The 57,671-nt window shown below is 45.1% G+C and carries 53 protein-coding genes and 2 tRNA genes (1 of these 55 running past the window's edge); 25 read left to right on the forward strand and 30 right to left on the reverse strand.

Translation table 11 applies throughout. The annotated features are described in order from the left end of the window. Window positions 1–67: 67 nt before the first annotated feature. The gene (locus JGK22_RS18785; RefSeq protein ID WP_293313392.1) at window positions 68–355 is read right to left on the reverse strand and encodes a hypothetical protein; all 288 of its coding nucleotides are present in this window, start codon (window positions 353–355) and stop codon (window positions 68–70) included. 590 nt (window positions 356–945) lie between these two features. On the opposite strand from JGK22_RS18785, the gene bchB reads away from it, so the two are divergent. Further along, window positions 946–2,469, forward strand: a complete 1,524-nt coding sequence (gene bchB / locus JGK22_RS18790; protein WP_293207029.1) for a ferredoxin:protochlorophyllide reductase (ATP-dependent) subunit B — start codon at window positions 946–948, stop codon at window positions 2,467–2,469. A 230-nt stretch (window positions 2,470–2,699) separates the two neighbouring features. Then, the gene (locus tag JGK22_RS18795; protein ID WP_293207031.1) at window positions 2,700–3,221 is read left to right on the forward strand and encodes a GNAT family N-acetyltransferase; all 522 of its coding nucleotides are present in this window, start codon (window positions 2,700–2,702) and stop codon (window positions 3,219–3,221) included. Between the two features lie 11 nt (window positions 3,222–3,232). On the opposite strand, the gene JGK22_RS18800 is transcribed toward JGK22_RS18795, so the two are convergent. From JGK22_RS18800 to JGK22_RS18810, 3 genes are all read right to left on the reverse strand, one after another. Further along, window positions 3,233–3,598, reverse strand: a complete 366-nt coding sequence (locus JGK22_RS18800; RefSeq protein WP_293207033.1) for a DUF5615 family PIN-like protein — start codon at window positions 3,596–3,598, stop codon at window positions 3,233–3,235. After that, on the reverse strand, window positions 3,595–3,855 hold the full coding sequence (locus JGK22_RS18805) for a DUF433 domain-containing protein (RefSeq protein ID WP_293207036.1): 261 nt from the start codon (window positions 3,853–3,855) through the stop codon (window positions 3,595–3,597). The genes JGK22_RS18800 and JGK22_RS18805 overlap by 4 nt, the downstream gene beginning before the upstream one ends. A 93-nt stretch (window positions 3,856–3,948) precedes the next feature. Then, window positions 3,949–4,245 (reverse strand): hypothetical protein, encoded by a 297-nt coding sequence (locus tag JGK22_RS18810; protein WP_293207039.1) that lies wholly within the window; start codon window positions 4,243–4,245, stop codon window positions 3,949–3,951. Window positions 4,246–4,967: 722 nt separating this feature from the next. Here JGK22_RS18810 and JGK22_RS18815 point away from each other — a divergent pair. The 13 genes from JGK22_RS18815 (at window position 4,968) to JGK22_RS18875 (ending at window position 22,565) form a co-directional block, all read left to right on the forward strand. After that, window positions 4,968–6,491, forward strand: coding sequence for an ATP-binding protein (locus JGK22_RS18815; protein WP_293207042.1), 1,524 nt, complete (start codon window positions 4,968–4,970; stop codon window positions 6,489–6,491). A gap of 74 nt (window positions 6,492–6,565) precedes the next feature. Further along, a complete protein-coding gene (locus tag JGK22_RS18820) occupies window positions 6,566–7,234 on the forward strand; it encodes a response regulator transcription factor (RefSeq protein WP_293207045.1) in 669 nt (222 codons plus the stop codon). A gap of 89 nt (window positions 7,235–7,323) precedes the next feature. Further along, window positions 7,324–7,707: a response regulator transcription factor gene (locus JGK22_RS18825; RefSeq protein WP_293207048.1), complete on the forward strand. Its 384-nt coding sequence runs from the start codon at window positions 7,324–7,326 to the stop codon at window positions 7,705–7,707. Window positions 7,708–8,238: 531 nt separating this feature from the next. Then, window positions 8,239–9,672, forward strand: coding sequence for a UDP-glucose/GDP-mannose dehydrogenase family protein (locus tag JGK22_RS18830; protein WP_293207051.1), 1,434 nt, complete (start codon window positions 8,239–8,241; stop codon window positions 9,670–9,672). A 143-nt stretch (window positions 9,673–9,815) separates the two neighbouring features. Then, entirely contained in the window at window positions 9,816–11,000 is a 1,185-nt protein-coding gene (locus tag JGK22_RS18835; RefSeq protein WP_293207054.1) for a glycosyltransferase, read from the forward strand. Between the two features lie 108 nt (window positions 11,001–11,108). Continuing rightward, a complete protein-coding gene (locus tag JGK22_RS18840) occupies window positions 11,109–12,404 on the forward strand; it encodes a glycosyltransferase (protein WP_293207056.1) in 1,296 nt (431 codons plus the stop codon). Beyond that, entirely contained in the window at window positions 12,404–13,591 is a 1,188-nt protein-coding gene (locus JGK22_RS18845; RefSeq protein WP_293207058.1) for a glycosyltransferase, read from the forward strand. The genes JGK22_RS18840 and JGK22_RS18845 overlap by 1 nt, the downstream gene beginning before the upstream one ends. Before the next feature lie 161 nt (window positions 13,592–13,752). Next, a complete protein-coding gene (locus JGK22_RS18850; protein WP_293207061.1) occupies window positions 13,753–14,985 on the forward strand; it encodes a glycosyltransferase in 1,233 nt (410 codons plus the stop codon). Between the two features lie 102 nt (window positions 14,986–15,087). Further along, a complete protein-coding gene (locus tag JGK22_RS18855; RefSeq protein ID WP_293207063.1) occupies window positions 15,088–16,146 on the forward strand; it encodes a glycosyltransferase in 1,059 nt (352 codons plus the stop codon). 252 nt (window positions 16,147–16,398) lie between these two features. Continuing rightward, window positions 16,399–18,249 carry an ABC transporter ATP-binding protein gene (locus tag JGK22_RS18860; protein ID WP_293207065.1) on the forward strand — a complete coding sequence of 617 codons (1,851 nt, stop codon included), beginning with the start codon at window positions 16,399–16,401 and terminating at the stop codon, window positions 18,247–18,249. A gap of 189 nt (window positions 18,250–18,438) precedes the next feature. Further along, on the forward strand, window positions 18,439–20,244 hold the full coding sequence (locus JGK22_RS18865; RefSeq protein ID WP_293207067.1) for an iron uptake porin: 1,806 nt from the start codon (window positions 18,439–18,441) through the stop codon (window positions 20,242–20,244). A 63-nt stretch (window positions 20,245–20,307) separates the two neighbouring features. Next, window positions 20,308–21,468: a histidine phosphatase family protein gene (locus JGK22_RS18870; protein WP_293207069.1), complete on the forward strand. Its 1,161-nt coding sequence runs from the start codon at window positions 20,308–20,310 to the stop codon at window positions 21,466–21,468. A 38-nt stretch (window positions 21,469–21,506) separates the two neighbouring features. Next, window positions 21,507–22,565 (forward strand): NAD-dependent epimerase, encoded by a 1,059-nt coding sequence (locus JGK22_RS18875; RefSeq protein ID WP_293207071.1) that lies wholly within the window; start codon window positions 21,507–21,509, stop codon window positions 22,563–22,565. A gap of 42 nt (window positions 22,566–22,607) precedes the next feature. Here JGK22_RS18875 and JGK22_RS18880 read toward each other — a convergent pair whose 3' ends face one another. Together JGK22_RS18880 and JGK22_RS18885 are read right to left on the reverse strand one after the other, a co-directional pair. Next, complete coding sequence (locus tag JGK22_RS18880; protein ID WP_293207104.1) at window positions 22,608–22,847, reverse strand: hypothetical protein; 240 nt, start codon at window positions 22,845–22,847, stop codon at window positions 22,608–22,610. An 819-nt stretch (window positions 22,848–23,666) separates the two neighbouring features. Beyond that, a complete protein-coding gene (locus JGK22_RS18885) occupies window positions 23,667–23,864 on the reverse strand; it encodes a hypothetical protein (protein ID WP_293207074.1) in 198 nt (65 codons plus the stop codon). On the opposite strand from JGK22_RS18885, the gene JGK22_RS33310 reads away from it, so the two are divergent. Both JGK22_RS33310 and JGK22_RS18895 read left to right on the forward strand, forming a co-directional pair. Beyond that, window positions 23,863–24,165, forward strand: coding sequence for a DUF6883 domain-containing protein (locus JGK22_RS33310; protein ID WP_363319185.1), 303 nt, complete (start codon window positions 23,863–23,865; stop codon window positions 24,163–24,165). The two genes, JGK22_RS18885 and JGK22_RS33310, sit on opposite strands and share 2 nt — an antisense overlap. Before the next feature lie 12 nt (window positions 24,166–24,177). After that, the gene (locus JGK22_RS18895; protein WP_293207080.1) at window positions 24,178–24,444 is read left to right on the forward strand and encodes a DUF4926 domain-containing protein; all 267 of its coding nucleotides are present in this window, start codon (window positions 24,178–24,180) and stop codon (window positions 24,442–24,444) included. A gap of 138 nt (window positions 24,445–24,582) precedes the next feature. Here JGK22_RS18895 and JGK22_RS18900 read toward each other — a convergent pair whose 3' ends face one another. Further along, window positions 24,583–24,960, reverse strand: coding sequence for a Mo-dependent nitrogenase C-terminal domain-containing protein (locus JGK22_RS18900; protein ID WP_293183279.1), 378 nt, complete (start codon window positions 24,958–24,960; stop codon window positions 24,583–24,585). A gap of 500 nt (window positions 24,961–25,460) precedes the next feature. On the opposite strand from JGK22_RS18900, the gene JGK22_RS18905 reads away from it, so the two are divergent. Beyond that, entirely contained in the window at window positions 25,461–26,051 is a 591-nt protein-coding gene (locus tag JGK22_RS18905; RefSeq protein ID WP_293190536.1) for a rhomboid family intramembrane serine protease, read from the forward strand. A gap of 162 nt (window positions 26,052–26,213) precedes the next feature. Here the strand turns inward: JGK22_RS18905 and JGK22_RS18910 are convergent, their stop codons facing one another. After that, entirely contained in the window at window positions 26,214–29,102 is a 2,889-nt protein-coding gene (locus tag JGK22_RS18910) for a PAS domain S-box protein (protein WP_293203069.1), read from the reverse strand. Window positions 29,103–29,686: 584 nt separating this feature from the next. On the opposite strand from JGK22_RS18910, the gene JGK22_RS18915 reads away from it, so the two are divergent. From JGK22_RS18915 to JGK22_RS18925, 3 genes are all read left to right on the forward strand, one after another. Continuing rightward, on the forward strand, window positions 29,687–30,091 hold the full coding sequence (locus JGK22_RS18915) for a hypothetical protein (protein ID WP_293292900.1): 405 nt from the start codon (window positions 29,687–29,689) through the stop codon (window positions 30,089–30,091). 234 nt (window positions 30,092–30,325) lie between these two features. Then, entirely contained in the window at window positions 30,326–30,514 is a 189-nt protein-coding gene (locus JGK22_RS18920) for a DUF2949 domain-containing protein (RefSeq protein ID WP_293183271.1), read from the forward strand. A 182-nt stretch (window positions 30,515–30,696) separates the two neighbouring features. Next, a complete protein-coding gene (locus JGK22_RS18925) occupies window positions 30,697–31,893 on the forward strand; it encodes a transposase (RefSeq protein ID WP_293313394.1) in 1,197 nt (398 codons plus the stop codon). 230 nt (window positions 31,894–32,123) lie between these two features. On the opposite strand, the gene JGK22_RS18930 is transcribed toward JGK22_RS18925, so the two are convergent. From JGK22_RS18930 to yqeK, 6 genes are all read right to left on the reverse strand, one after another. Beyond that, a tRNA-Met gene (locus JGK22_RS18930) sits at window positions 32,124–32,200 on the reverse strand. A gap of 70 nt (window positions 32,201–32,270) precedes the next feature. After that, window positions 32,271–32,347 (reverse strand) — tRNA-Met (locus JGK22_RS18935). A 214-nt stretch (window positions 32,348–32,561) separates the two neighbouring features. Further along, window positions 32,562–33,515 (reverse strand): asparaginase, encoded by a 954-nt coding sequence (locus tag JGK22_RS18940; protein WP_293183267.1) that lies wholly within the window; start codon window positions 33,513–33,515, stop codon window positions 32,562–32,564. Window positions 33,516–33,642: 127 nt separating this feature from the next. Further along, window positions 33,643–34,143 carry a CGLD27 family protein gene (locus tag JGK22_RS18945; protein WP_293183265.1) on the reverse strand — a complete coding sequence of 167 codons (501 nt, stop codon included), beginning with the start codon at window positions 34,141–34,143 and terminating at the stop codon, window positions 33,643–33,645. Then, window positions 34,140–34,574 carry a ribosome silencing factor gene (gene rsfS / locus JGK22_RS18950; protein WP_293183263.1) on the reverse strand — a complete coding sequence of 145 codons (435 nt, stop codon included), beginning with the start codon at window positions 34,572–34,574 and terminating at the stop codon, window positions 34,140–34,142. Before rsfS ends, JGK22_RS18945 begins: the two co-directional genes overlap by 4 nt. 138 nt (window positions 34,575–34,712) lie before the next feature. Then, window positions 34,713–35,351, reverse strand: coding sequence for a bis(5'-nucleosyl)-tetraphosphatase (symmetrical) YqeK (gene yqeK, locus JGK22_RS18955; RefSeq protein WP_293196896.1), 639 nt, complete (start codon window positions 35,349–35,351; stop codon window positions 34,713–34,715). Between the two features lie 271 nt (window positions 35,352–35,622). Between yqeK and JGK22_RS18960 the strand changes: the two genes are divergently transcribed. Together JGK22_RS18960 and JGK22_RS18965 are read left to right on the forward strand one after the other, a co-directional pair. Continuing rightward, the gene (locus tag JGK22_RS18960; protein WP_293313396.1) at window positions 35,623–35,898 is read left to right on the forward strand and encodes a BrnA antitoxin family protein; all 276 of its coding nucleotides are present in this window, start codon (window positions 35,623–35,625) and stop codon (window positions 35,896–35,898) included. Next, the gene (locus tag JGK22_RS18965) at window positions 35,898–37,220 is read left to right on the forward strand and encodes a Na+/H+ antiporter NhaC family protein (RefSeq protein WP_293313398.1); all 1,323 of its coding nucleotides are present in this window, start codon (window positions 35,898–35,900) and stop codon (window positions 37,218–37,220) included. Before JGK22_RS18960 ends, JGK22_RS18965 begins: the two co-directional genes overlap by 1 nt. A gap of 247 nt (window positions 37,221–37,467) precedes the next feature. On the opposite strand, the gene JGK22_RS18970 is transcribed toward JGK22_RS18965, so the two are convergent. From JGK22_RS18970 to JGK22_RS19010, 9 genes are all read right to left on the reverse strand, one after another. Further along, window positions 37,468–38,736 (reverse strand): WcaI family glycosyltransferase, encoded by a 1,269-nt coding sequence (locus JGK22_RS18970; protein WP_293183255.1) that lies wholly within the window; start codon window positions 38,734–38,736, stop codon window positions 37,468–37,470. A 164-nt stretch (window positions 38,737–38,900) separates the two neighbouring features. Beyond that, on the reverse strand, window positions 38,901–39,338 hold the full coding sequence (locus tag JGK22_RS18975) for an ATP-binding protein (RefSeq protein WP_293207092.1): 438 nt from the start codon (window positions 39,336–39,338) through the stop codon (window positions 38,901–38,903). A 93-nt stretch (window positions 39,339–39,431) separates the two neighbouring features. Further along, a complete protein-coding gene (locus tag JGK22_RS18980; RefSeq protein ID WP_293183251.1) occupies window positions 39,432–39,632 on the reverse strand; it encodes a hypothetical protein in 201 nt (66 codons plus the stop codon). Window positions 39,633–39,881: 249 nt separating this feature from the next. After that, window positions 39,882–40,880, reverse strand: a complete 999-nt coding sequence (locus JGK22_RS18985) for a sugar transferase (RefSeq protein ID WP_293296331.1) — start codon at window positions 40,878–40,880, stop codon at window positions 39,882–39,884. A 1,091-nt stretch (window positions 40,881–41,971) separates the two neighbouring features. Beyond that, on the reverse strand, window positions 41,972–42,640 hold the full coding sequence (locus tag JGK22_RS18990; RefSeq protein WP_293183247.1) for a DUF3318 domain-containing protein: 669 nt from the start codon (window positions 42,638–42,640) through the stop codon (window positions 41,972–41,974). A gap of 153 nt (window positions 42,641–42,793) precedes the next feature. Further along, on the reverse strand, window positions 42,794–44,422 hold the full coding sequence (locus tag JGK22_RS18995; protein WP_293190530.1) for a DUF2079 domain-containing protein: 1,629 nt from the start codon (window positions 44,420–44,422) through the stop codon (window positions 42,794–42,796). 124 nt (window positions 44,423–44,546) lie between these two features. Continuing rightward, on the reverse strand, window positions 44,547–45,341 hold the full coding sequence (locus JGK22_RS19000; protein ID WP_293313400.1) for a polysaccharide deacetylase family protein: 795 nt from the start codon (window positions 45,339–45,341) through the stop codon (window positions 44,547–44,549). Continuing rightward, window positions 45,334–46,062, reverse strand: a complete 729-nt coding sequence (locus tag JGK22_RS19005; protein ID WP_293207094.1) for a glycosyltransferase — start codon at window positions 46,060–46,062, stop codon at window positions 45,334–45,336. Before JGK22_RS19005 ends, JGK22_RS19000 begins: the two co-directional genes overlap by 8 nt. Window positions 46,063–46,136: 74 nt before the next feature. Beyond that, window positions 46,137–46,304, reverse strand: coding sequence for a hypothetical protein (locus JGK22_RS19010; protein WP_293183239.1), 168 nt, complete (start codon window positions 46,302–46,304; stop codon window positions 46,137–46,139). Window positions 46,305–46,394: 90 nt separating this feature from the next. On the opposite strand from JGK22_RS19010, the gene JGK22_RS19015 reads away from it, so the two are divergent. Then, complete coding sequence (locus JGK22_RS19015; RefSeq protein WP_293313402.1) at window positions 46,395–47,276, forward strand: polysaccharide deacetylase family protein; 882 nt, start codon at window positions 46,395–46,397, stop codon at window positions 47,274–47,276. A gap of 36 nt (window positions 47,277–47,312) precedes the next feature. Then, complete coding sequence (locus tag JGK22_RS19020; protein ID WP_293207099.1) at window positions 47,313–48,800, forward strand: DUF5009 domain-containing protein; 1,488 nt, start codon at window positions 47,313–47,315, stop codon at window positions 48,798–48,800. A gap of 144 nt (window positions 48,801–48,944) precedes the next feature. Here JGK22_RS19020 and JGK22_RS19025 read toward each other — a convergent pair whose 3' ends face one another. From JGK22_RS19025 to JGK22_RS19055, 7 genes are all read right to left on the reverse strand, one after another. Then, window positions 48,945–50,003, reverse strand: a complete 1,059-nt coding sequence (locus JGK22_RS19025; RefSeq protein WP_293183233.1) for a hypothetical protein — start codon at window positions 50,001–50,003, stop codon at window positions 48,945–48,947. A 222-nt stretch (window positions 50,004–50,225) separates the two neighbouring features. Further along, window positions 50,226–50,774 carry a hypothetical protein gene (locus tag JGK22_RS19030; RefSeq protein WP_293183231.1) on the reverse strand — a complete coding sequence of 183 codons (549 nt, stop codon included), beginning with the start codon at window positions 50,772–50,774 and terminating at the stop codon, window positions 50,226–50,228. A gap of 16 nt (window positions 50,775–50,790) precedes the next feature. After that, window positions 50,791–51,990, reverse strand: a complete 1,200-nt coding sequence (locus tag JGK22_RS19035; protein ID WP_293183229.1) for an XRE family transcriptional regulator — start codon at window positions 51,988–51,990, stop codon at window positions 50,791–50,793. Window positions 51,991–52,006: 16 nt separating this feature from the next. Then, on the reverse strand, window positions 52,007–53,461 hold the full coding sequence (locus JGK22_RS19040) for a 7-cyano-7-deazaguanine synthase (RefSeq protein WP_293183227.1): 1,455 nt from the start codon (window positions 53,459–53,461) through the stop codon (window positions 52,007–52,009). Continuing rightward, a complete protein-coding gene (locus tag JGK22_RS19045; RefSeq protein ID WP_293183225.1) occupies window positions 53,458–54,087 on the reverse strand; it encodes a hypothetical protein in 630 nt (209 codons plus the stop codon). The genes JGK22_RS19040 and JGK22_RS19045 overlap by 4 nt, the downstream gene beginning before the upstream one ends. A 430-nt stretch (window positions 54,088–54,517) precedes the next feature. Beyond that, complete coding sequence (locus JGK22_RS19050; protein ID WP_293183221.1) at window positions 54,518–55,927, reverse strand: ferredoxin:protochlorophyllide reductase (ATP-dependent) subunit N; 1,410 nt, start codon at window positions 55,925–55,927, stop codon at window positions 54,518–54,520. Between the two features lie 395 nt (window positions 55,928–56,322). Then, on the reverse strand, window positions 56,323–57,671 hold the 3' portion of the coding sequence (locus tag JGK22_RS19055; RefSeq protein WP_293183219.1) for a DUF5331 domain-containing protein. It continues 94 nt past the right edge of the window; 1,349 of the gene's 1,443 nt are visible here — the last part of the coding sequence; the start codon falls outside the window, past its right edge; it ends in the stop codon at window positions 56,323–56,325.

The following is a 57,671-nucleotide window of genomic DNA, read 5'->3' on the forward strand; positions in this document are numbered from 1 at the left end:
ATCTTGACTCCAGGCAAGTCTAATATATAGTCTAAATAAAAGTCCATGACAGTAAATGTATTGTTTGTTACATTATACACCATAAAGTCAGGAGAGCCGCCATTGCCGAATCAACCGGCATCATAGCAATGGGTTCGTCGGCTGGGGCAATTTCTGTTAATTCAATACCGCCACTGAGTTCGGTAGAATCTGTATTGGCTATGAAATCAACCATGTGCAGGCCGTGCATTGCAGCTTCGGGTGCGGCAATTTCGATAAATTCGAGGCATTCCCCGCGATCGATCAACAGTCCTAGCTGGCCGTTAGAGTGACCGACTGCTAAGACATTGCTCAAGTCTATTTTGGATAGTTTCATGGGTTTTGTCAACAAGGATTTGTTTTACGTCAATATTTCCCGATCTTTGCAAGTTTCTGTGTCGAGGAAATAGTGGATTAATTAATAGTTTAGCCTGTATTGCCTAAAAAGTCAATTAACGTATCTTTTATGTGTAAAGTGTGCATTTAGCATCCTAATTTGGTATGATTTGTCTGTTGCTTAAGGAAATTAGACCTCTTCCACTCCTAAGCTTTCCTACCCTAAAATTATCTGCGTTTATATGTATTTATCTGCCTGAAATCTGCGGTTTGTGTGTCGATCGCAGACTTATGCAAGAGCTGTATTGAGCAAGGTTCGCCATAAGCACCCGAGTTTGATAAGATGTGTCAGCTTCTTAACGAAACTTGACAATAAATTAAGAATTATTGCCATAAAACAAAGGTAAAGTTGTGGCAATGGCGAGTCAAAGCCCAACCAGCAAAAGCGTTTGAGGATTTTTCCCATCTGTAAATCTTCAGAAAGTTACTATTTCTAAAGGATTCATCTGGTGAGAAAATCTCAAACAACCTTAAAATTTAGCAGTAATCGCCCGATCGGGCAAATCTCAACCAGCATAAGGGAAAATACCTATGAAATTGGCTTATTGGATGTACGCAGGCCCAGCCCACATCGGCACTCTGCGCGTTGCGACTTCCTTCAAAAACGTCCACGCGATCATGCACGCACCGATTGGAGACGACTATTTTAACGTGATGCGATCGATGCTGGAGAGGGAACGGGACTTCACTCCGGTAACTACCAGCGTGGTTGACAGACACGTACTGGCGCGGGGCTCGCAGGAACGGGTGGTGGACAATATCACCCGCAAAGACAGAGAAGAGCACCCCGATTTAATTGTACTTACCCCGACTTGCACCTCCAGCATTCTGCAAGAAGACTTGGAAAACTTTGTTAACCGAGCTCAATTGGATGCCAAAGGCGATGTGATGCTGGCGGATGTTAACCATTATCGGTTTAACGAACTCCAAGCTGCCGATCGGACTTTGGATCAAATCGTCCAACTTTACATTAACAAAGCTCGCAAAAAAGGCGATTTGGAAGGTAAAAGCGAAAAACCATCGGTGAATATTATCGGTATGTCTACGCTGGGTTTCCACAACCAGCACGACTGCACCGAGTTGAAGCGTTTGATGGCAGATTTGGGAATCGAAGTCAACGAAGTTATTCCCGAAGGTGCTTCGGTTCACAACTTAAAAAGACTGCCGCGCGCTTGGTTTAACCTTGTTCCTTATCGGGAATTGGGGATGGCAGCCGGGGAGTATTTGCAAAAAGAATTCGGCACGCCGATGGTGGATATTACGCCGATGGGTGTGGTGGAAACTGCGCGCTGCATTCGGAAGATTCAGGAAGTTCTGAATGCTCAAGGTGCGGATGTTAATTATGAAGAGTTTATTGACCAACAAACGCGGTTTGTGTCTCAGGCTGCTTGGTTCTCAAGGTCGATCGACTGCCAAAACTTAACCGGCAAAAAAGCCGTCGTATTTGGCGATAATACGCACGCTGCGGCGATGACGAAGATTTTGGCTCGCGAGATGGGTATCCACGTTGTGTGGGCAGGAACCTACTGCAAACACGATGCTGATTGGTTCCGGGAAGAGGTAAAAGGGTATTGTGATGAAGTGCTGGTGACGGAGGATCATGGTGCGATCGGGGATGCGATCGCCAAAGCAGAACCTTCGGCGATTTTCGGCACGCAGATGGAACGCCACGTGGGTAAAAGGCTTGATATTCCGTGCGGTGTGATTGCTGCGCCGATTCACGTGCAAAATTTCCCGATCGGCTACAAGCCATTTTTGGGTTATGAAGGCACGAATCAATGCGTAGATTTGGTCTACAATTCCTTTACTTTGGGCATGGAAGACCACTTGCTGGAAATCTTCGGCGGCCACGATACGAAGGAAGTGATTACTAAGGGAATTTCGGCTGATTCTGACATGGGTTGGACGAAGGATGGACAGGCAGAATTGAATAAAATCCCTGGTTTTGTGCGGGGTAAAGTGAAGCGAAATACTGAGAAGTTTGCGCGCGATCGGGGAATTGAGAAGATTACCGTTGAGGTGCTGTACGCGGCTAAGGAATCTGTCGGCGCGTAGTTTCGATTGTGATAAGGGCATCTGTTGTAGATGCCCTTGCTTATTTATGAAATTTCAGATAAAATTCGGTATTGCGAGACTGTCGAGCGTCACCACGCACCCTATAGTGGAGACGCTGGCACTCTCGATGATGCGATCGCGAGCGGGGACGCTCGCACTATAAATGACTCTTGATGATGATAAGGTAAACAGCCCTGATGCTCCCTCAGATATCGCTTGAAACCGCCCGGTTGGTTTTACGCCCGCTCGCTTTAACTGATGCGCCAGCCATTCAAAAACTTGCCAGCGATCGCGCAGTTGCTGATACGATGATTTCGATTCCTCATCCTTATCCAGAAGGCGAAGCTGAGAACCATATCTCTAATAAAATTGCTGAGTTTCGAGATGACCATTCTGTGGCGTTTGCGATCGAGTGCAAGCAGGAAAAGTTGGTGAGGGGCGCGATCGAAATCCGAGATATCGATCGGGAACATTCAATCGCTGAATTGAGTTTTTGGTTGGGTGTTGAGTCATGGGGACAGGGATACATGAGCGAAATCCTCCCTTCGATACTTTGTTTCGGGTTTGAAAACCTGCACCTCAATCGGCTTTATGCCTACCATATGTTGAGGAACCCAGCATCAAGTAATGTATTGAAAAAAAACGGGTTTATTCAAGAAGGCGTGCTGTGTCAGCGAGTCCGAAAGTGGGAAGTGTTTGAAGATGTAGTGCTGTTAGCAATTCTGTATCGGGATTGGAAACGCCAAAGATAGGACTCAAGTCCTCACATTGCTTGATACTCCAAAAGCTGTTCCCCTCGGATAATCCACAATTTACCCGCAACTTCTGCGGCATCCAATCCGCTAATTAATATTTCTACTGCCGCTTGCAAATCTTGCGGTTTCGCTTGAGAAGGCAGACGCAGTAACACAATCCCACAATAATCAGAAGGATTGTAGCGGAGGCGATTGCCAAACCCCCTATCCAAAGTCACCAAACATCTATCTTCCCTTCGACAGATATCAATTAATAATTCATCCGGTGTTGAACTCAAATTTTGTTCTCGTACAGTCGCAACATCGTGGCCAGCCAAACGTAACATCGAAACAACGCGGATGCTACCCAAATTTTCATCAAGTTTTAACTTCACTTTAAAACTACCTTTTTTTTACCCACAGGAATTTCGACATAACAATCTCTTGCCAACTCAGCCCCATAAGCAATGCAAGCCAAAACGTCTTCTCGTTCAATTCCCGGATATTCCTCAAGCAATTCTTCCACAGTCATGCCACTAGCGAGAAAATCAAGAATCAGAGAAACCCAGATGCGATGGCCGCGAATGCAGGGTTTGCCAAAGCAGATATTCGAGTCGATTGAGATCCGAGACAGTAAATTATTTTGAGTCATGTCTTTTCAATCCAAGATAAGCTTTGAGAGTGACTGGGATGACATTCTATCAACGCTGCTATCAGAACGGATGTATCAAATAAAACGTTCATTTTAGATAAATTTCCCGATTCTTTCTTCGCGCATATGGGGAATAATTGTATCCCAATTAATCAGTTCTTGATTTTTTATTGATGATGCTTTGACGACTAAGACTCCACCAACATAATAAACCTCGCACTCTTCATCCATATTAGCCGGTTCGCTGTTGCCAGTTTCATCGGGCGGCGAAACTACTTCCTGGTTTCTCCGCTGCCATAACAGGAAATCTGCAAAGTTGAGGATTTCTTGCAGTTCGATTTCCGAGAAATTTTTCAGTTTTTCAACAATTTTTGCTTGGATAGGTATCACGGCTATTTTTTCCTTGCTTAACACGACCGCCAGATTCAGTTTAACACGAACTAGGAGCGTGAAGCGAAGCTATCCCGTAGGTAATCGCCCTCACACCTCATTCTGATTATTGTCTTTTTCAACTTCCTCAAAATTCACTTTCTTATAAATAGCAGATAGAGGAACTTCTAGCTGAAACGAATTAAACACTAATCCGGTATCTTCCTCATCATACTCGGAATACAACCATCTTTTGTGCTCGGTTTTAGCATATTGCTCGACCTTAAAAGCTTGCTTAGTCTCAACTCCAGTTTATTGTTCTGAGCGCTACGTGAAAGCAATCGCAAAGACTTTGGCAATAATTGAGGATTCCTCAAATGGGTAAACAACCCGGACATGGTATGACTAATTTGCGCTGCCATCTGTGAGGTTAGCGCTGCGGATCTGACAAAAAAATGCGAAAACTCGGTCTGCAAGAAGTGATAACTTAACATAGCAGTTCTGTTTGATATGAGCTACCCTTGGTAATTGGCGAGCATTCGCCGAGCGCTTACCTATGTGAGGGAAACCATACTATAAGCTTTTCTGCTTTTAAATTGCATATTCGGCGCGCTGCTCAAAGCCGACGCCACAAGAATTTGATTGATTCTTGACACACAATTTAAATGTGCAACAGCTTACTTATCACAAAACTGCTGAAAAAAGTTAGCTTTGTTCGCGATCGGCAATCGATCGGATCCGATATGAATAACGAACGCAATTCACAGAAACAGGAAAACTACTTGCACCTCAATTGGCACAGATTTTTTGGCGAAGCGCGTACCCGGATTCTGCTCTGGTACGTTTTGTTAATGGCATTCTTCCTGTCCCTTTCTATTCCTGCAATTCGCCATCGCTTGTTTTTGCTGGTAGATGGGCGCGTCAATGCGGAGTTAGTTGAAGAAATTATCATATTTGATGAAGTGCTGGCTGCTGAATTTGACTCTAAAAACGGAGACGTAGAAAAACAATTAAAAGAAAAATACAGATCTCTTAAAACTTACTCGAATTCTCAAAAATTGTCGGCACTCTTGGATATTCACCTTTCCCGGCAAATCACTGAAGATGATACATTTCTCATCGCTATCATAGAAGGAAAATTTTATAGAGCCAGTTCCAAGGCACTGCCAAAACTGCTTCAGCCGGATTCGGAATTGGTAAAAAGTTGGGGAAAATTTAGCCAGTCAATTCGCGGCGAATACAAGGTCTCAGACAGTAGGGTTGGGAGCATTCTCTACGTTGCCAAACCTATTAATATTCAAGGCAAAACTGTGGGAGTATTCGTTGTGGCTCACCTGACTGCGGGGGAACGCCAAGAAGCACTGGAAGCTTTCCAAGTTATGATTGAGGTAATTTTGGTTGCCATGATCTTAGTTGCTTTGCTCGCTTGGATAGCTGCTGGAAAACTGCTGGCTCCTCTGCGCGTGCTAACAGCAACTGCTCGCACGATCGAAGAGTCGGATTTGACTCAGCGGATTGCAGTGGAAGGAAAAGGGGAAATTGCGGAACTGGCAACTACTTTTAATCAAATGATGGATCGGATTGAGGAATCTTTTGCTACCCAGCGCAATTTTATTAACGATGCGGGACACGAACTGCGCACTCCGATTACGATAATTCGGGGGCATTTGGAATTGATGGGCGACGATCCCCAGGAACAGCAAGAAACGATAGCGTTGGTGATGGACGAACTCGATCGCATGAGTCGATTTGTGGAGGATTTAGTGCTGCTGGCTAAGGCGGAACATCCAGATTTTTTACAGCTAGAAACTGTGGATATCGGCACGCTAACTGAGGAACTTTTTGCTAAATCAACGGTTCTAGGAAATCGGAATTGGGAATTAGATGGTATAGCCTTATGTCGGATTGTTGCCGATCGCCAGCGCATTACTCAAGCTATAATGAATTTGGCTCAAAATGCGGCGCAACACACTCAATCGGAGGATTCGATCGCGATCGGATCTGTTGTTAGCGGCAGTAACGTGCGATTTTGGGTGCGCGATACTGGAGAAGGTATTGCCCCGATCGACCAACAGCGAATTTTTGATAGGTTTGCGAGGGCTGCAAACAGCCGCCGCCGTTCTGAAGGGGCTGGCTTGGGTTTGTCTATTGTCAGGGCGATCGCAGAAGCTCACGGTGGCAAAGTATATGTTAACAGTCAATTAGGTACTGGCTCGACTTTCGCTGTCGTTTTGCCGATCGATGAACCATCTGAATCTAGAAAGTAGCATCTAATTATACTGCTATCAACTCTCAACTCTTAACTCTCAACTCTTAACTCTCAACTCTTAACTCTCAACTCATGAGTAGAATTCTAATTGCTGAAGACGAACCCAGAATCGCTACTTTTATCGAAAAAGGTCTGCGATCGCACGGTTTTATGACTGCCGTTGCTGCTGATGCTCGCGATGCCTTAATAATGGTTATAGAAGGCGAATTCGATTTAATGATTCTCGATTTAGGACTCCCCGGCAAGGATGGATTGCAAATTCTTGAGGAATTGCGCGGACAGGGAGAAGAATTGCCGATTATTATCTTGAGCGGGCGCGATGATATTCAAACTAAAGTAGCCGGATTTGAGGGCGGTGCTGACGATTATTTAACTAAACCTTTCCGTTTTGAAGAGTTGTTGGTGCGGTTGCGCGCGCGCTTGCGCGGTCGGGAAGATCGCAGCATTTCAGAGGAAATGCTACTTAAAATTGGCAACATAACACTCGATTTGCGAACTCGAAAAGTGAAAGTGGACGATCGCACTATTGACTTGCCCGCCCGAGAATTTACCCTCGCAGAAACCTTCTTTCGCCATCCCGGACAGGTGATGAGTCGGGAACAGTTGTTGGATCGAGTTTGGGGTTACGATTACGATCCCGGTTCCAATATTGTCGATGTTTATGTTGGTTATTTGCGGAAGAAATTAGGCTCTAGTCTAATTGAAACTGTTCGCGGCATGGGGTATCGGCTGCGATCGTGAAAAAAATCTCATAATAATTTCACAATTTATTCATGGGAATTTGTCATAATTTAAAGGTTATAGGTGGCTTGTCATTTAATACAAAAATTATGTACCGAATTTTGATTGCGGAAGATGAAGTTAAAATCGCTGCTTTTATGGAGAAAGGCTTCAAAAAACAAGGATTTGCTACTGCGGTAGCGGAAAATGGCCCGCAAGCTCTGTCAATGGCAACAGAGAGCGAATTTGACCTATTATTGCTGGATTTGGGGTTGCCTGCGATCGACGGTATGACGGTACTCCGGGAACTGCGCAACCGAGGAGAACAGCGGCCGATTATTGTGGTAACAGCCCGTACTGACCGACAAGAATTGGTTTCGGCATTGGAATCTGGCGCTAGCGAATGCGTTACTAAGCCTTTTAGTTTCAATGACTTGCTCTTGCGGGTGCGATCGCACTTAAAAGAAACAAATTCTTGTCTGTCCCTGACCTAATTAATAAATTTCGGTAAAGTTCATAAATTTTTTCAACCTAACCAATGTAATTTTTGTTAGGCAATTCTCAGTGTAATTACTGAGACAACTTTGACATAATCCCCCTCACTGAGGGGGATTTTTGTGAGATTTTTGTTGTGTCATGTCCGATCGATTCCCGAACGCGCCCGCGATCGGGTTTGTAGTGAGGACTTCAGTCCTCAAAAAAAGAACTAGAGTCCTTACTGCGAACTAATCTTTTTGTCTTTCTCGAATGTGCGAATATTTTTTTCGCAAGCATCGGGCGGTTTCTCATTGTCGATCGGCCGTACCTATGTTACATATGCTACCAAATTAGCTGCCCAAATTCCCAATTTGTCAGTAAATCACCGGAGTTTCGTGAGAGTTTTCTCATCAAAGCTTCATGAAGACTTCATAAAGAATTGGGAAATTATATTTAGAAAGTCGTCATAAAACTTAAAGACACCCAAGGGCGATCGCAACTTACCCGAGAGGCTGTCCTCAACTTAACCCCATAGGAGAATTGCCCTCATGCGCGTTTGTGTCATCGGTACAGGATATGTTGGTCTGGTAACAGGAGCTTGCTTGGCAGAAATAGGACATCACGTAATCTGTATAGACAATAATGCTGAAAAAGTAGCCCTGATGCAGTCGGGAAAATCTCCAATTTTTGAACCCGGATTGACAGAAATCATGCACTCTGCGATGGAAAGCGGACTGCTGGAATTCACGACAGACTTAGCTGCTGGCGTGGAACACGGCGACATTTTGTTCATTGCTGTGGGTACTCCGGCTTTGCCAACCGGTGAAAGCGATACTCGCTATGTTGAAGCAGTGGCCCGCGGCATCGGAACTCATCTCAACGGCGGCTACAAAGTAATAGTAAATAAATCCACTGTTCCCATTGGTTCGGGAGATTGGGTGCGCGGGATCGTGCTCGATGGTGTTGCCGAAAGCCAGCAGACAATTGCAGGTTTTGATGTCGTCAGCAACCCGGAATTTTTACGGGAAGGTTCAGCAGTTGCCGATACTTTCAATCCCGATCGCATTGTTTTAGGTAGCAACAGCGAACGGGCGATCGAGTTGATGCAACAACTCTACACTCCAATTATAGAACGCAAATTTGCTGCCGCTCCTTCTTTGCCTCCCGTTCCCGTCGTCGTTACCGATTTGAGTTCGGCAGAAACGATCAAATACGCGGCTAATGCGTTTTTGGCAACTAAAATTAGTTTCATTAATGAAGTAGCAAATATTTGCGATCGAGTTGGTGCAGATGTTACTCAAGTAGCGAAAGGAATCGGACTCGACTCCCGCATCGGCAACAAATTTCTGCAAGCCGGCATCGGTTGGGGAGGTTCCTGTTTTCCCAAAGATGTTTCTGCTTTAATTCACACCGCCAGAGACTACGGTTACGAAGCTCAATTACTCAATGCTGCCGTCAGAACTAACGAATATCAGAGATTAATTGCGATCGAAAAACTCCAGCAAGTTCTGAAAATCCTCAAAGGCAAAACCATCGGATTATTAGGTTTAACATTCAAACCAGACACCGACGATATGCGCGATGCACCAGCTTTAGATTTGATTTTGCAACTCAATCGTTTGGGTGCCAAAGTCAAAGCCTACGACCCGATTATTTCCCCCGACAGCACGCATTCCAACCTGTCGCAAGTTACCCTAACTGCTGATGCCGAACAACTTGCCGATGGTTGCGATGCCTTAGTATTGGTGACAGATTGGCAAGAGTTTCGCAAGTTAAACTACAGCAAAATTGCCCGCCACATGGCCAATCCGATCGTCATCGACGGTCGCAATTTTCTCGACCCAGACCTTCTAGAAAAAGCTGGTTTTTATTACCTTGGCATCGGTCGTTCTGGTACGGGCAGCGTGCCAATTGCCAAAGAAAAAATTAATGCCAAAATTAATTATTCAGTCTCAGAAAATTCTTGCACTGTTCTTGCTTGAGCTTAGCAAACAGTTGACTGTTAGTTGCGCTCTTTTTCAACTAATGACTGATGACCAATGACTGCTGACTAAATTGAGGCACATTGACTATGAGACTGATGGTTTACTCCCACGACGCATTTGGTCTCGGCAACATCCGTAGAATGCTGACCATTTGCGAACATTTACTAAGTTCTATTCCCGAACTTTCCATTTTGGTAGTATCCGGTTCGCCGATGCTGCAAAGTTTTAGACTGCCGCCGAGACTTGACTACATCAAAATTCCCTGTTTGAATCGGGGCGAAAGTGGGGAAATATCAGTCAAATATTTGAAGACTGACATTTCTGAAACTATCAAAATGCGATCGGACTTGATTTTGATGGCAGCAATCAACTTTAAACCCGATGCTATTTTAGTCGATAAAAAGCCTTACGGCATCAAAAATGAGTTGGTGACAACACTTAAATTCTTGAAAAAACAGTTGCCGCAAACCAAACTTTTACTGCTGCTGCGCGACATTTTGGATGCACCAGAAAAGACAATTAGTGAGTGGCAAGAACACGGTTTTTACCAAGCAGTCGAGAAGTTTTACGACCAGATTTTGGTAGTCGGTATGCCGGAAGTATTTGATATTTGTCGCGAGTATCAATTTCCGCCGGCAGTTGCTCAAAAGGTGCGCTATTGCGGCTATATCCGCAAAGAACCGGGGTTGAAAAGTCGAGAAGCCAGACGGCAAGAATTGCAAGTACAAGAGTACGAACAGTTAGTTTTGGTGACACCGGGCGGCGGCGAAGATGGCTATCATGTCGTTGACACTTACTTAACAGGAGTGGCGCAACAAACAACAAAAAAAATTCGCAGCGTAATTATTTGCGGTTCGGAAATGCCCGCCGAACATCGAGAGCAACTTTATCAAAAAGCTGCGTTAAATCCTCAAGTTGAAATGTTGGATTTTACCGACGATTTGATGAGTTATATAGATGCAGCGGATGTCGTCGTTTGTATGAGCGGGTACAACACAATTACGGAAGTGCTTTCTTTGGGAAAAAGGACGATCGCAATTCCCAGAATAAAACCCGCTAGCGAGCAATTGATGCGAGCTGAAAAAATGTCTAAACTCGGTTTGCTGAAAATGATTCATCCCTGCGAAGTGACTCCAGAAAATTTGATGGATTTGCTTTTAACTAAATTAGAGAAAACTCTTTATTGCGCTGTGGCTCCCGGTTTAGATTTGGGTGGACTGCCGCGAATTTCTCATTATATTTCTCACCTGTTATCTAACCCGGTAACTTCCATTGAGTTCGATTTTTCAGCACTCAAGCCAAAGCCAATTGTCACAATTCAATAAGGCGATCGAATTGCAACCGCAGATAAGGCGGATAAACGCAGATAAACGCAGATAAATTTCATCGGTGTTAACTGTCAACTGTCAACTATCAACTGTCAACTGCTATATATGTCTAAAAATCGCAAAACCGCAGGCTACCTGCTCAAAACTTACCCGAAACTTTCGGAAACTTTCATCTTGAATGAAATTCTGGAATTAGAACGTCAAGGAGTATCCTTGCACTTGTTTTCTCTCCGCAAACCGACGGATGAAAAAAATCATCCCGATGTGGATAAAGTCAAAGCTAGCGTTACTTACATTCCGACACTGCTGCCGAATTTCAGCTTTCAAGATTTAATTAGTTTGCTAAAAGTTCACGGGCGACTTTTGTCTCAAAGTCCGAGGCAATATTGGCAAGCGCTGCAATTTCACTTGCAGCGGCCGGAAAAGAAGCGCTGGAATGAATTTTTGCAAGCGGGATATTTGGCAGCAAAAATGCAGGAATTGGGACTTTCTCACCTGCAAGCACACTTTGCCAACATTCCGACAGCAACGACGGAAATCGCTAAGATTTTTGGCAATTTCTCTTACAATATCTTTGCTCACGCTAAGGATATTTACTTGACAGAACCGGAAGTGCTCGATCGCAGAATTAGCAGTGCAGAATTTGTACTTACCTGTACTGGATTCAATCACCGCTATTTGCGCTCTGTTTCCCAAAGCAACACGCCGATTTACTTGTCCTATCATGGCATCGATTTAACCCGCTTCACCTCAGCATTTGCCAAACACAAAACTGAAATTTCCTTGATTTTGAGCGTCGGTAGGTATTGCGAAAAAAAAGGATTTCCTTACTTGATCCAAGCTTGCCAGCAGTTGAAACAGCAAGGTTATAAATTTCAGTGCGACATCGTTGGTTACGGCCCTCTGCAAGCAGAACTCGAACAATTAATCGCCGATTTGGATGTAGCGGATGTTGTCTCTCTAGCCGGGAAAATGACTCAAGATGAGCTAGTCAAAGTATATCAGAGAGCAAGCATATTTGTGCTACCTTGTCAAGTCATGGAAAATGGCGATCGCGATGGAATTCCCAATGTTTTATTAGAAGCAATGGCAATGAAAATTCCGGTTGTTTCTACCGATATTTCTGGCATTAGCGAACTGGTAGAAAGCGGGGAAAATGGCTTTTTGGTTCCAGAAAAAAATCCGCCAGCTTTAGCCGAGGCTTTAGCAAAATTGCTAACTCAGCCTGAATTGATGGCGCAGTTTGGCAAAGCCGGAAGACAGCGGGTTTTGCAACAGTTTTCCCTGGAACGAAACGTGGGTGAAATTCGCGAATTGTTCGATGGACTCTTGAACTCAACTCAAGTAGAAAACCCGCAGCCAACAATAGAATTTACAGCAAAAGTAGAGGTAAAAGTCTGATGAAAAAGCTCATGTTTTACTGTCAGCACATCTTAGGTATCGGACACCTAGTCCGCAGTATGGAAATTGTGCGCGGTTTAGTTGCAGACTTCGAGATTTGTTTTGTCAACGGTGGAAAAGCGATTGCCGGATTTGAAATTCCTGCTGGAGTTGAAGTTGTGAATTTGCCTGCGATCGAAACCGATCCAGAATTTCAAAATCTTGCGGTTGTTGACGACAATCGCAGTCTTGAAGAAGTTCAAGACTTTAGGAAGGAGCGACTTTTAGAGATTTTCAACTTTTTTCAACCGGATATTTTGATGATCGAGTTATTTCCCTTTGGTAGGAGGCGGTTTTCTTTTGAGCTGATTCCACTTTTAGAACAAGTAAAAGCCAAAGGAAGAGTGACAAAAGTAGTTTGCAGTTTGCGGGATATTGTTGTCACCAAACAAGACCAAGAAAGGCATGAAGAAAAGATTTGTAAACTAATGAATCAATACTTCGATCTATTATTGATTCACGGCGATCGGCAATTTCAACCCTTGGAGGAAAGCTTCTCCCGAATTAGCGACTTAAACTGTCCAGTCCATTACACGGGATACGTGGTTCAGTCTTCGCCGGAAAATCCAGTCCTTAATGATGAGGACAAAGCTGCGATCGACTCCGACAAACCGCTAATCTTGGCGAGTATCGGCGGCGGTAGATTCGGACACGAACTGCTAGAGTCTTTAGTAGAAGCAGCTCCGATTTTGCAGCAGATTGTTCCCCATCAAATCCAGATATTTACGGGGCCGTTTTTTCCTGAAGCAAAGTTTGCTCAAATGCAGCTTTTGGTATCCACTCAACCCAACATTAACATTCAGCGATATACACCAAATCTGCTGACATACATGAAAAAAGCGGATATGTCTATTAGTATGGGAGGCTACAACACTACCATGAATATTTTGACAACTGGGGTGCGAGCCATGATGTTGCCATTTGTTGGAAATGGCGATCTCGAACAAACTATCAGAAGCCAAAAGCTGGAAAAATTGGGAATTTTAAACGTGATTCATCCAGCCGATTTAGAACCAAAAAAGTTGGCTCTCAAGATTGTGAAATGTTTGATGGAAACGCCAAATCCGGTGAGGTTTGACTTGCAGGGAGTAGATAAAACTGCTGTTTTCTTGAAAGCTTTACTGAAAGTACCGGCTGTTGCCGCATAAAATCCTTGGGAAATCTCGCTTTTACCTAAGTCTAGATCCCCCTAAATCCCCCTTAAGAAGGGGGACTTTGACTGCTTCCGGCCCCCCCCTTCTTAAGGGGGGCTAGGGGGGATCGAAGCCCTGCATAAGCACAAAAATTATCAAATTGAGGAGTGAATTTAATGACAGTTAAAGTTTGTATTGCAAGTTTGGAATATCCGCCAGAAGTGGGTGGAGTGGGAGAGTCGGTACACCGAATTGCTCACATGATGTTGGATGCGGGATACGAAGTTCACGTTGCTGTTTTTCATTCCAAACAGCGGAAGTTTGTGGCCGGTGAACCCCAGCGGGCGAGGATCGAAACTGTCGATCGAGATGGTGTTTTGGTACACCGTTTGTATCCGCCTGTGCGATCGAGTGAGCCGATTATGCAGGATTTTTTGAGCGAGATTTATTCTCAATTAAAAAACTTGCATCAAAAATACAATTACAATCTGTTTCATGCTTTTTTTATCAATGAAACTGGTTTTATTACTACTTTGCTAGCCCGCGAACAAAATGTGCCGGTTATCAACAGCATTCGGGGTAGCGATTTGCACAAACATATTTTCAATGCCAAACAGCATGGCCAAACTGTTTGGATCTTAGAAAATTCGGATTGGGTAACGTTTGTTAGCCGCGATTTGCAAACGAGAGGCCGCATTTTAGCCCCCAGCATTCAGCACAAATCTTCGGCGTTTTGGAATTCGATCGGTGCGATCGACTTTACCCAACTGTCGGCTCCTGTTGTGCCCGGTGAATTGCGGGGCACTGTCATCGGCTCAGTTGGTCGTTTTCGCGACAAGAAGGGCATCGAATATTTGATGGAAGCTTGCGGCAAAATCAGCGCCGACGTTGATTTAACGCTGCTTTTAATCGGGGATTTTGCCGATCGCGAACGGGATTACTGGCAGCAAGAAGTGCAAAACAGCGGATTGGGCGATCAGCTGATTATCACTGGACTTGTCAGCCGAGAAACGGCCCTTGCTTACCTGCCAATTATCGATATTTTTGCCATTCCTTCCCTGCACGATGGCTGTCCCAACGCCATGTTAGAGGCAATGTTAGCAGGAAAGGCGATCGTGGGTACAAAGGTAGATGCGATCGGCGACATTCTGGAAAACGAGGTGGATGCACTGTTAGTCAATCCAGGTTCAGCAGCAGAATTAGCAGTTGCTTTGCGACAACTTGCCCTCAAACCCGAACTGCGACAAAAACTCGGCTTAGTTGCTAGAAAAAAGGCGATCGAACACCTAAATCCCGCTGTCGAACAAGCTAATTGGCAAACCGTTTATCAGGAAGTTTTAGAGTCATCCAAGCCAATTATCGCCACTAATAGTATCAGCCCAAAGTTTGCTCTTACTAACAGCATTTAATGGCAAATCTGAGTTTGTTTTTGCTTTGATTACTCGGCGATTGAAATCGCTACTACACAAACGAAGTCCGCCTGCGCGGACTGAAGAATAGGAGTTACCACTGTGATATCACCAAAAGTTACGATCGTTGTCTCACCCCGCGAACGTTTTAGTTACTCTCGCGAGTCTTTAGAAAGTCTGTACGAACATACAGAAACGCCGTTTTCCCTAATATATGTTGATGGCAACTCACCATCAATGATACAGCAATATTTGGAATTACAGGCAAAAGAAAAAGGCTTTCAACTATTGCGGACAGAAACTTATTTAGCGCCCAATGAAGCTAGAAATCTCGCTTTAGATCGAGTTGAAACTGAATACGTGCTGTTCATTGACAACGACGTTGTTGTCACTCCCGGCTGGCTCGATCGCCTTTTGGAATGTGCCACCGAAACCAAAGCCTCTGTCGTTTGTCCCCTCACCTGCATCGGCAATCCACTGCATGAAACCATCCATTTAGCGGGAGGAGAAGCGCGGATTGTCTTGGAACAAAAACCGGGCAAAACTAAAGTCAAGCGGAAGGTACATGAAAAACATCATTTCGTCAATCGTCCGGTGGCTGAAGTGCGCGAACAACTCCACAGAAGCCAGTGCGAATTTGCCGAATTTCACTGTATGTTAGTCCGCACCGAAATATTTACTCGCATCGGCAAACTAGATGAAGCGTTGCTGAGCACGCGCGAACACATTGATTTCTGCATGAGTGTGACGAATGCGGGCGGCACTATTTATTGCGAAACTGACTCGGTAGTTACTTACGTTCCTGGTCCGCTGCAATGGTCTGATTTTTCCTTTTTCATGCTACGCTGGAGCGATGCTTGGGAAGTGGCAAGTTTGGAACATTTCCGCACTAAATGGAATCTGACTGAAGACAAGTATTTCAAAAAGCGCTACAGCAGATTGGGACAGCGCCGCCATCAGGCGATTGTTCGACCTTTTGTACGCAAAATTGCCTTCGGAAATCGCAATCCGCTGTTGGAAAAAATGTTTATTTCAGTCGATCGCACAATCAACCGTTATATTACTTCTCGGTTCGATCGAACGGGCGATCGTAAAGTGGAAGTTAAGGTATTACAACCGGAGCGATCGCAGGTTTTGGAAGCAGCATCTTCTGTTTTGTAAGAATAGTCAAATTTGCTCTCCAGTAGTCCGCCAGGGGTTTAAACCCCTGCCTCAAAGCGAAAGTCCTCTAAAGAGGACTGAGAAGAATAATTTTCAACTCATTAGTCCTCTTCAGAGGACTTTAGCTATGAGCCAGGGAATTCATTCCCTGGCGGACTGTCGGATAAGCGAACTACCCAACCAATCTAGTTTTTTCAGCATCTATCAAAAGGGAGATAAAATTGCACAATTCATCATTTCAAGGACTCTAAAATGCCGGAAACTAAAAGTGTTAAAGAAACTATACCCGGACTGGGACGAATTATCCAAAAGTTCTGGCCACAGATTCGCCATCAAAAGGTTTTGCTTTTAATTTCATTTTTAGCACTAATCGCTGAAACGGCCTTTCGTTTGCTAGAACCTTGGCCTCTGAAAATAATCTTTGACTACATTCTGCTGTCGGGATTTGAAACCGCTTCTCAAACATTTCCAATTATTAGAAATCTCAGCACCATTGAGTTGTTAACAGTCATCGCTGTGGCAATTGTGGCGATCGCAGCTTTGCGGGCCGCTTGCGCTTATATTAGTACGATCGGCATGGCTTTAGCTGCTACTCACATCATGACCGAAATTCGGGGGACTCTTTACAGTCACTTGCAACGGCTTTCTTTGTCATTTCATAGTAAAGCTAAAAGTGGGGATTTAATTACCCGCGTTACCTACGATGTAGAGCGCATTCGTGAAGCTACTGTCACCGCAGCACTGCCACTATTTACCAATATTTTTACACTCACGGGAATGCTGGGGGTGATGCTGTGGATGAATTGGGAATTGGCGATAATTGCGATCGCAGTTTTTCCGCTATTTATCCTCGTTTCCGCTCACCTTTCCAAGCAGATTCAAAAAGTAGCTCGCAAGCAGCGCAAGCGCGAAGGAGCGATGGCCGCCACCGCCGCCGAAGCAATGAGTGCCATTAAAGTAGTGCAAGCTCTTTCGCTCCAAGGAATGTTAGAAAGTTCCTTTAATAAAGACAACCAAAAAAGCTTACATGAAGGAGCAGAATCGCAAAAACTAGCAGCGGGATTGGAGCGAACTGTAGAGATGTTGGTTGCAGTTGCAACAGCTATAATTTTATGGCGTGGCGTGCAATTAGTGCTGGATAAAATGGTTTCACCTGGGGAATTATTGGTATTCATTAATTACCTCAAAACAGCATTTAAACCGATGCGGCAGTTGGCAAAATATACCGCCCAAATTTCTAAAGCCACGGCTTCGGGAGAACGGATTATCGACCTCCTTGATACGGTACCCGAAATTCGCGATTTGCGGGGTACAGTGACAGCACCACGTTTCCGAGGTGGAGTTGAATTTAAAAATGTAATGTTTGCTTATGATGCGGAAAAAGTGATTTTGCAAAACATGAGTTTTCAAATAAAAGCAGGTCAGCAAGTTGCTTTAGTCGGGCCTTCTGGCGGTGGCAAATCGAGTTTAGTCAGTCTGTTACTTCGGCTTTACGATCCTGTGGAAGGAGGCATTTTAATTGATGGACATGACTTGCGCGAATACAAAGTTGATTCGTTGCGACAACAGATTAGTATCGTGTTACAAGAGAGTGTTTTGTTTGCTGTCAGCGTCAAGGATAATATTGCTTACGGATGTTTGAATGCAACTGATGCTGAAATTGAAGCGGCCTCCCGTTTGGCTAATGCTCACGATTTTATCGAAGCATTACCTCTCGGCTACGATACTATTTTAGGAGAACGAGGATCGACGCTTTCGGGGGGACAAAGGCAGCGAATTGCGATCGCTCGTGCGGCTGTGCGTCAATCTCCGATCGTCATTTTAGACGAACCGACAACTGGTTTAGACCAAGAAAACGAACGTGAGGTTAGCGAAGCCTTGGAAAGATTGACTCAGAATTGCACGACTTTTTGGATTACTCACAATTTGAAAGCAGCCGAACAAGCTGACACAATTCTGTATATTGAAGGTGGCAAAGTTTTGGAACAGGGTGCTCATTCTGAACTGCTACGTTTGGGCGACAAATACGCAGCAATGTATGCTGTACAATCTGCCGGCAATAATTTGCCGGATGAAGCGGATTCCTTTGCTATTTCCCGTTAATGCGTTCAACAGTTGACAGTTGACAGTTGACAGTTGACAGTTTGAGAGCAACTTCTACCTAAAAGGAAGAGGATTGGAGTAATGAATAGTCTGGTTTTTATGTCTCCCTCAAAGGGAGAGGCTTTCAACCAATTATTTTCGGTAAATGTGAATTTTCTATCTTGAATTATTGCCGTTTTTATTTTACTCATGGTTTCTCAATTTTCCGTAGTTATTCTAATTGCTTTGACGACAGCTACTCCGGTTTATGCCAGCGAGTTGGCTGAGATAGATGGCGATTTATCTTCTATCACTAATAGTCAAATTTCTCTCAATCAAGTTAGATCGGAGTCGGTGGTTGAAACTGCACAAATAGAATCATCGGTTGAAACTGCACAAATAGAATCATCGGTTGAAAACCCATCTACACCAATAGAATCATCGGTTGAAAACCCATCTACACAAATAGAATCGGCGGTTGAAACCGCACAAATAGAATCGGCGGTTGAAACCGCATCTACACAAACAAAGTCCACCTTCGTGGACTCAGAAATGAAGGAAACACGAAAGGATGAATCTTTAGCAAACATTACCTCCGTCTCCGAATTATCCGATGTTAAACCTACGGATTGGGCATTTCAAGCCCTTCAATCTTTGGTAGAACGTTACGGGTTAATTGTCGGATATCCCGATCGCACTTTTCGTGGCAATCGTGCTTTAACCCGCTACGAATTTGCCGCAGCTTTGAATGCAGCCCTCGATCGCCTAAATCAGCAAATTGGGACTAATACTGCTAATTTAATCACCCGCGAAGACTTGGAAATTCTGAGTAAACTGCAAACAGAATTCCAGGGAGAGTTGGCAAGTTTGCGGGGTAGAATCGAAACTTTGTCACAACGTTTAGATGCCGTGCAGCAATTTTCAACTACTACCAAATTGGAAGGAGAGGCGCTGTTAGGAGTTATTGGAGTTGAGGGAAATGAAAAGGCAGATGGTGAAGGTGATGTTGATAGTAATCTTACTTTTGGCTATCGAGTCAGATTGAATTTTGACACGAGTTTTACGGGGAAAGATCGACTCAGAACGAGACTGCAAGCTAACAACATTCCTAAAGTTAGCGACGCTGCGGGAACAGACATGGCTAATTTGAGTTTTCAAGGCGAAAGCAAAAATCAATTTGAACTCAGTCGATTAGAATATCGGTTTCCCATCAACAATCAAGCCGTAGTTTATGTGGAAGCTGTCGGCGGCAGTCTCAACGACTATACTGATACTCTTAATCCTAATTTAAGCGGCAGCAGTCGGGGTGCGGTATCCCGTTTTGGACAGCGAAATCCGATCTATCGTCACGGCGAAGGTAGCGGTGTTGGAGTGAGTTATGCTGTTAGTAAAAATGTTAGTTTAGATGTCGGATTTGTGGCTGATAAAGTAAATGATCCGGCAATTGGTTTCGGGAAAGCAGCTTATGGTGCGATCGCCCAATTAACTCTCCGTCCAACTAATAATATCGGAGTTGGTTTAACCTACGTCCGTTCTTATAATAGCCTGGATACGGGAACAGGGAGCGATCGGGCAAATGATCCTTTTGACGGCGAAAGCGATGCAATTGCAGCCAATTCCTTCGGCATTCAATCCACTGTCAAACTCAGTCGCCAAGTCACAGCCGGAGGTTGGGTGGGATATACCCGCGCCCAGGCCCTTGATTTGCGCGATCGACCTCAAGCTAGTATGTTTAACTGGGCGGTAACTTTAGCCTTCCCCAATTTGGGTTCAGAAGACAGTGTAGGAGGCATAGTTATAGGCCAACAACCTAAAGTAATAAACAGCGATTTTATCGAAGACGATCGAGAATATATCGACTCGGACACATCACTGCATTTAGAAGCATTTTATCGGAGGCAATTAACAGATAATCTAGCAGTAACTTTGGGTTTGTTGGCGATAACTAATCCAGAACATAACAGCAATAATGATCCAATTTACATCGGTACTTTACGCACAACTTTTAGTTTTTGAGAATAACCAATAAAAAAGTAAAAAACTTCCTTATTCCTTCTTCCTTCTTCCTTCATTACAATCATGAACAATACAACTCGCGTTATCCTCGTCCGTCACGGTCAAAGTATTTATAATCAGCAAGGACTTTATCAAGGCTGCTGCGACGATTCTTTCCTAACTGAAAAAGGTCGTTTAACCGCCTATCAAACAGGACTTTCTTTAAGCACCATTCCCATAGATTTTGTTTACAGCAGCCCACTTCAGCGCGCTAGAGAGACAACTAGCGAGATTTTAAGTGCGATCGCAACTATAGCCGACAGTCACCCAGAATTGCACATCCATGAAAACTTAAAAGAAATTGACTTACCCGCTTGGAATGGTTTATCATTCAAATACGTTCGAGAACACCTTGCTGAAGATTACCGCTGTTGGAGAGAACGCCCTCACGAATTTCAGATGTCTGCTGAAACTGAGGATAATTCCTCCGGTAGCAATTCAGTTACCACTTTAGTCAAACCACAAAATTTTCCAGTCCAAAATCTCTACCGCCAAGCTCAAAATTTTTGGGCTGATATTCTGCCAAAATATGCTGGTAAAACAATCTTAATTGTCACTCACGGCGGGACAATCAAAGCATTAATCAGTACCGCGATCGGGATGAAATGTCAAGACTTTCATACCCTACAGCAGTCTAATTGTGGGATTAGCATTCTGAGTTTTGTTGGTGCAGAATATCAGGCTGAATTAGAAGCGATGAATTTGACAAATCATTTAGGAGAAATTTTACCTAAACTGAAAGAAGGCAAACAAGGACTGCGTTTGTTGCTAGTACCCGCAGACAGTGAAAAAGACGTTTATATCGACAGTATTGCCAGAATTATCGAGAAAAGCCCTCTCAATTTTTGCCTTAACAGTGAGGGAGCCAATTCCGCACAAATGGCAGAAAAACTAATTCGATCGTGTTCCCAGCCCACAGTGCAGTTATCCATCTCAACCGAAAAATTCATGCAGACTTGGCATCAGACAATTTCTGGGCGATCGCGCGAAACTTCCTCTCTTTGTACCGGATTAGTTGTTGCCGAAATTGGCGAAATTCAGGGAGCATTAAATCAAGTTTTAGGCTTGCCAATTCAACAGGAATCTCTCAAGGTTCAACCCGGAACTATCAACATTTTACACTATCCTGCTTCCGCGAAATATCCTGTATTGCAAGCGATGAATCTCTCCGGTCAAATTAGTTAGAGATCCCTTGAAATTATTTCCATCACCAATTACCCACAATGAAAATTTTAGTCACAGGCGCAGCAGGCTTTATAGGGTACCATTTAGCCCAAAGATTATTGTCCCAAGGTGAACAGGTTTACGGTATAGACAACTTAAATGACTATTATGATGTCAATCTCAAAAAAGCGCGTTTGGCTCAACTCCAGCCGCATTCAGAATTTACTTTTCAGCAGTTAGATTTGAGCGATCGCACTTTAGTATCCCAACTCTTCCAAAATCAAACATTTGACCGAGTTGTCCACCTCGCAGCCCAAGCTGGTGTGCGCTATTCCCTGGAAAATCCCCATGCTTATGCAGACAGCAACCTAATGGGATTTTTGAATATCTTAGAAGGTTGTCGTCACAGCAAAATCAAACATTTAGTCTTTGCTTCTTCCAGTTCCGTTTATGGCAATAATACCAAGATTCCCTTTGCTGTTAGCGATAATGTGGATCATCCCATATCGCTTTACGCCGCCACAAAAAAAGCTAACGAATTGATGGCTCATTCCTACAGCCACTTGTACAACTTGCCAATGACGGGATTACGCTTTTTTACAGTGTATGGGGCTTGGGGACGACCGGATATGGCATATTTTAAGTTCGTAAAGGCGATCGCGGAAAACAAACCCATTGATGTTTACAATTTCGGCAAAATGCAGCGCGACTTCACTTATATTGATGATGTCATTGAAGGAGTTGTGCGAGTCATGGAAAAGCCTCCTCAATCCAATTCAGAAACATCAAGCACCGTTCCCTATAAAATTTACAATATTGGCAATAATTCCCCAGTGGAATTGCTGGCATTTATTGAAGTAGTTGAAACGGCAATGGGCAAAAAAGCGGTTAAAAATTTGTTACCAATGCAGCCTGGTGATGTACCTTCTACCTATGCAGATGTAGATGATTTGATGGCGGATGTAGGGTTTAAGCCTAGTACCCCGATAGAACAAGGCATCCATCAATTTGTAGAGTGGTATTTAGACTATTACGGCGGTGCAACCCCCAACTCGCACACTCAAAGTGTGACAAACATCAAATATCCGCCCGAGGGCGATCGTCTCGCCACAATTTAAGCAGAAAAAATATTCACTAATGCGTTTTTCAATTGAAGCGCATTAGTGTTCCCCTATTGTTTGAGTAAGATTTTTTTCCGATAAATCGCGCAAATTACTCAATTCCAAAGACTCTTGTTTGACGCGACAAGCCATAGATGCTAACTGCAAACTCATAAAAGCATTCAAATCTTCCAAATCCCACTTGGCTGAGGCAAAAAGATGCTGCATTTGATTTTCCGCTTCCAAACTTAGATAGCCAGCGGCAATAGCTTCCTGTACAACTTCACGAATCAGCAGGATCTAATTTTTCCTTACGAAATCGGATAGCAGTTAGTAGGGTGCGTCGCCACCCAAAATCTCTGACTTGCATATCGACAATCTGATAGCGACGCACCTATAGCGGTTCTCAAAAAAGTGAGGTATGCCCTATGCCCTATGCCCTATTCCCTATTCCCTATTCCCTATTCCCCGTTCTCACCTTTCTGAGAAAGGCTATATGCGATCCAAGATAAACAAACCAACACAAATTTTGTACTAAAATTATGTAAAAATGATATTAAAATACAGCCACATCGTATCAGCGAAGTAGTGTTTCCCGCACTCGGTTCGCCGATGACAGCAAGGCGTTTCCCCTTACTTTTAGGGCTGTCGCTGTTAGCACCGACATGAAGTTCAAACCTATTGTAAAAAATCACAAATTCACCTGCATTGTTGGACAATTGACCGAGTTTGGCATCGTCAATTTAATCTCCTGGTTAGATCCAGTTTCAGGATTGGGGATTGGTATGGTTTGCTTGGTTTGGCATATTTTCCAGGATATTAGAGAAGAAGACGAAGAAGACAGGGATAGTCACTCCAAATAGGTTCGTAGTAAGGACTTTAGTCCTCCGTTGGATCGTCGCAGCAAATTTCATGGGGTGCATTTTGGTTTGACAAATATGTGCGTAGGGGCGAAGCATGACCAAGAATTTCTTGATGGTACCCGCCACGTGATTTATCCGTGGAATCAATCCCAAATCGAAAATCTAAAATCCTCTCTTCCCCCGAATTTATCCGTGGGGTCGCCTCTAAAATCTGACCTCCGTCAATATGAAATTATAACTAATAACTGATATGCGGTCATGCGATGCGAGAGTCCTCTTCAAAACCCAGATGCACCCATTTCATATCATCGCGGGCGGGAACTCTGAGAACCGCCTCTACAAATGTGAAATCTGCTGTATTAGCTTCCGAAAGGGCGATCGCACTTCTCATCAATGATATGCTTGAGCTAGGGATTAGGGCGCAATTAATGTGAATACCTTCAAACTTACTCATTCAAGACCAGAAGAGCGCAAACTACTTACTTGTTTACCAGCCTAAAGATGATAAATCGGAGTATTTAGCTCTAGCGGGTTACAACCAAGAAAATTGGCAAATTCTCAAGAGAGATATAATGGAAGCTGTAGAGGGTGCTGAAGTGGCAGAAGTTACCTCTACAGGTTGGGGTACTCGCTTTAAAGTCAAAATTCAGTGGTATGGCCCTAACAATCGATTAGTTAAAGTTGTTACTATCTGGCAACAAGATGAGGCATCCGAGATGGTTAAATTTATCACCCTTTATCCTGACAAGTCATAGGGAGGCTCAACAATGACAACAGCAACATTATTTCAGTGGGTAAGACTCAAGCAAGATATTCCTAATAGTCCAGTAAAGAAAGGGGACACAGGAGTTGTTTTAGATTATCTGCCACCCACGAACAAGCAGCCCGAATCTGGATATACTTTAGAAGTCTTTAAAAATGGTGAAACTTTAGATGTGATTTCTGTACCGATTTCTTGGGTGACACCGCTACCTGAAATTTGGGGAGATTCTCAGCACGCACCAACTGATATTAAGGTGAAGGCTCTAGATTAGGTAAAGAAGGGCGATTCACGATCGGGATAGCTACGCGGCACTTCCGAACCCAGATTCGCCCGCACCAAACAAGAAACCCTCCCCAACAAGGAGAAGGGAGGGTGAAAAAGAGAGTTAGAAATTTAAGTTTTTTCCGAATTAACAATAATGAGTCACATCCTCGCCGCACTCATCGGCCAAATAACACAAAGCACGAAAGCGCAGCCCCACCACTTGCTCGTAAAGCGGATTTAACTTGCACAGCGGCGGAATGTAAAATAAAGTGCGATCGCAAATTTTGACTTCCCGCTCAAACGGACACTGGCTGGGAATAAACTTGCACAGAAACCGAGCTAACTTTTGACTTTTAATTGCACTATTGTCAAGCCACTGTTTCAGCGGATTCAACAAGTCAAAGCGCGGCTTGTGGCCGTAAGGTTGAGGATTTGTAGCGACACTAACAGGGGTTTCTTCTTTGCCATGCCATACCCAAATTGGCAGAATTCGATCGGACTGTGTATTCTCAAATACGTTCATATTTCTCTGTTCCTCTTTTACAACGAGGTGCCAAGAACTCTTTGTAGAGCTTGTACGAGATTTTGTCTACAATAAGTACCTACAGCAGCTCGTTTTGCTTTACCGGATGAAACTTCTTGAATTAATGACTTGATCCGAGAAAAGTAGTTCCTGATTATTTTTGAGAGACGGTGTGCGATCGCAAAAGTGTCCTCATTGCCAGCCCAAGGATTTATCTATGGGGTAAAAACTCTGCCTTAAACCTTAAACCTTCAACCTTCAGTTAACTCTCCTTTTGTACTTCCTCTACGATAATGACGCATCGAGGTCAATAATTCCCTGCGTGAAAATGCGGAATTTTCAATCAAAGTTATAATAGTTTCAAATAAGCACGGCGCTGCAAAAAACCCTGAAACCCAGCGCCCACTGTCGCTGCGTGCGTGAATCGTAGCTATCCCGAGCGTGAATCGGCCAGAAACTCCTACAATTATAAATAATCGGCATTACCGCCCTCACCACCCATGAGCAACCCAGAAACCAAATCTATCACCCGCGAATTGCAAAGCCACGTCGCCATTCTCGGCGGCTTCGTCTCCCTCCTCTGGATTATTGAGATTCTCGATGTATTCATATTTCGAGGCGCGCTGAATTCCTACGGAGTCCGCCCCCGCAGCATCGACGGACTTGAAGGCATCCTATTCATGCCTTTTCTGCACGGCAGTTTTGCTCACTTAGCCGCCAATACCCTCCCGTTTCTGACATTTGGTTGGCTGATAATGTTGCAAGAAGTAAGCGACTTTTTTATAGTTAGTGCCGTTACTGTACTCATCAGCGGATTGGGAGTTTGGCTGACAGGCGCGCCCAATTCCGTGCACATTGGTGCCAGCGGATTAATCTTTGGTTACTTCGGATTTTTGCTATTGCGGGGCTTTTTTGAACGCAGTTTTACGTCTATTATGGTATCTTTAATTGTCGGTTTCTTCTACGGCGGTTTAATCTGGGGAGTTTTGCCCTCGCAGCCTGGAGTTTCCTGGCAAGCGCATTTCTTTGGCTTTGTCGGCGGCGTATTAGCAGCTCAACTTTTGGGGCGGCAGAAACGGCAAATCAACTAGGATAAGACTTATGCTGCATCGTATTATGACCTTAGGTACGTTGTTGCGCTTCAGCGCTCTTTTCTATAGCAATGAGCGCTGAAGCGCAACAACGTACCTTGCCAGCCCAAAAAATAAATTTAAATGCAGAAAAGCTTAACAATTTCGTCCCGAAAAGTAAGACTAACTGCTTACTAATAATTCTACTTGCGCCGGCAAGCACACAGTAAAAACCGAACCGCCACCTAACTGGCTTTGAACTTGCATATCACCGCCCATCATCAAACAAAAGTGACGGCTAATAGTCAATCCCAAACCCGTGCCGCCGTACTTGCGCGTAGTTGAGGCGTCACCCTGCATAAAAGCTTGAAATAAATGCTGCATTTGTTCGGGGGGAATCCCAATACCAGTATCAGCTACGCGGAAAATTATTAAATCGGAAGGTTCTGCTATTTCTTGAGTTGTTAAGCTGTCATGTTTAACTCTTTCAATGGACAGGGTAATAGTCCCGCCTTCGGTAAATTTTGCTGCATTGCTCAGCAGGTTGAGCAATATTTGACGAGTTTTGGTAATGTCAGCATACATCACTCCCAAGTCATTAGCACAATTAACTTCAAATTTATTAAATTTTTTCTCTACCAAGGGTTCGGCAGTAGAAACTACCTCGTCAATTAAATTAACCGGGTTGAAAGTTTCTAAATAAAGTTCCATCCGCCCCGCTTCAATTTTAGAAATATCGAGAATGTCGCTAATTAAAGATAGCAAGTGTTTGCCGGCAGTTTGAATTTTGTGCAAGTCTGGGATAAAATCTTCGCAGCCCAAATCCTCGGCGTCTTCTTTGAGCATCTCGCTGTAACCGATAATGGCGTTGAGGGGAGTTCGCAATTCGTGGCTCATATTGGCTAAGAATGAGCTTTTGGCTTGGCTGGCTGCTTGAGCGGTTTGAGCGACTTGTTGGAATTCTTCTGCTAGTTTGCGTTGGGTAATGTCTTCGGCAATGCCGACTATACGGTAAATTTCTCCTGTTTCGTTGCGGACTGGAAAAGCCCGATCGCGCACCCAGCAAACTGAACCGTCGGATCGCACTACCCGATACTCCTCATCATAATCCCCCTGCACCTGTTTTTCAAAGGCAGCCTTAACGCGATCGCGATCGTCTCGGTGAATAGCATCCCAAAAAGCCTCCGGATGTGACAGCAAACTCCGATAGCTTAAATTCCATATTTTCTCGCAAGCAGGGCTCACATAAATTATGTGCTTTTGATTCGGTTCTCTAATCCAAAATACCTCATGAATATTTTCTGCCAACTGGCGAAACCGTTCCTCGCTGGCGCGCAACTGATCCACAGCACGGTGAAACTCTGTCACGTCTTGAACCAGCGATGCCACCCCAATTATACAGCCCTCAGCATCAACCAAAGTCGTATTGTACCACTCGCAAAGAATAATTTTGCCGTCCTTTCTAATGTTCTCGTTAATGCTACTAATTCCTCCTTGATTAGTGAGCAAAGTTATAGATAGTTGCCTGACATACTCCTTAGCATTTTCAGGAACTATGAGATCTACTCCGTGGCGTCCCATTGCTTCCAAGCGATTGAATCCAAAAATTCTTTCTGCTGACAAATTCCAGTCCGCAACTTCAAAATTGAGATTCCATTCGATCGCCCCCAAAGGAGTTTGATAGAGGTGAAAAGCGAGTTTTTCCTGAGATAGTTTCAGAGAGCGAATTAATTGAGTTTTATCAGCAATCGCAGCTTCCACCCGCTCTTCGAGAGTAGTAAACGACTCTTCCAATTGATCTGCCATCGTATTAAAAGAGCGAGCCAGGACACCCACCTCATCCTCCCGATCTACAGACGCCATCAAGCGGGGATCTACCGCCATTGAGTCCCATTCTCCCCGCGACAAAGCCTCCGCAGCCTTGCTCAGACGCTGAATTGGCATGACAATCCACCTCGAAGTCACACATCCTAGAGCCGTCGCCACCACCAAAGCACCGAAACAGAGCAAAATTGTGTAGCGAGTGTTGGCGTTAATCGCTTCCATAAAATCGGCTTCGGGAACCGCCACCACAATCAACCAGTCGAGGCCCTTGCTGTCTGAGAGCGGTGTCACCTGTAGAAATTGTCGTTTCCCATCGATCGCAAAATCTAACTGGTAAATACGATCGATCTTGCTCAAATGCCCGAAGCGTTGTGTCAAATAGCGGGCAGTCGATCGAATTAGAACATTTTTGCTATTCGCTGCCCCAATCCGTTGTGGAACGCCTTTGCTCACAATAAATGGCGCTTCTGGAGTTGAATTTGCAACCAATTCTCCAGACCTTTCGACAATAAAAGTTTGTCCTGATTTACCAATCTTCAGTTTTTCCAAAAATTGATGAATATCAGAGAGTGTCAAATCAGAACCAAGAATTCCAATCAGTTTATTATTCTTTCCGTAAACGGGTTGAGCAGCAGTAATTGCTAGTTTGGGAGTGTCAAAATAAGTATAAATTTTAGTCCATGTCGGCTTGCCAGCCCGCACCGGAGCTACATACCAAGGTCGGGTGCGAGGGTCGTAGTTAGGAGTAGTTTTTAAAAGCTTAGTTGCTTCGCCGAACTTAGACGGCGTGTAGCTGTGCAAATTATAGCCACTAGACTTATTAGAAATCCGAATTTGCAAATTGCCATCGTCAAGCCTTTCAACTCCCGTAAAAATTTTTTGTTCGGAGCCGAATTGAATGTAGCTAATTGTATTAAAGGTTTCGAGTTGTTTGGAGAAGTAGCTGAGTAAACTGGCTTCATCCTGCACGTTCAAAATACCCAGACGGATGGCATCGAGATTCAGTTGATTGATTTGGTGCGGCCTTTCGATATAACTATAAATGTGTTGCTGGATGCGCGATGTGACTTCGGCCCGCAGTTGCGCGGCAACATCGTTGACAGCTATGCGCCCGTGGCGCAGGGACAGCCACCCCGTCAGCCCCACCGCAGCGAAAGTCTGGATGGCAAAAGGCACTACAAGGACGAGGCGAATTGGCACTTGGCGCGACATTTTAAAAATATGGTCGCTCAGATGTCTGATTGGCATGATGAAGCAGAAATATTACGAACCCACAAAGTTTCGGTAAAGTACAACCTGATGAGCGCAGATTTTGAATGAGACCGTTTTCTGTGGCAGAGTGCTGTTAAAAACTGGGAATCTGCCGCTAGTAACTTAATTTTTAACGACTGCCACCGTTATCTTAGCGCGATCGCGTGCTTGGTCAGGGCGATCGAGATTAATGCAGTAAGTATAAGGAAGAAGGAAGAAGGAAGAAGGAAGAAGGAAGAAGGAAGAAGACAGACACAGCAAGCTTGAGCTTGATTCATATTTTATGTTTAATTAGGTGGATTTACTTATCACTCCTGGAATGAATGTAGGCGCTGATACTATTTGAGATTTTACATTTGAAATTGGGTAGTTTGCGATCGCACTCCCAGCATCAGAAACTGTTTTTTTTCTCGCGTCTACTTCATTGCATCCGCCAGATGCACTAAACAAGCAGGTTTCTGAGAGTCGGAGCGCGATCGCAAGTTATAAATATTTACAATAAATTCACTTGATATCTCCACAACAAGCTACTTTTGATAGAGCGCAACTTAATTCCGGCTGGGTAGAATAAGTATAGTAGGATGCAACTAGCGGAGGCATGGATGATGAACGCAGTTATTGCTACTCTTGGCACTGCTCTCGGACTGAGCTCAATTTTTATCGGTTTGACCCCGGCGGTTATCGCCCAACAAAGGCTGCAACCAGCGCCCCAAAATTCAGAAACGACTTTATCAGGAGATTCCCTCAGAACTGTGGAGGACAGAACCGTAGACTCGGACTACCAAAACTTGATTGGTGAACGAGAAACGGCGGCTAATGCTGCTATTCGGCAGCGCAGCTTGGGGGATACATTTCGCCTCAAAATCGGCCCCGAATTGGAATTTATCACTACTCCTTCCGACGCCCAGCGCCAAGGAAATCCCGTTCCTCTCCAACCCAACGACAGTGGTACAGGAGCTGGAGTTCAGCTTCAGCTAGGACTTTAGCAATTTTGAATGAATTGATGTCAAGCAAACGAGCGATCGCACAGCCCGATTTTTGAGGCTGGGAGTTCTTGTGACTGCGATCGCTCGTTTCTCTGAATTTTATCACAAGTTTTGTGCGGCTTGTATCACAGGAGAGTCTTTATTCTCAATCTACAATTGGGGCTATTAAACATCAGACGCATCCCAATTAGATACGTATCTTTACAATAGCGCATAAAACTGGCGGTGAAGGTCATGGGAAAGGCTCAACTAATCGATTATTTGCGGGGAGAGTTGGCGATATCGAATTCTGCGATCGCCGTTGCTCTGAGACACGATGAACAAGATGCCGGCCAACTGCCGATGGTTCTGTGGCAGTACGGGTTAGTTACCTTGGAACAGTTAGACCTGATTTTTGATTGGCTGGAAACTCAGTCGGCTTAATAATTTAAAATTCCGAATTTTAAAATATGGATATCTGATTCCAGATTTTTGAGAAATAAAGCTTACCAAAAGATTGGGTCTAGAACCCCGTCATTATAGGACGGCTTGAATTCAAAGTCTAAAGATTACTTTCCAATCAAGTTTATAGCTACAATTGCCCATAAGCGTCATAGAATAATTCCATGATTGTACTAGAGTTCAAGTTAAAAGGCAAGCCACAGCAATACCGGATCGTAGACGAAATGATCCGCACAGCTCAGTTTGTCCGAAACAAAGCTCTCAGATATTGGATCGACAATTCCAGAGTTAAGCTATCGGATTTATACAAACAATGCGCCATCATGGCGAAAGAGTTTGAATGGGCCGGAAAACTTAACTCAATGGCGCGTCAAGCTTCGGCTGAGCGTGCCATTTTTGCTATTCAACGTTTCTTTTCTAATTGCCAAGCTAAGAAACCAGGAAAAAAAGGATACCCACAATTCAAAAAACACACTCATTCCGTAGAATACAAAACTTCCGGATGGGCGATTTCCACCGACAAAAAATGTCTAACATTCACGGACGGTTTTGCGGCGGGTACCTTTAGGTTACTCGGTAGTCGAGACTTGCACTTCTATGCACCTACTGAGATTAAACGAGTCAGAGTAATTCGTCGAGCCGATGGTTACTACGCTCAGTTTTGCATCAATGTAGAGCGAACAGAAGAAATAGTTCCTACGGGGAAAACGATTGGCATAGATGTGGGATTGAACCATTTCTACACCGATAGTACAGGAGAAACAGTTCCAAATCCTCGGCATTTGCGTAAAAGTGAAAAAGCTTTAAAGCGGTTGCAGAAACGAGTTTCTCGGAAAAAGAAAGGTTCGAGTAATCGCAAGAAAGCGATAAATAAGTTAGGCAGAAAGCACTTAAAAGTCAGTAGGCAGCGTAAAGACTTCGCCATCAAGACGGCGTTGTGCGTAGTGAAATCTAACGATTTCGTAGCCTACGAAGACCTTCAGGTGAAAAATATGGTGAAGAACCATAAGCTTGCCAAATCAATTAGCGATGCAGCGTGGTCACAGTTTGCCCAATGGTTGCAATATTTTGGGAAAGTGTACGGTAAAACAGTAGTTGCTGTAGCACCTGGGTACACTTCCCAAGATTGCTCAAGTTGTGGCAATCGCGTTCAGAAATCCCTATCGGTCAGAACTCATATTTGCCTGTGCGGTGCGGTGTTAGACCGCGACCACAATGCAGCTTTGAATATTTTGGCTAAAGGATTGAAAGCCCGTGCAGGAATTAATTTAAATACGGTGGGGCACACCGGAATTAACGCTTGGGGACAGACCGACCTCTACCCATTGGTGGTGACATCAACGGGCAAGCCGACTGGTTGAACCAAGAATCCCTGCGCGTTCAAGCCGGGGAGTGTCAAACAAACGGTCGTCTAAATAAAAGTATAGGGTTGAGTGTTGAGGTTGAGGTTGAGGTTGATTTTTTACCTTTGGGTAAGATCTAAATATGCGATAGGGACACAGCACTGCTGTGTCCCTATTGCTATAACTCCAGACAGCATAAAACAAGCCCCAGCAACTTTTAGGTTTGCCGGGGCTTGTTCGATTGAATTTGGTGGCGGGAAGTGGATTTGAACCACTGACCTTCGGGTTATGAGCCCGACGAGCTACCAGGCTGCTCTATCCCGCGTCGCTGTCTGTCTATCTATTCTCAAAAATCAAACCCTGCATCCTCAAAGATTGCAGGGCTTGTTTCAAGTTGGTGGCGGGAAGTGGATTTGAACCACTGACCTTCGGGTTATGAGCCCGACGAGCTACCAGGCTGCTCTATCCCGCGTCGTTTTGTCTACTCTCTAATATAAACACATCTTTCTGGAAATTGCAACCCCTCAATCAAAAAAACTTTTGAGGTTGTGGTAGGGGTTGCTGAAATTGGCGAATAAGTGTCGATCTGATAGGGAGAGGGGGAGAGGGGGAGAGGGGAAGAGGGGGAGAGGGGGAGGGGATTTTTGATCTGGTTATCTAGATAGAGAATTGTAATGCGGAACAACTCAGAGCATCGAAACTTCGCCGACTACCTCCAAACGCTTAAAATCGCTGAGAGTCAGGTAAGTGTCCGAAAGAGTTTCGGCGATCGTCGCAGTAATCCAGCCCAACTGCTTGAGCAAGTGAATCGCCACAGCAAATTTAGCGCGCTTTCCTCCATCAGTTACCTTAATTGCCAAACCCATACCTTCGCCAACCCGGCCAATACACTGAACCCCTTCAGCACCGGATTTGCTCACCAATTCGCCTTGAGTCAAGCGCATCAGTTCCGTGTCAAATCTCCCCTCACCAGCAACCATCATCGGGTGATGAGTCATAGCGCGGACAATCCGCTCCATATCCACATTGTCACCGGAGGCTAATTTAGCGTACAAAGACGCCATTTGCCCCAACTGCAACAGATAGGTAGGAGCGCCGCAGTCGTCGCGAGCGCTGATAAACTCTTCGGCAGGCATGGCCAGCAAGTCAGCCACTTTGCCCAAAATAAGCTGCTGGACGGGATGTTTGCGCCGCAAATAAGTTTCCAGCGGCCAGTGCAGTTGCTGACAGACAGCTAGCATTCCGGCGTGTTTGCCAGAACAGTTGTATTGCAGGGCGCTCTTTTTGCCTTCGGGAATGGGGCATTGAAGTTTAGAGGGGTCAATGTCGCAGCGCCACAGGACGTTAAATACCTGCCGCGATTGCTCGATCGTACCTTGATGAGAACTGCAAATAATCGCTAAATCTCGATCGGTCAATTCGTAGCGCTCTAAAGATCCCGTCGCCGTCACAGCCAAAGCTTGAAAAGGTTTGAGTGAAGAACGGACAAATGTCGCCGTTTCCGAGTTACCGGCAACGGAAAGAACGCGGCCGCGCTTGTCGCAGACAGCGGCTTGGGCGCGATGCCTAGATTCTGGAATACCTTCGCGCAGCAGTGTGACTTCGAGTTCGGGAGCTTGGGTTCGTTTTCCCCTTGTCATATCAATTTTAGATTTTAGATTTTAGATTTTAGATTGGGGCCCGTGGAAGTTTTGATCCCCTTGTCACAACGGGGCGGGCACGGGGCACCGCCCCTACGACTCAAAACTTCCCTGTTACAACTTCCGATTACACAAAACTCCAAATTAGTCCCCCGCCAACCAGCAATACTGTCAAACCATAAAATGTCTGCCGCAGACGCCTGAGAATTGGTTCTAGTTCGTAGTTGACTATCAATTGGTCTTGAGCTAAAACTTCGGGAGTTTTAGGCCAAGATTGACAATCGTACCAGCCAGACTCTTCGTAGACGACTGTGGGATTGGAAAGTCGCGATCGCACGTAGAACCAACCCAAGTAAAGCCGCAGCAAAGCTAATCCTAGAATAAAACCGGCACCAGCGGCAGCGCACAGGGCAAACTGAACTGGATACTTCAGCGGAGCAAAGCTGGCTGCTGCTAAGGGCCCGGATACCAAGCAACTCCAACCCCATACCCAAGCAAGTTTTGCCAGATATGCGGGCAAATCGAGAGTTACCCAGCTAAAAAACCAGGATTCTGTAAGTTCTTGATATTCATTAACCGGGCGTTGTTCCTGGGGAACAGGACAAATAGAAACAGAAGTGTCTTTCACATTAGCGATCCTCTCGGCGCGGTGGAAAATTCAATGCGTTCGGCGTGTCCCCAGAACGCTTCTAAATTGTAAAATTCGCGCTCTTGAGGTTTCAAGATGTGGATAATCACGTCGCCGTAGTCCATGACGACCCAACTGGCGTCTGATAGCCCTTGTGTACGCAGCGGCAAGCGTCCCCATTCTTCTTCTACTTGGTCGGCGATGGCTTGGGAGATGGCTCGTACCTGGACGTTGGAGAATCCGGTGACGATCGCAAAGTAGTCAGCGAGATAGCATACTTCTGCGACGCCCAGCAATACAATATCAACTGCTTTGCGGTCATCGGCAGCTTGTGCAGCGGTCAATATCAGGCCGCGGGCTTCGTCTGGGATGGTGGCGTCGGTTACTGTGGACTGGGCCCGGGAGTATTCGAGTTGGGTTAGATCTGACATTAAGTGTTTAAGTTCCTAATTGATACGGTAAGGGGGAATTGGTGCGCTATTGGCTTTCGGTTGTTGGCAGTTTGAGACTGGAAATAGGAGTTAAATTCAAGCCAAAAGTAAGTACAGGATTGCTGGTAAATTTTACGTTTAACTTGTGATTTGTTCGATCGACTTTCCCGTCGATTTTCCTATTTCGGGCGATTCCGCGCGGGCCGTTTGCAGCGCCCAATTCCGCGTAAGTACGGTGCGCGGGTGAATGTAGCAGCGAGTTTCTAGCAAATATTTGAGAGAATGATCGCTAGTTTGCCACACGGCTGCATAAAGATTTTGGACGCTTGTCTCGCGCAGTGCTTCTAGTTCGGCTGTGTTGCCGCGGCTGGGTTCTATAGTGTCTGCTATAAATACGGTACAACTGAGCTGGCTCATGTTTGGTCTGCCGAGGGTATGATTGGCGATTGCGTCCAAAATTTCTCGATCGACCACCCCGAATTCGTCTCTAGCGACGATCGCGCTCGCGTCTGCGTGCAGCAAATGCGGGTGTGCTTCCAACACTGAGTCTAACTCTAAACCTTCCTTCTGAGCCATTTGCAGCAGCATTTGGGGTTTGAAGTATTTTGCCAAGTCGTGCAACAATCCTGCCGATCGGGCTTTTGCTTCGTCGAGGCCGTAATGGCGAGCCAAGTCTCCTGCTGTCTGTTCGACTCCGAGGATGTGTGTGATGCGGGCGGCAGGAACGCGCTGTGTGAGCCAAGCTAGGACTTTTTCGCGATCGAGTGCAAGTGTCAAATATTAACTCCCAACTTGTAGGATCTATTATTTTAGCGTTTTGTTTTAATGGACTGCGGTGTAGGGCTGACAGGGGTGCGGTGGCTTCTGGGATGGGGAGAGGTGAAGGGGGCGATCGGCTCTACCTAAACCATTCAAAAATCTGTTAAAGTCGGTGGCTGTAACGACAAATTGTAGTTACCATAGACATCTGGCAAAAAGACAGTCAAGAACAGGCAGGATGCCTGTTCCACAATAATTATGCCAGAAGTCTAATATTTAGTAACAATCAATGAACAACGAATTTACTTCGAGCAAATCTCAAACTGACTGGCAACGCCTAGATGCCATGACTGATGAAGATATTGATTTCTTTGATTGCCCTGAAATTACGCCTGAAACGTTTGCCAAAGCATTAGTTCGGCGAGGCTTACGCAACCCTAAGACGAAAGCTCAAGTGACCTTACGCATTGACCGTGATGTTTTGGAGTGGTTTAAATCTCAAGGTCGAGGTTATCAAACTCAGATTAACACGTTACTGCGAGAATACATGAAAGCCCATCAATAATGGATTTGCTATTTTTTGTATCGTTCTCATTTATTCTACTTTTAATCAGTGCCATCAAAGGTTATTTTATAGTTGCTCCGCTTCTAGCTTCGATGGCAATTTTGACGGTCATTTTGTTGCGGAGGGGATTTCCGCTAAAAACCTTAATCAAAATGGCTGTTGCTGGCAGTCAAAAATCTTTTTCAGTCATCGCTATTTTACTTTTAATCGGCGCAGTCATGGCTGTGTGGATGGCTGCGGGGACTGTTCCGGTTCTGGTATATTGGGGAATTAAATCGATCGACCCTCAGTATTTCATTTTTTGGGCGTTTATCTTAACCAGCGTTTTTTCTGTACTACTGGGAACATCTTTTGGTGCTGCGAGCACGATCGGCATTGCTTTGATGATAATCGCCAACGGCAGCGGTGTAAATCCGAATCCGATCGCCGGGGCGATTGTGGCGGGAGCTTATGTGGGCGATCGGTGTTCTCCGATGTCTTCGAGCGCTATTTTGATTGCCATCCTTACCAAAACCGAAATTTATACCAATCTCAAAAATATGGCGGTGACGGGCTTATTACCGCTGCTCGTTTCCAGCTTGTTGTATTTAATTTTATCGGCTTTTAATCCCGTCGAACTTTCCGGCAACAATTTGGCTTTGGAACTAGGCACAGCCTTCAATCTTAATTCGATAACTTTGCTGCCAGCCTTGACAATTCTCATACTTTGTGTACTGCGAGTCGAAGTCAAAATCGCGATGGCTGTTAGTATCATTACCGGAAGTGCGATCGCCTTTTTCGTTCAAGGTTATTCGGCGATCGAGATTCTGCAATTTGCGATCGCAGGATTTAAATTAGAATCAACTTCTAGTTTAAAAGATATTGTAGCAGGAGGAGGAATTTTGTCTATGGCAAAAGTTTCATTAGTTGTAGTTGTCTCGACAGCATTTGCTGGCATTTTTGCCGGCACCAGAATTTTAGAATTTGTGGAAGTGTCTCTCAATAAAGCTCGAACCAGAGGAGATTTATTTTTTGCCACAACAGTAATTAGCATTTTTTCAGCAGCCTTTGGTTGTACCCAGACGATCGCAATTATCTTGACCCATCAATTAGTGGAATCAAAGTACCGCCAACAAAAATTAGATGATTATCAACTTGCTGTAGACTTAGAAAATACCGCTGTTGTGATTTCCCCCTTAATTCCTTGGAATATTGCAGGATTAGTTCCAGCAACTGTCTTGGGTGTCAATTCGGATTTTATACCCTATGCGTTTTATTTATATCTGATTCCTTTATTTAATTTGATTCAACTGAAACTGGCTAAGGCACCTCATAAAAATTAACCAAAATTAAGAGATATCTTACATTCATTATCTCGCTTTTCTTAAAATTATCGGTGTTCATCTGTGTTGCGTCGGGAGCATCTCAGTTTTGCATCTGTAGTGCTGTCCCCGCTCGCGTGCTGATTGATATAGCAGGCGAGCGGGGACGCTCGCACTGCAATAAAAAATGCTTCTTGCAAAAATGAGATGCTCCCTGTTGCGTCTGCCTTAAATCTGCGATCGATCGCAGATGTATGCAATTGCTCGTCTACTTTGGCAGCGGTTGCAATATTTTCTCAGCATGACTTGCCGCCACCGCCGCAAATAAAGCCTCATAATGATTCAAAGCTTCCTCAAATCCGTAATTCTCCACAGCATACTTTCTACCTTGCTCGCCCAACGCATCCACCCGATCGCGATTTAAGAACAAATCCTCCACAGCATCAGCCAAAGCCTGCGGATCTTCCGGCGCTACCACCACCCCGCCACCGCTTTGCTGCACTGCTTTATGCGCCGTACCAGTTTCGGGAACGGACGCCAAAATTGCCCGACCGCTCGCCAGCAGCACTTGAATTTTTGAAGGCATATTAAAGTTAGTTACCCGGCGCTTTTGTACGACTAAACTAACATCCGCAGCAGCTAACATTTCGGGCAATTTTTCTCGCGGTTCAAACGACAGTAACATTACATTAGTAGCTTTGTAAGTTTCGCAATCTTTTTGCAAGCGCGTCAGTGCTGTTGATTCCCCCACAATTACAAAAGCAATTTCAGGTATGTGCTTCAAACGGGTCGCTGCTTTGACCACTGTTTGTAAGCCTTGGGTAAGGGCAATATTTCCAGCATAAAGAACCACAAACTTGCCATTTAGTTTGTGGGTTTCGCGAAAGGGGTTATTTTCTTTTGGTAAAGGGCGGATGAAATTGACATCAACCCAATTCGGAAGGCAAACTATTTTTTCCGGGGGTACTCCCTGAGAGTGCAATTTGCTGACAAAACCGCTGTCGATAACGCTGACTTGGCTGGCTGTGCTGTAGGCAAATTTTTCTAAGGCGTCCGCAATCTGAATTAGCAGTCCGTTTTTTTTCACCAAGCCGACGCGCACTGCTGCTTCTGAGACGATATCCTGTACGTTGAGGACGATCGGGATATTGCGAGTCCAGCCGTAAAAGGCCACTGGAACGCAAATCGGTAAAGGTGGCATTGTTGAGAAAATCACGTCGGGACGCCAGCCTCTGAATGCTTGGACGGCGCTGGATACGACAAAACTACCGTCTAGCAAAAGTCGGTCTAGCAGGCTGGGGTGAGGGCCGTTGACGCGCAGGTAACTCCGCTGAATAGTGACGCCGTTGTGTTCTTCGGTGAGGTAAAATTTGCCCCGATATTGCGGATAAATTCGCCGCTGGGGATAGTTGGGCATTCCGGTGACGACTCGAACTTGGTGCCCTCGCTTGACTAGGCCTTGGGCTAGTTCTGTCATCAAGGGGGCAATGCCGATCGGCTCTGGATAGTAGTTATAGGAATAAATTAGAATACGCATAATATATTTAGTTTGAAGCAAATAGTCCTGCCGCTCCTCTACTCGATCGTCCACCCGGTGAATTGCTGAGGAGGTGGTTGGGTGTCAGGGAGCATCGCAGGGGCGGCGCCCGGCCCTGCCGACGATCGCCAGAAGCCGCCCAGGGGAGGGCCCGCATCGCGCCCTCAGGTAAGGTTTTTCCGCATTACCAGGCAGTTGGAGCGATCGTCGGTACGGATATAGTGCAGCTCGTCGGTGAGCTTGTACATAAACACCAGTCCCCTTTCTCCTTCTCTATCCAACGGATCGCGCTGCTCTTGCAGGATCGAGCGCAGCTTTGATTCCAGGTTGAAGGGTTGACCTCTGTCCCAAATCCTAATTTCTAAGTAGTCTGCAAACACTTTTACGTCAATGTCGATCGGCGTCTCGGGGGGCAAGTTCTGGTGAGCATGGCGGACAGCATTTGTAAACCCTTCATTAACAATCAGGCTGCACTGCCACCACAAGTCCTGTGGTATCAGCGGCAGAACAATATTCTCCAACCATTCCGAAACTTGTGTCAGAGCGTTCAGGTCTGTTGTAACCTGAAGGTCAAACTCGGCAATTGGTTGCTCGTCTTTCATTTTTCTTCTCCCTGGTCGCCCCCCACCACCGCTGTAGCCAGCGCAGGTTGGAGAGGAAAAGGAGGGCAAGGTCTTGGCAACATATTAGTTTAGTCAAGCTTGAATTGAAGAAGCCCGTTTTGCCTCAAGGTGAGCATTCCTTTCGCACCATTTACTCGATCGCGAAAATGAGAGACTTCCGATACTGTAACCCGCTTCGGTAGGACGTTTAAATCGGAAAATTTCCCGACTCAGCAGCTTGCGATGAGTTATTTCAGCTTCGACCGTGTTAGCAGTCGGTACTTTTCTCAACACACCTGAGTTCTTGTCGTCCTCGAAAACCCTGCTGGAGTCATTCGAGTACGACCTCGAACTCGCCAATTGCTAATTAATGCTCCGATCGCAGAGCTGGTAAATAGATGCACATTTTCTGTGTGAATTTTAACACTTAATACTAACGTAAGTATCGCGATCGATCGCCTACTTGACTAAGTATCAAGTTCGAGTTCCGGCTGTCGAGAAATCAACAGCAACTAAAATTTCAGCAATCGGTTGTTGACCGCTCTACATAGCGCCACTATTTTTGTTAAACAGCACAGTTATGGTTTTAACAATTAGTTTCAGGTCATACATCAGGCTCCAGTCTTGTTGGTATTTTAAATCTAAACGGATGACATCTTCAAAATCGCGGACTTTAGAGCGACCGTTGACTTGCCATTCGCCTGTCATTCCAGGTTTGACATCAAAACGCTGCCACTGAGGGACTTCGTAGCGCTCAACTTCGTCTGGAGTAGGCGGTCTAGTGCCGACTAGACTCATTTCGCCTTTGAGCACGTTCCAAAACTGTGGCAGTTCGTCGAGACTCGTTTTCCGCAAGATGCGTCCGACTTTGGTAATCCGCGGGTCGTTGTCATTTTTGAAAAATGCGCCAGAAGCTTGGTTTTTAATTTCGGCTTTCATGGCTTCGGCATTAGTACACATCGATCGAAATTTCCAAATCCGAAATCTTCTGCCCATCCAGCCGCAGCGGGTTTGTGCAAACAATATCGGGCCCGGATCGTTAATCGTGATGGCTGCCGCTATGGGTACAAACAAAATTCCTGTAATTATCAAACCGACGATCGCCCCAACGACATCTATCACCCGTTTCACCAACGACTGCACCGAGGGATGCGTCATCGGTAGCTGATTGTCGGAGGGGTGTGTCTCTATGGGAGTTGACGTTGCAGAAGGCTGCTCGATTGTCAGCACTTGATCTAGGCTGGTGAGAGCAAATACTGCCATCACCTGTGGCTTGAGGCTTCGGAGCACCAAGTCGCTGCCGCGCTGTTTGGCAAATTTCAGATTGCTGACTAAAGCACCGATCCCGCTACTGTCAATGAATGTCGTCTGACTGAAGTCTAGGACAATTTTGCTGGGAACGGTGTTTTCAGAGAAAAGTTGCTGGCAGGTTGTCTTGAAGTTTACGGCTTCAAGTACGCTCAAGCGCACGGGTATGTGAACCGAGGGAATCTCGTCCAAGTATGTAACCCGAAAATCTGTCTCTGGGGTTTGGCTGACCATGAAGTCCTAGTTTCAAATTTCAAGCTGATGTCTTTAGCCTATTGTGTCCTAGCCGCTCCACGTTTACCAAATATTGTTCCGATCTAAAGCCCAGCTTTATACAAACTTTACAAAAGCGCCCGAAAATGTGGCCGCCGAGCCTCGCCATATCACAGGTCAGGGTAGACTCAAGTCTACCGGTCATCAACCCGTCCAAGTTTTGGCGGAAAAATTTTGAACCCATCAGCTACCCAACTGTCCGGGCTGGAAGTATCTCATTTTTGCAACGCCGGATTTTTTTTAGTGCAGTCCCCGTTCGCTTGCTATGTATAGCACCAGAGCGGCGACTGCACAAAGGATTGACACTCTCAGGGCTAAAGGCACTGAGATTCTACAGACAGAGTAAAACTCTCGCTACGACCGTCAAACGCCGTCTACTTAGTCACCCTAAGTCAAGCTTAGGTTTCTAGCTACTTTTATTGTTTCCAATGCTTTCGGAGTCCATCACGCTTGCCAAGACGCGGTACGCTCTGCAACCAGCCTTTGTTTGCTCCTTGCTCGTCATACTGCGCTAGGACTAAAACCTAACCGTTGTTTCAGGGGAGCCGGGATTTCTCCGATACTAGGATGCTTCAACACGTAGATAGTTATTCCTACTTGCAATTTAAATTTACCACAAAAACCACGGCGATTGAAATCGCCGAGCCGTTTCCCTAGGAAGGACTGAAGTCGCTGAGTTTCCCACTTACCGAGGATTTTTTATGAGAATTAAATAACTTACAATTTTTATTGTTGTTGTGGGATGGGCGTCCCGCCCGTCCTTTCTGGACAGGCGGGACGCCCATCCCACAAATATGTGTAAATTATTTAATTCGCGATCCTAAGAATGCCAAATTGAGATGCACCCCCGGGCTGGAAGTATCTGTCAAATCCGAATCAAGATTTTTGTGGATTCAGAGCGATTAATCTTGTCGTTAAGAATTTTCGAGCCTGTCTTGCAGGGGGAAAGTTACCGCAGCGAACAGCTAAAAGTTAACGGTTAACTGTGTAACAGGAATGTCAACAGTTAACCGTTAACTGGAAAACTCCGCACCAGAAGTCAGAGGAGTAGGTCAAGAATTGTAGACGTTTTCTGACTGGGAGGTTTCGCGGCTGATGGGTTGCACTTTGGCTTTGGCTTTGGCTGCGTTGCGTTTCAGGGCCTGGAGACGAGCTTCGTATTTAGCCCGTTGAGTTTTTTTGGAGGTTTGCTCGATTAAGGTTTTTAAGGCACTACCGAGGCTTTTATAAGCGTTTGGCAGAGTGTAGCCGAAGCGAGTGGCGAGGGTGAGAGCTTTTTCGTCAGCGTCTACTGCTTCTTTTAAACTTTTGTCTCCGTTGTTTTTTTGGTAAAGTCTCCAGCCGGAGACGCCGCACAAAGATAGGGCCAGTACCAGCAGCAAGCCGTCTTGCACCCAAAGTTCGCCGACGGCGCCGCCTAAACCGATCGCCAGAGCCGCCATTTCCCAACCGTCTCTGGGGATGGTGTCGTTTTGGATGCGGGCGACTTCATGCCAAAATAGGAGGTTGCGCTGATCCATTGCTAGCTGTTCCCAGCGGATCAGGTCTATCTGTATTTCTACCTGGTCTTTGCCTATTTCTTCGCTGCGGATCAGGGTGGGATTAACTTCTATTGTTTTTTCTACTGTTACCCAACTTTGGAGTTCTGGGGGCAGTATATTTTTCAAGCGCCGGATCTCACTCATCTCGGCTCTTGCTGTAGAGGTTGCATAGGATGTCATAGCTCCGGCCTATTGATTTTCCAAAGGTTAATATGTGTCTATTTCTGGAGTATAGCAAACCTTGAATCCAAATATAGCCTCGTGGCGGGGGTCGATCGACCTTTTGGCAATTTTATTTGATTTTAGTCGTTGTGGGCGATCGATTTCTTCCGACTATTTCATCAACGGTTGAATTTCCTGCCGCAATTTCGACCAAGCCACCAAAACTTCCGGCTTAGAAGTAATCCCTTTTTGAACCAAAACAACTCCGTCCAATACTTCAGCAATTCCGTAAGAACCGTTCCGCAGAGCTTCGTCTGTAAAACGCACTGCCCCCCTAACTCTACCCCGATCCAGCGGAACTTTTAAATTATGCTGCTGCAACTGCCACAAATCTAACAGCGCATAATCGACATCGACTACCTTTCCCTCTTCATCTCGAAACTGCATCATTTCTAAACGGATGAGGTTTCTGCGACCCGAAAGGTGAGAAACTATGTAACCGCTTGTCGAAACGCTAGCAGCTTGCGGAATCAATTTTAGCACGGTTTGCAGGTCTGTGGCGTGTTCTAATTGCTCCGGCAAGGATTGATAAACCAAAGGATTAAAAGAATAAGGCGACAGAAAATACAAAGCCCCATAGGGATTGGAAGTCAAGGTAAATAATAGCGACAATCCAATACATCCAATCCAAAAACGGTGCAGCCTCGGTTTAAATCTTTCTGGATGTTCCGACCACCATAAAATTACAGCATAAACCAGTAAAGGAATCACGCTTAAGGTATAGCGAGTATTGATAGAAGTCGCTGATTTATTGTAAACTTGCACCAGCAGAACCAGCAAAGGAAAGCTTGACATAATCCAAGCTGGCAGCGAAACAACAGGTATAAATGCCAGCGGCAGCCACAAACCTAAAATAAACCTGATCCGCCTTTCTAAATCGTTAAAAAATACCTCAATTATAATTTGAGGTTGGGTAACGATCCCCCACAGCAGTTCCAGCGTAGACGGATTCTCTGTTTTGACGAATTTCCTAAAAAAATTAGCTAAGTAAAGCCGGGAATTGTCGTCAGAAAACATGGGCATCACAACATTGGTAATCAGCGAAACATAACTAAAACTCAACACGCACAGCGCTATTCCGGCTCGCAGATAGCGGCGGCTTACTATTAAATAAGCTCCGATTCCGAACAAACTAATTCCAGTTTCTTCGCGAATTCCTAACGTCAGCGCTGCAAAAATCCAAAACCACACCCACTTTTGCTTTTCTAAAGCTAACAGCAAACTAAATATAAATAGAGGAAGTTGGCAGTGTTCGTAAAAATTTCCCAGCGTCGGGCCTATTACACCATTTGCTCCGTAATAACTGGCTACTATCATTACCGACAGGGGAACAGATAGATAATGTCTTGCTAAAAGATACAAAACTATTCCGGCGGCGGCGATTAAAGCTACTTGCAAAACTATCAGGGTAACAGGGGATGGAAACAAGGCATAAATCGGCATCCAAATTAGAAAATTGATAACGAAGTGTTGCCCTAAATGGATGTAAGATGGAGATGACAGTTGTCTGTCTATCAGCGAGGCGCTGGAGGCGCCTGATGACAGGGAACTTTGAAAGAATCTGCCGTGTATGCTGTTCCAAAATACTTGGTTAAATAGGCCGTGATCGTAGGATGCTAAGAAGCTTTCGTAGCGAATTATGCTGAAAGTTAAAACTAATATAAAAAAAATCGCTGCTAGGATTGTAACTTGACGAAATCCTGTTTGATTGTTCCACGAGTCGAGAGGTTTGAATTTCATATTTTTTACTGCACCGATATTTTTTCTAAGGTTGATAGGACTTATCGACAAGTTGCCAGAAACCGGGTTTTTCGCCAAAATACTTGGCTCAAACCCTTAATAAGAGTTGAAAAACCCGGTTTCTTTAGTCGGAGCGATCAAGCCCTGGTTGACTGAAGTTGTGCTTAAATTCGGAAATAGAAATAAATTTGCCTTGGGTTTTAAGCTTGGTAAGGTATTTTTCTAGTTTGTCAACCATTTTGCTGCCTGAGTCTTTTTTGACGTAACCGGGTAATTTAAACTGGGAAATATCTGTGAATTCCCAGGGGTGAAAGTAGATGTTCAGATACGAGTCTGTTTCTAGCGTTAGCTTGGTTGCCAATTGTATCATTGACAGAGGAAAGTTTTTAAAGCTCAACCAAAATAACGGAAATCGGATCATAGGAGTGACTGAAATGGGAAGGTTGAGCAGTTTATTCGTATAATATGCAGTTCTGGATTTAGATAGATTATTGTATCTGCCTGGGATGTAAGTAGGATTCATTGAGGAGTTGTATTCGTAGCCTGCTTTTTCTATTTCTATGTCGTCAACTGGCTGAAGTCTTGCCATCCTGAATCCAGTGACTTGAGTATTCGTTATTTCTTCTAAGGTTTGCTTTGATTTTTGTAAATCTTCGAGGCTAAATTGAGAGTGGTAAAAGCCGTGGGAGGCGATTTCGTGGTGTTTTGATAGTTCTCTGATTGTATCTCGGTTGTTGAGTGCAAAGTTGGCTGTCACAAAAAATGTGGCTGTAATCTCTAATCTGTCGAGAAGTGCAATAATATTTGACAATCCTCGGCTAGATATTTCAAATTTGATTTCCTCTTCCAGGTGTTGACCGTATTCTTCGGGGATGTCAAATTCTTCTAGATCAAAACTCAACAATATTGATTTATTCATAGTAGCCTGCGCGGTCGTTGTATCTAATTTTAAACAAGCTGATCAGCATTTTTAGGGAATCTTTAAGTATGTTGACTTGAGAAAGTTTGTAGAGATGTTCTTGTGAAACTCGGGCGGGTATCTCACCAGTTGTATATCCTTTTTTGTGAGCTAAAAACAGCAGTTCTGCATCAAAGGAAAACCCGGTAATTGTTTGTCTTTTAAATATTTCTTGGGCTGGTATTTTCTTGAAGCCTTTGAGTCCGGCTTGCATATCTCTATATGGTAGATTCAGGATGGCTCTGGAAATTAAGTTAAATATTTTGCCAGCTATTTTTCTGAGTAAGGTAAGATTTCGGAAGTTGTCTCGATCGAGATTTCGGCAACCAATTACGACATCAAATTTTTCTAATTTTTCTACTAAGGGTTCGAGATGTTCGAGGGAGTATGCTAAGTCGCCATCCATGAAGCAAATGCAGTCGGCGTCTGCATCTTCGCATCCTTTTTTGACGGCATACCCTTTGCCTTGACGGTTGCTGTAAGAAATTAGTTTTATGTGATGTGTGGGAAAAGCTTTGAGTTTGTTTTCTATAATTTCCAGTGTATTGTCGGTCGAGCCGTCATTAACAATGATAAAATTGTAAGCATGATTTTTTTGAGTAAATTCTAAAATTCTGTCAAAGGTTGGCTCTATGCAATTTGCTTCGTTGTAAACAGGCAGAATTACTGCGATTTTCATCATTATTGTTCGATCGCGCTTTCGCAGAAGTATGCTACCACCTCGGGCAAGAAATCACAAGTACAGGACATCAGGTGTCAAAAAGTTAGCCAACAATAAATCTTGTCAAGTTTGAAGGGGGCTGCGGAAAAAGTACGATCGCCATAAATTGTATCATGGTAGGCTTGACCTAGCTCATCTTTAGGGGCGACACGGGCGATCGACAATCTAGACACTCCCAACATCTGAACTCGAAAAACCGTCATACTACCGCCTGAACTATATACCTTATGAGGTTGTAATTGTCAATGATAAATTATTTAGTTAACAAATGGCCCGAGTATTTTCAACCCGGTATGACGCCCCGAAAAAAACGTATTATTAGATTTTTACTAGCATTCCTCCTAACTTTCATCACCTATCAAGCAATCCTAGAAATCATCACAGTAGAAATTCCGATTTTCGGCTTTCACGATATAGTAGACCTGCGGAATCCCCAGGAAATACCGCCGCTGCGGCGAGACTTTCCCGGCGACTACAGCCAGCAAAACTTGGAACCTTTTTTAGAGGACTTAGTTAGGCAGAACTATTGGTTTTTGTCAACCCAAGAGCTTTACGAGTATTTCATCGCCAATCCCAAAAAGCCGGTACCGAGTGAATATCGCGATCGCAAAAAAGTTATGATTACCTTTGACGATGGCAACAAAAGCATTTATACGCACTTACTCCCGATTTTACAAAGACTCGAAAATAAATACAGCAGAAAAACTAAAGTAGTTGTATTTGTCAACTCCGGCTTTTTAGGTCGTCAAGACTCACTCATAAAAAAAGTAACTTGTCAGGACTTAAGAGACGGAATGCAAAAAGGATTTTATGACATTCAATCCCACGGACTGAACCACGAAAATCTTACAAAAATTTCTATGACAGCATTAGACAGAGAACTATCTCAAGACCAAATTAGACTCAGAAAATGCACCAAAGACTTAGATCCAAATCAAATAGTTGCGTCTCACATAGCCTACCCCTTTGGCGCAGTCAACAAAGAAGTTGACAAATATCTCGTCAAATACTTCTCATCAGGATACTTATACGACAGTCTCAAATTAAAATTGCGGTTTTTTCCACCCAATAAATACCGGGTTTCGAGATTAACAGTCAACAAAAAACACTCCGCAGAAAGACTCAGCAGCCTAGCATCAGGAAGCTGGCTACACAAACTAATTGGCAAAAAATAAGCTAGACAGCTTTTACAGTTATTCAATGAAGAATTGGTGAGTGCATTGGAACACGCAACATCGGAATCACAAAATAGCATCGAAAACCAAAAACCCTTAGCAATTGCTGCCGTTTCCCAACGCGCCGACGCACTGGATGCGCTGCGCGGACTAGCAGTATTAGCAATGGTTTTATCAGGTACAATAGCCCGCAAAACCTTACCAGCGTGGATGTATCACGCCCAATTACCACCACCAGACCATATTTTCAATAACAAACTGCCAGGATTAACCTGGGTTGACTTAGTTTTCCCCTTCTTTTTGTTTGCAATGGGCGCCGCGATACCGCTAGCTTTGTCGCGCCGCATCGCCAAGGGAGGGGATTTTAAAAAAGTAATATTCTCTATTTTGCAAAGAGGCTTTTTGTTAGCATCATTTGCGATATTTCTCCAGCACATTCGCCCGACTACAATTAATCCAGACGAACCCAGCCCACAAAAGTGGTGGCTGGCTTTGTGCGGTTTTTTTCTATTATTTTTAATGTACGTTCGCTGGCCACAAAAATGGTCAACTTGGCTGTGGCGAGGGATGACAGTTGCTGGTTGGAGTGCCGGGATTAGCTTCATCTCTCATATCAAATATCCCGATGGTAGGGGAATTTCTTTTGAACGCAACGATATTATCTTGATGGTACTGGCAAATGTGGCGGTTTTCGGATCGATAATTTGGCTGTTTACTCGTTCAAATGTGTGGATGCGAGTAGGATTTTTGGGTTTGCTGTTGGCAGCGCGGATGTCTTCTCATACTGACGGTTGGATTCAGTCTATTTGGCTGTACTCTCCTGCACCTTGGCTGTTTCAATTTGATTATTTAAAGTATTTGTTTGTAGTGATTCCTGGTACGATTGTTGGAGATTTACTTGCAAGGTGGATAGAGTATCGTTCGCCGGAAGAGGCGATTTATGCTAGCTGGAAAAGTTGGCGCTATTTTAGCATTATGATTTTGATGTTTGCTGTCAATTTAGTTTTGTTAGTTGGACTGCAATCTAGATTGGTGTGGCAGACGACCTTAGTGACGGTGGTACTGTGTTTGTGCGGTTTGCTTTTGTTGAGAAAGCCTCGGAATGTCACGGAAAATGTATTGAGCCGCCTTTACAAATGGGGTTTTTATTGGCTGTTTCTGGGTTTACTGTTTGAGCCTTATGAAGGTGGAATTAAGAAAGATTCGGCGACGATGAGTTACTTTTTTGTAACGACTGGAATGGCGATTTTTCTGTTAATTGGGTTGACGATAATTATCGATGTGTTTCAGAAGAGATGGTTTTTGCAGTTGTTTATTGATAACGGGGTGAATCCGATGATTGGGTATGCGGGATTTGCGAATATTATCTGGCCGATTCTGGTGTTAAATGAATGGGAACCTGTGATTATTGAGATGACTTCAACTGATCCGTTTATGGGTTTTTTGAGGGGCTTTGGATATACGGCGATTTTAGCGTTAATTGTGGTGATGTTTACGAGGTTGAAACTATTTTTGAGGACGTGAGTTAATTAAAGGGCGAGTTTATCTTCAGCTATTGTAGCGGAATGATTTAACCGCAGAGAACACAGAGGACGCAGAGGGAGAGAATGGATCGTGACTTACGCACGGGGTTCATAAACCTGGTTTTTGGTCTCCCATGCGTAACTTCTAGGAAAGTGACTTTAAAATGCCACTTTCTAATTGATAAATCGCTGCCATAATTCCAGTTTCAGGATTGGTTAACAGGGATTTTTTGACATCTTTCAAGTAACTTACAAGGTGTTCGCGCAAAATTGGTCTTTCTATTGTGACTGTATGATTGTAATCCCACAAATCCCACATGATAATCCCGACACCGACAATCGGGTCGATTAAACCTACTCCTAGCTGACTTGCAACTGTACCGCCTGTTTTTGTTGCTATTTTGGCGGCGGCTTTGCTGGCAACTTTTGCTGTAACTTTGCTGCCGACTTTGGTTGCTACTCCCAATATTAATGGTTTAGCAATTAAGTAACCGCTGCCGCCAACTAATACTTTTAATGATAAATTTGAGACGTTTCCTTTGTCGCTAATTGTGGTGGCAATGTCGTTCAGATATTTGTCCCACTGTACTTGTGGGATGTTATAGTTGTTTTGAACTACTTTGACATTTTTGCTGACTTCGGCTATGTACAAGTTAGCAGTATCTTGAGTGATTAATTGAAATTTCAATTGAGCATTTTTGGGAACCAGCACGCGGTTAGCAAATTCTCTTTGGAAGTCTTCTGTTAATTTTTCGGAAACAGCGCGAGATGCTGCTGTCATGTCAAATCGGTTGAGTACGGCGGATTTGACGAAGTTGAAAGGTACTGTAAACTCCATCTTTTTTTGGTTGAAGTAATCGAAGTACCAATCGAGGAAGCTGTTGTCTACTCGTGCTATTACTTCGGTTTCCCATTTGTCCAATTCTTTTGATGCGAAAGTCTCGGCTGTTGTATTGGCTTTTTGAATGGCGTTTTTAAGGTCTTGGTTGATTTTGCTGAAGTCGTGGGGCGGGGAGACTACAACTGTTGTGGTTGCGGTATTTGTTAGGGATTTGGAGATTAGAAAGTTGCCTAGTAGGGGAATGATGACTACTATAATGACAACTGTCCAAATCATCGGTGTCACGGTTTTGATAAACTGGGTGATGACTTTGAGGCGTTCTGTTTTCTCTGAGTAGCTGATTTTTTCGCTGTCTCGACTCATGGCGGTTCCTCAATTGATGAGAATTTCGGGCTAGTTTTGATTATAGGCGGCGTTTTGGGCGATCGTGTTGCGGGCGTGTAGGCTGGGATTCTGCAAAGGTTGGGGGAAAGGGCGATCGCACTATATTATCAAAGCTAATTTGTGGTCAACCAAAAACTATCGCCCTCGCCTCAATTCTTTAATATCTGCCATTCAACTAATGCTCAGCTTTAACTTTTAGCCTCACTTCATTGCCGTTTTCCACCAACTTCGCAAAGGGTCGCTTTTAGGTGCCATATATCGCGCTTTAACTCGAATTAAATTGAGTACATCGCGTAGTGTTTGCGAATCAACACCTGCTTCCTCTGACCAATGCTTAACTATCTCTAGGGTTGATAAAATCTGAATCTGTGGTGTCTCTTTCCGAAAAAACGATATCGCCCGTTTATCATCCGTCGCCATTGCCCATTCTCGGTGAACCGCGATCGCGCCGGTCGCTGATTCGCCGTCACCTAAAATAGCAGCATAATTCACAAACGATTCTGCCTCCTCTTCAGACTCAAAATCCACGGTTATAAGTAAACTTTGTGCGATCGCTGCCTCGAATTGTGTCGCACCATCATTTTCCTCTCCCTCAAGGCGTTGGAGCGTCTTTAACTCGCACTCTTGCACAACCTGGGTGACTGCAACCTGAACAGGAATAGACTTCAGAATTGCCAGGAATTGACCCGAAGCACAAAAGTTTAGAACGCAACAGGCATCAAGAAGAAGGTGGGAGTGAACAATCTGCATAATTTGACTTCTCCCACTACTCCTGCATATTGATCAGATCGAAATGAGAAGCTTCCTCCATCATTCCGCTTGAATGTTCCCGCAATGTTTCTGCAATGCGGCGGGCCTCCAGACGATCGACATTTAGGAAATCAGAAAAGCGACTCTCTGTAATCAGTCCCTGATCCAACGCCTCAATCGCGAGATGCTGATAGTGGAGAGGGATAGTATCAGTGCGCTGTGGGATATCTTCTAAGCCCAGCTCCTGTTGTACCTTTCTAACTTTCAAGCCACGATCGCGCAATCGCTCCCAAGTTCCAGTCCGCACAAGCTCCATTTCTTCTAACCGATAAGCAAGCGCTTCTATGGAAACACCGTAGTAATGCGCTAGTGTGAATAGATGAGTCGGAGTAAACTTGCCATGCGTGCGGCACATATCGTTGAATCGCCTGAACAAGCCGCTGGTGGGCATCAGGAAATATTTTGGGAAAGTGTCGGCCAGTCGCTCGCTCTCTGGAACTCGCTGATACTGACCTTCAAATTCCAACACAGCTTTTCGCCGATGTGCGAGAAAGTGAAGGTATTCGTGAGCCAGCGACCAACGCCGCCGCTCCTCTGGATGGTTAGCATTGATTGCTATGCAACCGCCAAGTCGTTCATCGTAGCTGTAAATCCCCGAGTATTTTGGTGGCATTTTTAGATAAAAGATGCGAAGTCCCACATCCTGCTCTAAAATGTCCCGCAGACGTAAAATAGGCCCATCTCCAAGCCCAAGGCGCTGGCGCTCTGCAACTGCTATGCTCTCGGCACTAGCCTTGAGTGGCATATTAGTCACCTCGCACTCAGGAGGATAGTTCTGGGGAAGTGGTGCGGACATAATTTCTTCAAGCTCTAGGTAATTCCGACACAACTCCTCTAGCTGCTGAATTGCTGGTTCAATCTGTACCTCTTCTCCCTCACTGCGCTGGTAGGCAGCTCGGAATTGCATCTCAAAAGGTTGGATTACGGGACGAGATCGAACAAAGTCACTAACGGATCGCCCGTAGGCGCGGGCGAGTTTAATCAGTTCGGTTGCCTTAATGCGACGCTCTCCTTTCTCGATCGCAACTATAGTGGTACGTGCAACATCAATGATGTTAGCCGCATCAGACTGAGTCATACCGCATTTTTTACGTGCCTGTTGAAGGAGTTCCCCAAGCGTTCGCAGATCGATGTTGTCAAGGATGTTGGTAGTCATACATTTTTCCTCAACTTTACTGAGCTTTGACTGCGTGTCTGTTCAATACCTGCTGTTTGCCATGTTGATTCAACTGGTCAACCGCAATTTGGGATTTGACTGTATCCCATTCAGAAACATAGTTTCGATAAAGCTGAATCAGGTGGCTCCGCATATCAGCGGGCTGTAGGCTTTCTGCCCCAGCGCCGCGATCGACGATATCATCTAGGTCTGAAAACTCTCGGGTTAAAGCTTCCCACTGAAGACCCATTTCATCTGATACATTGAGCAAGCTGCGGAGGGTGTTAACCTGCACAAGCATATGAGCCAGATGCAAACTGGATTCCTTGGGCGGGCGCTTTCCGTGGAACACTACGTAACGGGTTAGATCTTCTAGATCGTTAGCCGCAAGCGACTGTCGTCTTAACAAACAAGAGGAGCAGTAACCACACTGAATCGGCTGCTGGCGATGTGGGCTGTCGCATGACATAGTTAGCGACGGTAAGTCGTTTCTCCCTTCTTCAGCCAATGTTTTGCACATTTTGGCTTTAGTCCAGAACAGAAATGGGTTTTGCACACGGAATTCTTCTCCCAAAAGTTCTGAGACGACATCGCTCACCATAAGTAAAGTCAGTGGGTGAACAGAGCGAGAGTGATCCAGTCCTACAGCAGATGCACGGTAAGGAAGGTTGATCGCCCCAATCCCATTCTCGTAAACACAGATAACCCGCCGATTCATAAGGTATGCACACGCAGCACCAAGCAGAGTGAATACAACACCTCGCGCACGCGAACGCTTGTTCTTGTGCTGCATATCGCTATCGTGGAAGCGGATCGGGACGCGGAAAAGATGACAACGACCGGGGAATATAGACTCAACCTTTTTTCCTACTCGTCCCTGGCGGGCATAGACACTATTGTTACTACCACTTCCAAACAGCACGAACGACTTTTCTGGATACATCCGAAGACGAGTGTACAAACCCGCCAGAGCATCAAGTCCACCACTCCAAAGCGCGACTTCACAGCATTGAGGTACTATTGACAAAAAAACTAATTGTTGCTCAACAAAACGTTCCGGTGCGACTCTTGCTTGAAAGTCGAAAACCCATTCGCTCCAAGTCGCCCATTCCAGCAAGTCTTCCAGTTTTGTTCTGAATGGTTCGGCACTTAACAATTCTGGATGACGGACAGGAAGCACCACAAAAAGACGACGCTTCTTCTCTCTGAGATTTTGGGGCGCAAGGCGATCGGAAGCATGGATTGCAACGGCGAGGTCAACGAGGTCAGCAATGAGGGCTGGAAACTCTGCCTGAACCCGATACCCGAATGCTTTATCATCCAGATTGATACCAACAGTTAGCTCTTTGCCCTGAGAGTGATCTATGAATCGCACACGCCCATTACTGTTCAATATAGGTTCAAAGTGCAAGGTGTAATCGCTGTAATCAGTGTTGTGAAGCTTCTGCTCAATCGAAGGTTCGTAGTTCATCGCAGATCATCCTCATCCCTATTTATTTCTATCACCTTTTTGCGTGGAGACCTTCGCAGGTTTTTCACATCTCCATCCGCAGTAGCTTTGCTTGCCCATTTGCTGATTTCGGCCAACATATCTGGACGGAGAGACTCAACACGCTCTGTAATGGTCGCGTTATCAACATCAGCATGGTGATTAGGCGTCAGGGGAATGCGTTGCTCAAATTTTGCCTTGTACACTTCCTGGAAGAATCGCTCTACAACAGCTTCCGGCAAATTGCTAGTTTCTGCTGCATGGTGATAGCGAAATTCATGTAGGATTCCCTTACCAGCACGACGCAGTAGTTCTTGGACATGATGCTTAACTTTCGCTTGTCCTACCTGTCGATCGATCTCCATGCTTAAAGCAGCCCAATTCACAGAGCTATTCTGGTCTGCATTTTCCATCGCCTGTCTGAACATCTCCCCGATTTGCTTGGCGTATGCGATCCCAATACCGTAGTTTTTCTTGATGTCCCGTATCACAGCACCCTTCACAACCCAAGCATATTCACTGTTGTTATCTTTTCCTTCACAAAGCAACTTATACGGATTCTGGTAAAACCACGAAAGCTGACTGTGAACGATATCTCCGTCGGGCATGGTGGAACCTCCAAGGCTCGGAGTTTGCTTGTATGATCAAGTTAGCTCATTTTTCTGACAATGTCAAGTATTACTGCGCCCAAAAGTAGTAAATGTCAGAATGGAGGTTCCCAAGATTGGGTATAGCCCACACTCGGAGATGAGGAAGGGCATCAGTGGTACTCGATCGCGCACCCAATCCCCCACCTCGCAGCAACAGACGGGCGATCGTACTAATTTAACGGGGAGGCTGGAAAATAGGTTCAACCTAACCGATGACAAAAAATCTTAAAAGCTTACTCTGCAAGGCTTTGAGTGGATAAACATCAAAAAAGGTGCGATCTGGCGATCGATCGTCAATGAAAAAGTGAGGCTTGTAGAGAAGTAGGTTCAAGACAGAAAAACCCGGTTTCTTGGAGAAACCGGGTTTTGAATTCAACCCTAAAAACGACTAAACCTTCGCTTCTTTCTTCACCAAATCACCCCAACCCAAATCCTTCAGCGAATTATTCCGGCGCAGCGGACGAGTCACCAACTCCAAAATATCCCGCGCATTCCCAAAGCCGTGAATCTGAGCGAAAGTAAACTCAACTGACCACTTAGTATTAATTCCCCGCGCTTCCAAAGGATTAGCGTGGGCCATACCGGTAATCACCAAGTCGATATTCTGCGCGTAAATCCGCTGTAGCTGATTGTAATTGTCTGGTTTTTCGACAATCCGAGGATTAGGAACTCCCATCTCGTGACAAGTCTTTTCTAACAAAGCTAATTCGGCTGCTTGATAGCGTTTGTCCATGTAAGGAATGCCGATTTCTGGGCAAGTCATGCCACAGCGAATCAAGAATCTTGCTAAAGAAATTTCTAGCAAGTTGTCGCCCATGAAGAAGACTGATTTGCCGCGAATGATTTGCAGATAATCTTCTAAACCAGCCCAGATTTGTGCTTCCCGTTCGTCTAAACCTTTTGGTTCAATGTTGAGTACAGAGCAAATCTTTTCAATCCAAGCGCGAGTTCCGTCTGGCCCGATCGGGAATGGAGCACCAATTAGCTTACACTTACGACGGCGCATCAACGTCGAAGCGGTACGGGACAAGAACGGATTCATGCCAGATACATAATAACCTTCTTCCAGAACTGGCAATTCAGTGTAGCGTTTGGAAGGAAGCCAACCAGAAACTTTGATGCCTTGCTTCTTCAATTCTAAGGTTAGCTGAGTCACAACCGGGTCGGGCAAGGAACCGAAAAGTACCAGCGGTGTGTGCTTGACATATTCCGATTCTTCTGCTGCAACTTCCTCTTTTTTCTTGCCGAAATTCAGCAGTTGAGAAATAGCATTGCGTTCTACTTTTTGAGATTCCATCACTGGCGCTTTCTCAGGGCATTTAGCAGCCATCGCCGCCAAAACTGTATCTTCACCTTGAGTAAAGGCGTAATCCAAGCCGTTAGCGCGGGCTGTGACGATGGGAATGCCAATTTCGGCTTCCAGCTTCGGCGCCAAGCCTTCTAAGTCCATTTTGATGATTTCGGTGGTGCAAGTACCGATCCAAACAATTACGCTGGGGTTACGATCGCGCTTAATTTGCAAGCACAGCCGCTTCAACTCATCAAAATCGTTTAATTGAGCGGAAATGTCGCCTTCTTCCAACTCAGCCATCGCATAGCGCGGTTCGGCAAAAATCATCACGCCCATGGCGTTTTGCAAGAAGTAGCCGCAAGTTTTGGTACCGATGACTAGGAAAAAGCTATCTTCAATTTTTTGATAAAGCCAAGCTACGCAGCTAATCGGACAAAATGTGTGATAATTACCAGTTTCGCATTCAAAGTTTAAAGCTTCTGGCTCAGTAGTCGTAATTGCAGTCATATTTCAAATGTTCTCCATTTAAATTGTTTTTCGTCTTGAACTTTCCCAGGCTAGGCTAGCGAGGAAATAGCTGTATTTGGCGATCGCGCGATCGCAGAACAATAATAGAAATACCTGGTTTTGGCGTAATTCCTGTGAAAAATAGATGCAGCAAACTGAATATTTTCGCAGCAGCAGCATCTAAAATTCCAGCTCAAAAATTCTGCGCGAGGGCTTGTAATCCCTCACAGCAGGGATTTAGTGTTTTTCAACTCGCTAAGCTAAAAACCATTTTGGTGGTTGTGAGTTTGAGTCAATTAAAATTTAACAATTAAAATTTAACAACTCGCAACTCACAACTCACAAATAGGCGGGAAAACTCCCGACTAGGATAGACTTTGGCGATCGCAACAACCTTACTTAAAATCCGACAAAAAGCCCGAAATCTCTTCATCCTCATCATCAGAATCCAAATCACCGAGACCTAGAGCATCTAAATCATCTTCATCAGGATCTCCGGTAGTTGCTTCCCCCAAATCGTCTAGTCCGAGTTCGTCGAGGTCATCGTCATCAGATACAGAGAAATCGTCAAGACCATCTTCGTCCAAGTCGCCCAGATCCATATCTAGGTCATCTGAGGTCGTAGCCCCAAACGGATCGGGTATTGCTTCGGCGACAAACTCTGCATCTTCTTCCCCAAACGGATCGGATATCCCCGCTTCGAGATCCCCAGAGGTCAAAGTCCCAAATTCTGAGGCTTCATCTTCCTCGTCATCGAGGTCGAGACCGCCCAAAGCCGAGCCTTCATCTTCCTCATCGTCGAGGTCGAGACCGCCCAAAGCTGAGGCTTCATCTTCCTCATCATCGAGGTCGAGACCGCCCAAAGCTGAGGCTTCATCTTCCTCATCGTCGAGGTCGAGACCGCCCAAAGCTGAGGCTTCATCTTCCTCGTCATCGCCCATATCGAAGTCTGATATGGCGTCTTCCTCATCCTCGCCCATATCGAAGCCAGATATGCCGTCTTCCTCATCCTCGCTCATATCAAAGTCTGATATGGAGTCTTCCTCATCGTCCCCGAGAGCGAGACCGTCCAAAGCCGAGGCTTCTTCTTCCTCATCCTCGTCCATGTCGAAGTCGGAGACAGATTCTTCCTCATCCTCGTCCATGTCGAAGTCAGAGATAGATTCTGCCTCGTCCTCGTCCATGTCGAAGTCGGAGATAGATTCTGCTTCGTCCTCGTCCATGTCGAAGTCAGAGACTGCTTCTTCCTCATCCGGTCTCAGTGCGTTAACAGCAGCAGCCAGACCAGCGACTCCGGCGACTCCGGCGACTACTCCGGCTGCTGTTAACGCCGCACCGCCTAATTTATTAGATTTGGCATCAGCAGTTGGAGCGGCTGCGGGTGCAGCAGTTGCAGTTGGAGCGGCTGCGGGTGCAGCAGTTGCAGTTGGAGCGGCTGCGGGTGCAGCAGTTGCAGTTGGAGTGGCTGCGGGTGCAGCAGTTGCAGTTGGAGCGGCTGCGGGTGCAGCAGTTGCAGTTGGAGGTTGACCGGCTACCTGTGGCACGGTACTTGAAGGCATACCCAGTGCTAGATCCGGGTCAAAATTTAGACCCAAGACTTCGATCAGGCTGTCTGCATCCGGCTTGAGTTTTGAGAAGGGCAGCATTAATTGCTGGAGTTCCGGCTCCAGGGCAGCCGCAATTCCCAGGATGAGGTAAGAAACAGGCCTTTTCCCGCCGTCGGGTGTGGCGACCGTGTTGTCAG

The sequence above is a fragment of the Microcoleus sp. PH2017_08_TRC_O_A genome (assembly GCF_020738665.1).
In the GTDB taxonomy this organism is placed as follows: Bacteria; Cyanobacteriota; Cyanobacteriia; order Cyanobacteriales; family Microcoleaceae; genus Microcoleus.

Bases quoted from the DNA above. Each gene is read 5' to 3' on its own strand.
- JGK22_RS18785 (WP_293313392.1), bottom strand. From the start codon at position 355: ATGAAACTATCCAAAATAGACTTGAGCAATGTCTTAGCAGTCGGTCAC.
- bchB (WP_293207029.1), top strand. From the start codon at position 946: ATGAAATTGGCTTATTGGATGTACGCAGGCCCAGCCCACATCGGCACT.
- JGK22_RS18805 (WP_293207036.1), bottom strand. From the start codon at position 3,855: ATGACTCAAAATAATTTACTGTCTCGGATCTCAATCGACTCGAATATC.
- JGK22_RS18815 (WP_293207042.1), top strand. From the start codon at position 4,968: ATGAATAACGAACGCAATTCACAGAAACAGGAAAACTACTTGCACCTC.
- JGK22_RS18820 (WP_293207045.1), top strand. From the start codon at position 6,566: ATGAGTAGAATTCTAATTGCTGAAGACGAACCCAGAATCGCTACTTTT.
- JGK22_RS18825 (WP_293207048.1), top strand. From the start codon at position 7,324: ATGTACCGAATTTTGATTGCGGAAGATGAAGTTAAAATCGCTGCTTTT.
- JGK22_RS18830 (WP_293207051.1), top strand. From the start codon at position 8,239: ATGCGCGTTTGTGTCATCGGTACAGGATATGTTGGTCTGGTAACAGGA.
- JGK22_RS18835 (WP_293207054.1), top strand. From the start codon at position 9,816: ATGCTGACCATTTGCGAACATTTACTAAGTTCTATTCCCGAACTTTCC.
- JGK22_RS18840 (WP_293207056.1), top strand. From the start codon at position 11,109: ATGTCTAAAAATCGCAAAACCGCAGGCTACCTGCTCAAAACTTACCCG.
- JGK22_RS18845 (WP_293207058.1), top strand. From the start codon at position 12,404: ATGAAAAAGCTCATGTTTTACTGTCAGCACATCTTAGGTATCGGACAC.
- JGK22_RS18850 (WP_293207061.1), top strand. From the start codon at position 13,753: ATGACAGTTAAAGTTTGTATTGCAAGTTTGGAATATCCGCCAGAAGTG.
- JGK22_RS18860 (WP_293207065.1), top strand. From the start codon at position 16,399: ATGCCGGAAACTAAAAGTGTTAAAGAAACTATACCCGGACTGGGACGA.
- JGK22_RS18865 (WP_293207067.1), top strand. From the start codon at position 18,439: ATGGTTTCTCAATTTTCCGTAGTTATTCTAATTGCTTTGACGACAGCT.
- JGK22_RS18870 (WP_293207069.1), top strand. From the start codon at position 20,308: ATGAACAATACAACTCGCGTTATCCTCGTCCGTCACGGTCAAAGTATT.
- JGK22_RS18875 (WP_293207071.1), top strand. From the start codon at position 21,507: ATGAAAATTTTAGTCACAGGCGCAGCAGGCTTTATAGGGTACCATTTA.
- JGK22_RS18885 (WP_293207074.1), bottom strand. From the start codon at position 23,864: ATGAGTAAGTTTGAAGGTATTCACATTAATTGCGCCCTAATCCCTAGC.
- JGK22_RS18895 (WP_293207080.1), top strand. From the start codon at position 24,178: ATGACAACAGCAACATTATTTCAGTGGGTAAGACTCAAGCAAGATATT.
- JGK22_RS18900 (WP_293183279.1), bottom strand. From the start codon at position 24,960: ATGAACGTATTTGAGAATACACAGTCCGATCGAATTCTGCCAATTTGG.
- JGK22_RS18905 (WP_293190536.1), top strand. From the start codon at position 25,461: ATGAGCAACCCAGAAACCAAATCTATCACCCGCGAATTGCAAAGCCAC.
- JGK22_RS18910 (WP_293203069.1), bottom strand. From the start codon at position 29,102: ATGCCAATCAGACATCTGAGCGACCATATTTTTAAAATGTCGCGCCAA.
- JGK22_RS18915 (WP_293292900.1), top strand. From the start codon at position 29,687: ATGCAACTAGCGGAGGCATGGATGATGAACGCAGTTATTGCTACTCTT.
- JGK22_RS18920 (WP_293183271.1), top strand. From the start codon at position 30,326: ATGGGAAAGGCTCAACTAATCGATTATTTGCGGGGAGAGTTGGCGATA.
- JGK22_RS18925 (WP_293313394.1), top strand. From the start codon at position 30,697: ATGATTGTACTAGAGTTCAAGTTAAAAGGCAAGCCACAGCAATACCGG.
- JGK22_RS18940 (WP_293183267.1), bottom strand. From the start codon at position 33,515: ATGACAAGGGGAAAACGAACCCAAGCTCCCGAACTCGAAGTCACACTG.
- rsfS (WP_293183263.1), bottom strand. From the start codon at position 34,574: ATGTCAGATCTAACCCAACTCGAATACTCCCGGGCCCAGTCCACAGTA.
- JGK22_RS18960 (WP_293313396.1), top strand. From the start codon at position 35,623: ATGAACAACGAATTTACTTCGAGCAAATCTCAAACTGACTGGCAACGC.
- JGK22_RS18965 (WP_293313398.1), top strand. From the start codon at position 35,898: ATGGATTTGCTATTTTTTGTATCGTTCTCATTTATTCTACTTTTAATC.
- JGK22_RS18970 (WP_293183255.1), bottom strand. From the start codon at position 38,736: ATGCGTATTCTAATTTATTCCTATAACTACTATCCAGAGCCGATCGGC.
- JGK22_RS18975 (WP_293207092.1), bottom strand. From the start codon at position 39,338: ATGAAAGACGAGCAACCAATTGCCGAGTTTGACCTTCAGGTTACAACA.
- JGK22_RS18985 (WP_293296331.1), bottom strand. From the start codon at position 40,880: ATGGTCAGCCAAACCCCAGAGACAGATTTTCGGGTTACATACTTGGAC.
- JGK22_RS18990 (WP_293183247.1), bottom strand. From the start codon at position 42,640: ATGACATCCTATGCAACCTCTACAGCAAGAGCCGAGATGAGTGAGATC.
- JGK22_RS18995 (WP_293190530.1), bottom strand. From the start codon at position 44,422: ATGAAATTCAAACCTCTCGACTCGTGGAACAATCAAACAGGATTTCGT.
- JGK22_RS19000 (WP_293313400.1), bottom strand. From the start codon at position 45,341: ATGAATAAATCAATATTGTTGAGTTTTGATCTAGAAGAATTTGACATC.
- JGK22_RS19005 (WP_293207094.1), bottom strand. From the start codon at position 46,062: ATGATGAAAATCGCAGTAATTCTGCCTGTTTACAACGAAGCAAATTGC.
- JGK22_RS19010 (WP_293183239.1), bottom strand. From the start codon at position 46,304: ATGACGGTTTTTCGAGTTCAGATGTTGGGAGTGTCTAGATTGTCGATC.
- JGK22_RS19015 (WP_293313402.1), top strand. From the start codon at position 46,395: ATGACGCCCCGAAAAAAACGTATTATTAGATTTTTACTAGCATTCCTC.
- JGK22_RS19025 (WP_293183233.1), bottom strand. From the start codon at position 50,003: ATGAGTCGAGACAGCGAAAAAATCAGCTACTCAGAGAAAACAGAACGC.
- JGK22_RS19030 (WP_293183231.1), bottom strand. From the start codon at position 50,774: ATGCAGATTGTTCACTCCCACCTTCTTCTTGATGCCTGTTGCGTTCTA.
- JGK22_RS19035 (WP_293183229.1), bottom strand. From the start codon at position 51,990: ATGACTACCAACATCCTTGACAACATCGATCTGCGAACGCTTGGGGAA.
- JGK22_RS19040 (WP_293183227.1), bottom strand. From the start codon at position 53,461: ATGAACTACGAACCTTCGATTGAGCAGAAGCTTCACAACACTGATTAC.
- JGK22_RS19045 (WP_293183225.1), bottom strand. From the start codon at position 54,087: ATGCCCGACGGAGATATCGTTCACAGTCAGCTTTCGTGGTTTTACCAG.
- JGK22_RS19050 (WP_293183221.1), bottom strand. From the start codon at position 55,927: ATGACTGCAATTACGACTACTGAGCCAGAAGCTTTAAACTTTGAATGC.